Raw genomic sequence first — 57,671 nt, 5'->3', positions numbered from 1 at the left:
CTCCCAAAGGAAGGTCCCCCACTTCGTCCAAGAAAAGGGTGCCGTTATGGGCCAGCTGCACGAGCCCCGGACGTTGCCGGTCCGCGCCTGTAAAAGCCCCCTTTTCATGGCCGAAGAGGTGGCTCTCGACAAGGGATTCCGGAATGACCGTGCAATCCACCACCACGAAAGCATGGGGCGCTCGAGAGCTGTTGTCGTGAATACCGCGGGCGAGCCGTTCTTTTCCCGTCCCGGTTTCTCCCGTAATGAGGACGGGGAGGTCTGAGGCCGCGGCTTGAGCCGCAGCCCGCAGGCATTCGGCCATGGCGGGCGCCGTGCTCACAAAGTCCGCAATGGTAAAGACGCCAGGCGTTATGCATTGCGTCGCACCCCGATACTCCATGGCGCGGGTGACGGCGAGACGTATCTCATAGACGCTCAGCGGTTTGCAAAGATAGTCCCACGCGCCGTGCTGAAGAGCCAACGCGGCCCCGTGAGGATCCCCCTGGGCCGTCATAATGATGACTTCGGGGCGGGTGGGACGATCGCGGAACCGGCCGATAAAATCCAGACCTGACCCGTCGGGAAGGAGCACATCGAGAAAGACCACGTCGAAAATGTCCGTTGCAGCGGCGTCCAGTCCTTCGCGGAGGGTTGCAGCCACAGAGATTGAAAAAACATGCCCTTGAAGAACCTCCACAAAGTAATCCCGTACGGAGGGATCGTCCTCCACCACCAACACCCGCCCGGCTTTCCCTCTTTCGGGTCCTCTAGGGGCCAAACCGCTGTCTCGTTCAGCTTCTCGAGTCATGAGGCGTCAGGACCCTCTTCCGCACCACTTTCATTCCCGCGTTGAAAAAGATCCGCGTTGGACATCAAGGTGTGATGCCTTGGACCGGATGTGACCCCGCCGTGCCGTTCCGACAGAATTTCGGCCAAGACCCGTGACAGCTCTGTCCTGCAGATGGGCTTGTAAAGCACACGCTCCACCAGGCGGGTTTTGTCTTCGGCCAGATCCTCCAGGCATCGGTATCCCGTCAGAAGGAGCACGGGAACGTCCGGTCGAAGGGTTCTGGCCGATTCGGCCACATCAAGGCCCGTCATTCCCGGCATGGAATAGTCGGTGAGGATAAGATCAAAATCCGAAGGATTCTCCTGAAACACGGCAAGGGCTTTCTCAGGAGTTTCGACCAAGGTCAGGCGGCGCACCATGGGAGTGAGGAAGGCTTTGAGGACGCTGCGCACGTCGGGATCATCGTCCACGGCCAAGACGTGCACGTCGAATGTCTCAGCAGGGAGGACGTCAAGGGCGGTCTCCACGGGTACCGTCCGGGGCGCCTCCGGGAGAAGCACATGAAACACTGCGCCCCCGTGCGCAGCGTTCTCCGCCCAGACCGCTCCCCCAAGGCGACGAACCACTCCAGCGGTGATGAAAAGGCCCAGCCCCGTTCCTTCTTCCGGGCTTTTCGTCGTGAAGTAGGGTTCGAAAATTTTTTCGTGCACATCCGGTGGAATGCCCGGACCGGTGTCTGTGACTCTCAAGTGGACATAGGGGCGGTCTAAGGAGCCGACGTGCTTCAGGGCTTCTTGATCTCGGCATGGGCAGTCCAGCCGCAAAACCACCTGACCGCCTTTCTCCCGCACGGCATGGTAGGCGTTGACGGCAAGGTTCAAAAGAATTTGGTGAAGTTCTGAGGGATCGGCCCGAACAGGCGCCGTTTCGGGAAGGGTCTCATAGAAGATGTCCACGTTTTTCGGCACACCGGCTCGAAGGAATTTCACGCATTCCTTAAGGATGGGCACCAGATCCGTCGCCTTTTCCACGTGCGGCATCTCACGGCTGATGAGAAGGATTTGATTCACCAATTCTTTCGCCCGCTGCGACGCATCGAGAATCCGCTGGAAATACCGGCACGCGGGATTGTCTGACGGAACCCGATCCAGACCTATTTGCGCGTAGCCCAGAATGGGCATGAGGAGATTGTTGAAGTCATGGGCAATACCGGCGGCCAGTGTGGCGAGGGCTTCCATCTTGTGTATGCGATGGATCTGCCGCAGAAGGTCGGCTTTCTCCGCTTCGGCCTTTCGCGCGGCGGTCTGGTCTTCATAGACGGCGACAATGTACCCGCACGGCAGACGAAACACGTAGTTTTCCACCCACAGCTCGAGGCGATCGTCCTTGTAGAGTGTCACAGGAAAGTGCTGCGCCACCCCCGTGTGCCGGACCTTTCGGAACACGTCCAGGAGTCCCATCGCTTCAACGCCCGGGTAGATCTCCGTCACCCGCCGGCCGAGATGGGCTTCTCGAGGAATCCTGCCAATGGCCGCCCCTGCCGGGTTGATGTCGATGAAGACAAAATCAGCGCCGTCCTCCACGGGTTCATAAACGGCGATCCCCGTGGCCATGTGGTTGAAAATCTCGCGAAATCCCTGCTCGTCCCAAATACGGCCGCCGCTCATGGCACTCATCTCCGTGATGACGTCGCCTCATCTGCCCCCGCACCGCGGGATCAAGCCCTTATGCCGAGTTCTGCAAGAACGCGTGCGCAGTGTGAATTGGCGGTGAACCGTGTATTTCTTAGCGTATAAAGCGCGGAATAGTAAATCACTTTGTGCGAAACTGAAACAGCGGCGCGATCTGTCTGGCAGCCCCCGGCAGGGGGAACGACGTGTTAAAGCTTTCCCGAATTCCTTCCGATTCTATACCGGAGACAGCCCCTCCGAAAAGCGCCTCGATGCAGCACTGCGCGGAGGACTGAACGGGGAGATGAGAAGCACACCGATGAGGGAAAATGATGAGCACGAAGAATGACTTGCAGATTTTGCTGGTGGAAGATTCGGCGATCACGCGCAAAATGGAGATTAAAACCCTCAACGCCTTGGGCTTCCACAACATCCTGGAAGCCGAAGACGGGCGGCACGCCGTGCGGATGTTGCAAGAACACCCGAAGATCGGTCTGGTCATCAGCGACTGGAACATGCCCGGAATGGGAGGGCTGGAGCTGTTGCGCCATGTGCGCTCATCCTCCGGGCCTTATCGAAACCTTCCTTTCATCATGGCCACCGGACGGGCGCAAATGAAGGAGCGCATGGAGGCGGCTCAAGCGGGCGCCAACACCGTCATCACGAAACCTTTCGCGCCCCAGGAACTCCAGAGCGCCATCGAGGAAACCCTGGCAGGGAAGACCCTCGCGGAACACGCCGTGTCTCAAAGGCGCCAGGCCGAAATCCTGCCATCGGGCAAGCTCAAGCTCAAAATCGCCCACATCCAGATCACCGACCACCTCACCCTCGGCGTGCTCAAGCATTTTATGGAAAGCGGCAAGCAGGTCCCCCGTTCGTTCCAGCTGGAAACCGTGTGCATGTCCAGTTGGAACCCGGTCCAGAAAGCGCTGGCGGAAGGCGAAGTGGACGCCGCTTTCATCCTGGGTCCCATCGCCGTGGATCTTTTCAGCTATGGTGTGCCGGTGCGCATAGTCCTCCTGGCCCACAAAAACGGGAGCATCGCTGTGCGGAAAAAAACCCCCGTCCAGTCTTTAAGGTCCTTTTTCGCAGGGAAGACATTTTACATTCCCCATGAGCTGTCCATCCATCACATTTTGTCCCACATGTTTTTGACCGGGTTGGGATTGAACCCCGGTCCCGCCGGGCGGGAGGGGTGCGACGTCACCTACGAAGTGGCACCTCCGGTGCGCATGCCCGAAATGCTGTCGAGCCAGGAAAACGCCTGCGGCTTTATGGTCGCCGAACCCATCGGGACCAAAGCCATTGCGGGAGGCGCTGCGGAAGAGCTCTTTCTTTCGGGCGAACTGTGGGAAAACCACCCGTGTTGCGTGGTCGCCGTGCGCGAAGAGATCATCCAGGACCACCCCGAGGCGGTCCAAGAGCTGGTGGCCATGTTGGTGCACGCAGGTCAATTCATCAGCAGGAACGCCGACACCGCCGCGGAAATCGGCGTGGAGTTCCTCGACCCTCAGGGAACCCTAGGCCTGAAAAAAGCCATTCTCAAAAGCGTACTCACGGACCCCATGGGCATCAAAACGGACGATCTTCTGCCCGTGGCCGAAGATTTTATCAAGATTCAGGACTATATGCTGGAATCCATGGGATTGGGCACGCGGATAGATATCCACCGGTTACTGGACCTGCGGTTTGCCGAAGCCGCCTGCCGCGAAACGGGAGGGTTCCGGCGCCGTTCGATCCTCCATGATGCCTCGACTTTCGCCCTCAAGAAAGCCGAAGCGCTGGAGACCGGCACCACCCTTTCCCACAAAACGAACCTCGACCGGGAAGGGCAGTATCTCATTTTCCATCTCATGGATCAGGCCTATGGTGTGGATGTGCTTTCCGTCAAGGAAATTGTGGGAATGATGCCCATTCGTTCCGTTCCGGGTTTGCCTCGGGCGTTCAAAGGCGTGTTGAACCTTCGAGGCACGGTGATCCCTGTGGTGGATCTTCGGCTCAAGTTTGGTCTGCCCGAGATTGCGTATCATGATCGCACGTGCATCATCATTTTGGAAACCCATCAAAACGGACGGCGACTTCCCCTGGGTGTGGTGGTCGATATGGTCTCGCACGTGGAGAACATCAAAGCTCAGCACATCGAAGACAGTCCATCTTACGGGTTGGGCGCCCCGCTGGATTACATCGCCGGCATGGCCAAAGACGGCGACACGGTCCGCATTCTTCTCGACGTCCAACGCCTCTTTTCCGCAAAGGACACCGCAGCCGTTTCGGAATCCCTGCGGGAACCCGAAGCCGCCTGAGAGGAGTCGAAGCTTTCCGGCGTGTTGGACAAGCGCGACGGGGTTGACGGCGGGACCTTTCCGCCGTAGACCGTGGGGGCGGGCACCGGGGCGGGCGCCTGCCGGCTCAAAGGGTGCGGGAACAAGGCGCTGGATGGCGTATTTCCCGATGGAGCTCAGCCACCCGGCAGAGAACGCCTCGTCCCTGCACTCCTGGAGAGCCCCGGCAAGGGAAACGGACACAAACCTGCACCGGAGTGAGCCAACCCCCAAAGCCCAGGTCCCTGCTCATAAGGGTTCCAAGAGGGCGTGGGCTGGTGCGAGAGGCCCAAAGACCTAAGCCGGGACCGTGCAACGGTTTATAAAAGGGAAAGGTTCGGCGGATAGGTTCCCCGAACGAGCGGGAGCCATGCCCAGGATGACGCGCCGTGGAGTGGCTTTCCACAAGGATCGGCACGGGCGGTGGACAAAACGAAGTTCTCGGCCCTCAAGAGGTATACGCCCCCGGCCCACATCCCCCGTGCATCAGCAACACGCCGCACCCCGTGGGCGGGCTCCTTCGGAGATGTCGCGCTCATTTCCGCTCTTGCGTTTGGTTGCCCAGTTCTCGTCCGGCGCCATCACCCTCTTCCAGAGGCAGCCAGATGGTGAACTCGGTGCCCTGGCCCACCTGACTCTGCACGCGGATCATCCCCCCGTGGCGGGAAACGATGCCGTAGGCGACCGCCAGGCCGAGGCCGGTGCCTTTGCCGACCTCCTTGGTGGAAAAGAACGGTTCAAAAATCTTTTCCAAGTTTTCCGGCGGCACGCCGCAGCCGGTGTCCTTTACGCTGAGTTCAACACCAAGGCGTTTGGCGCCTTCCCGGCTCATGGACAAGGCCACACGGCTGGACACCGTGACGGCTCCCCCTGGTTCCGTGGCGTCCAGCGCATTGAGCAAGAGGTTGAGCAGGACACTCTTCACTTGCTGCACATCCATTGCCACCAGGGGAACATCCCGGCCCGGGATGTATTGCAGCTGAACGCCCTTGACCGCCGCTTGATTTTCCACCAAAGGCAAGGTGTCCAGAACCACCCGGTGGAGGTCCGACGGTTCCATGCGCAAAGAGGTTTGCCGAGAAAAGTCCAGCAAGCTTTTGACAATGCGCCGCACCCTCTCGGTCGCCTCCACAATGACCGTGAGCATTTCCCGGGCTTCCTCGTCCAGATCGTCCCGCTGCAAAAGGAGATGGCTGCAGGTGAGGACCCCTGTCAGAGGGTTGTTCACCTCGTGAGCCACGCCCGCCGCCAGTCGCCCGATACTGCTCAGCTTTTGCGCCATGACGAGCTTGCTTTCCGTTTCCTGCCTCTGCCGCGTCTCTCGATCGCGCAGGGCTTCCAGCATGGAGGCAAAGGCCTTTTGCACCACACCGATCTCCCCCTTCACGGCGGGCCCGAGATCGGGCCGCATATTGCCTTGGGAAACCTCCGCAGCGGCGCGGCTCAGCCGCACCATGGGGGTGATGATCTTCCATTCCAAAAAATATCCCAGCCCAATGGCCACACTCATCCCCAAGATACTCAACACCGCAAAAAGCAAAATGGCCTTGTCGCGCACATCGGCGTAAGGTTTTTCCAGCACGCCCACGTAGAGCATGCCGAGGGGACGGCCGTCCAAATCCTCGATGGTTTCATAACAGGTGATGAACCAGTCGCGGACGACGTAGGCTCGGTCATTCCAGCGTTTTCCCTGACCCAAGACATGGCGGGCCACGGCCGGGGAAACCCGCGTGCCCAGAGCGCGGTGACCGTCTTCTTCCAAAACATTGGTGGCAATGCGAACATCCTTTAGGAAAATGGTCACGGTGCCGTGGCTCCCGCCGTCGGGCTCCGTGCCGCGGAACAGGCTGTCGCGAATGGCGTCCACAAAGGCTGAGTCTCCGTTGAGGACTTTGACGCCGAAAAGAACTGTCGAGCCTTCGCGAGGGTTTTCCACCGGCACGGCCGCCGTGAGCACCATGGCCTCTTCCAAAAAAGAGCTCGGCTCGGCGGTGTCCGGCGAAGAAGGCTTGAGGGGCAGTCGAGCCTTTTCAGCCAGGGCGGGATCGAGGCGCGCCATCTCGGCCAGCGGAAGCACCGTGGTTCCCCGGACCGGCCCCTGCCGTTGCCGGGCTTTTTCCACCCAAGGAAGGAATGTGGGGTCAGCCTGAATCCGTCGCAGCCGGTTTGAGGAGTAAACCCACAGGCCTTGGGTTTCGTGGGCCAGTCCGACTAGATCAAAGGATTTGTTTTCCGAGAGAATCCGAAGGGACGACTCCAAAACCTCTCCGCCGAATTCCTTGTGAAAGCGGGGAAAATCCGCCGTTTGGGCCGCCACGGACAGGGCCAGAGCCATCTTGTCCAAATGATCCGCGTACATTTGGCGGGCGGCGTTGAGGTCTTGAGTGACACGGATTTTCGCCTCGCGCAAAAAAGTGTCGTAGAGCACGCCGCCGCCGACCAAAAGGGGAACGCCTCCCGTGAGAAAGGAAAAGAGAAGAAAGGTGGCGATGAGCTTGGTGCGGGTGGAGGCCAAAGCGGCAGAGCTTTTTGAGAACCGGCCCATGGGAAGCCTCATATGTGGGGGAACATCGTCTTGGGCGCCCGCCACAGCTGGGTCAGCGTAAATCCGTCTTTGTCCCTCAGAGCAGGATCACCTCACCTCACGGTGCATGATCCCATCCTCACGGTAGAATTCGCCTGGGTCCTGCGGGCCTCCGCAGGCCCGTTGCCGAATCGGATGGTCTTGTGCAGCCGCAGCCTTCCCCTCTCCGAGGAAAAGCATCCGGAGTCCTCGGATTTCGCGGGACCGCGGCTCGTGCGGCGGCCTCTCTTGAACAATAGCGCCGTTCTGCTATCATGCGCAAACAAAACCCAAACGGAAGGTGCTGTTCCTATCCCACTCAAGGAGCTCGGGATGCCCCAAGGCCGGTTCGACCTCAAAGCGGTCATTTTCGATTTCGACGGTGTGCTCGTGGATTCGGAACCCCTTCACTACAAGGCCTTTTGTGAGGTCCTGAAGCCGTTGGGTTTGTCGCCTTCCTACGACGTCTATGTGGAGCGCTACATTGGGTTCGACGATCGGGACGCGTTTCGAGCCATGTTTCAAGACGCCGGTAAAGATCTGGACCCGGATCTTTTCGAGCGCCTCTTGCTCGCCAAGGAAGCCGCTTTTCATCGGATTGTCGCCGAAGGTGTGGTTCCCTTTGCCGGAGCCAGGGAGTTGGTGGAGGACATCCAGCGGGCCGGCCTTCCCTTGGCCATCGCCTCTGGTGCCAAGACGGCAGAGATCCGTATGATTCTGAGAAGTCTGGGCATGCTGGAGGCTTTTTCCGTCATCGTGTCGGCCGACGACGTGCGCGCCGGCAAGCCCCATCCGGAAACCTACGAACGGGCTTTGAAGGCGTTATATGCCATGCACCCCGCCCTTCGCGGGGATCCCGCGTCCGATGGCACTGCACCCTCGGGCGTTGTGGTTCTCGAAGACACTCCCACGGGCATCCAGGCGGCTCGAAGCGCCGGTCTTTTCGTGGTGGCCGTGGCTCATACCTATCCGATGGCCGACCTGCAGCAGGCCCATTGGGTCGTGCCTCGCCTTGCGGATCTTTCCCTCTCACGGCTTCGCCAAGCCGCGGAGGCACACGCTTCGCGGCCCGATGGATAATCTGAGAGGGCGGTTTGGAAAAAGATGCACCCCGCCATGCCCATGCCGACAGGACACCCTCTCCCACGCCGCACGGCATGGGACGGCGAAACGGCCTACCGACGGCCGCGGGCATGGCAAGCGTTCGATAAAAAGCATGTGCCTGTTTTGGGACAGGCTTTCCCGCGTGCCGCTTCATCAGGAAAGGAAATCCCCATGGAGCTTGTGCCTTCTTCGGAGATCGCCCAAAGAATCGTCGCCTTTCAGGCATTGCTTCAATCGCATCAAGTGGATGCGGCGCTCATTCGCCAAAATGCGGATCTCTACTATTTTGCCGGCACCGTGCAGGACGCCTGGCTGGTGATTCCCGCGTCGGGGCATCCCGTTTTTGCCGTACGCCGGGACGTGCTCCGGGCCCAACAGCAAACGCCTCTGAGGCCCGTGATCCCGTTGGAAACCCTCAAACAGCTCCCCTCCTTGGTGGATGAGGCTACAGGACGCGCCTCGCCCCGCACCCTCGGCATGGAACTGGACGTGTTGCCCGCCAACATATTCTTTTTCTTTGACGAGAAGCTTTTTCCCAAAGACCGCATTGTGGACGTCAGCGGGCTCATTCGCCAGGTTCGGATGGTGAAGTCGCCGTGGGAATTGGACATGATGCGGAGCGCCGCCGTGATTTCCGATGCCGTGGCTCGAGCGGTGCCTCAGTTTTTGCACGAAGGTCTGCGGGAATGGGATCTCTTGGCCGAACTGGAAAGAACAGCCAGGCGTGCGGGCCACTTGGGCTTCTCCCGAGTCCGCGGATTCAATCTGGAAATCTATTTCGGCCATGTCCTTTCAGGGCCGGAAGCCGCCGAAGCCGCGTATGCGGATCAGCCCACGGGCGGTCCCGGCATCAGCCCGGCTTTCAGCCAGGGGTCCGGGTGCCGCACCATTGCCCGAGGGGATTTGGTCAGTGTGGACACCATGATGAACCACAACGGGTACCTTAACGATCAAACGCGAAACTTCTGCCTCGGGCCTCCCCCCCAAGTGCTCCAAGACCGTTATGAGATGTGCCGGGAACTCCATCAATGGCTCAGGGAACATGCCGTCCCAGGGGCAGTCACTGGGGAGCTTTACGACCGTGTGTTGGAGAAAGTCAGGAAAGCTCACCGATCAGAGCACTTCATGGGGCCGAACGACAGCGGCGTGTCTTTTCTGGCTCATGGCTTGGGTCTGGAAGTGGACGAATTTCCTTTTATCGCCAAAGGCCAAAAGATGGTCCTGCGGGAAGGAATGACCTTCGCCTTTGAACCCAAATGGGTGATTCCAGGAACGGGCATCGCCGGCTACGAGAACACCTATGTGGTGAATGCCCATGGCGCCGAGCCGTTGAACGTGACTCCAGAGGACCTCGTCATTTTCGATTGAACGCGGAACGGGCGTGTTTCGGTCCGCGATTTTTTTAGGTCATCGCCGCGAGGTCCCTGAAGCCCTCAAACGTGGGATGATCTTCCCTCCGGCCCGGTGCTCGATGGATCACTGCAGAGCCAAATGCGGCGCCCGAAGAAGTCGGCTGATGCAGCGGCTGTAGTATTGGATCTGCTGACGCTCAGCCGTGTATTCAAACTTTTCTACGGCTTTGTCTTCACCTTTGGAGTCGTCGACCCGTCTTTCCAAGAGGCCCTTTTCCACGAAATAGGCCAGGGCATTCCCGGCGACGATCTTAGAGATGGATTCGGGCCTTTCGATGAGTCCCATCTTGAAATGCTTTTCCCCGGCGGAGAGGACCTTCTTGATGAAATCTTTTTCCAGGTAGGGTTTCTTCTGCACATAGCGCAGGGACCGAAGCACCAACCAATAGGTTTCGAAGAAGTTTCGAATCAAGCCGTGGAACGTTTGGGCGGCCATAAGCCCGCGGTGGGTGAGCATGTAAGGTTGGTCCTCTGCGGGCTCGAGACTGCGCAACCATCCCAGTCTTTCAAAAATATCCAGAACATTCTTGACCAACTGGTGGTCCCTTAGGTCCATGTCATAGACAAATTCATATTTGAAGAAATCCTTCATGAAAGCCAAGTCATCCAGGATGTCTCCCAAACTGAATCGGAAGGTTTCCTGCTTGAGGATGGATGTGGAGACGAAAGCCGCCGGAAGGAAGAAATGAATGATATTGTTTTTATAATATTCCAGTGTGAGTCGTTTTTCGTCGTCGATGATAAAAACTTCTTCCTCCAGTTCATCATCTTCGTCTTTGAGCCGGTCCAGAAGCTTGCTTTTGACTAAATCTTTAAGCGTGTCCTCGATGATGACGTCGAAGTTTTGGAAGCTTCGGGAAAAACGCACCCGGTTTTGTTCCAAGTATTGGAGGAACACCTGGATCGACTGGAGCAGTTGGCCTTTGGCCATACCCTTGCGGGCCCCGGACAGGAGCGCCGCGGAAACCAAGGCGTGGGGCGTCACCAGAGAGACCTGGTTGATGTTGGAAATGATCCGGAAGGCGAAGTCTCGGTACATGGCATGGCGCACCTTGGACGGCAGCGTTTTCAGGTCGTAACGCTGCCGCTCCAGGTAGCGCCGCAAGGATATGGGTTCAGCGAAACGGACATAAACCCGCCCGTATCGCTTCTTGAGAAACCTTCTGGCACGCACGAGTTGCCCCAGGCTTTCTTCTTTTTTGCTGCCCCCGGTGATCTCATTGACATAGACTTCCTCTTCCGGGATCCTGTCGTAACAGATGGACGTGGGCACAAAGACCAAATCGTCACAAAAACCTTCCTCCACCGCCTGAATCAGGATGGCTAAAAGCCCTAATTTCGGCAGCACCATTTTGCCCGTTCGGCTGCGGCCCCCTTCAATAAAAAATTCGATATTGTGTCCAAATTTCACCAAGGTCTTCACGTACAGGGAAAAGACTTCGGAGTAGAAGCGGGCACCTCGGAAAGTCCTGCGGATGAAAAACGCTCCGCCTCGGCGGAAAATCGGCCCAAGGGGCCAGAAGGACAAGTTTTTTCCCGCGGCGATAAATGGGCTATACAGGTTGTTACGGAAAAGAATGTAAGAAAGGATAAGGTAATCGATATGACTTTTATGGCACGGCACATAGACCAGGGTGTTGTGACGTGCGGCTTTGCGCACGCGATGCAGACTCTCCATATCCACTTCGATGCCGTCAAAAAGATTGTTCCACATCCACGTGAGCAGCTTTTCGCCCAACTGAATCAAGGTATAGCTATAATCTGCGGCGATTTCTTCCAAGTATTCATCGGCCTCTTTGCGGATTTTCCACACGGGTTCCCCGGAAGCCTTGGCCCGCCGCTTCATGAAGGCCTCGAGCTTCGGGTGGTGCAAGATGATGTCCTTGAGTTCCAGCTTGCTCTTAATTTCAGGGCCCACCACGGCCCGCCGAATCTCCTGAACGGACTCGATCAGGCTTCGGCGCAGTTCGAACACCTGTTTGCGGCGCTCCCACGGATCTTCGGAGAGTTCTTTTTGCACTTGGGAAAGGTCCACGGCTTCGCCCACTTCGATCGCCCCGTAGGAGTAATTGCGAACGAAGGAGACGAGCTTTCTCACCAAACCCGGGCTTTCCGGATTCCCGAAGGCAATGTCCCAAAAACCCCGGCGCTCCCGTCGAGGAGCCCGGCTGTAGAGGAGCATCAAAGGGACCACGTAGATCGGTCGGGAAAGGTCTTTCTGGATGGAGAGGAGATGTTCGAGAGGGTCGTGGCGCACCATGACAGTCCGTTGATAGTAGCCTTTTTCTCCCAGGAGAAAGAGCAGTCCCGATCGCCCCTGGCGCACCAAATCTTGGTAATATCCGTGCTCGTAAGGATCCGGGACCCCGTCGCGGGTGAGATGCTTGACGAAATTGCGGAGGGCGACGGCGGCGGCGTAGGATCTGGACTGCCAAAAATACGGGCGGAGATCGAACAGAAAGGTGGGCGTCGGAAGCCCCAACTGGTAGAGTCGCAGGCTCACGTAGACGAAATCCAGTTGGGATCGATGTCGGAGCGCGTAGATGATGACCCCTTTTTCGGCAAGACTTTCCAGGAGCTTTTGTTGATCTTCGGTGATGGATGTCTTGGCGATGAGTCTTTCAAAGATCGGGCTCAGGAAAAAACGGGGTTTAGACGGAACGGAAAAACCGAAGGGATCGTCTTTCAGAGTCTGTTTTTCCTTGCCTTTATTCCCGAAGACGGCATCCTTGACAGACTGGTACCACGTGCGCATCGTGCATCCTTCCTTGTGAAACAAATGGATCGATCTGTGGCCACGGAGCGCCGTAAATTATCAAAAGCCGATTCGTTTAGGGAAAAATTTTTCTGAGGAACCAACGGGAGGGGTTCCGTGCTGAGCGAACTTGTGGTCCATAATTTCGCCATCATCTCCCACCTTCAGGTGAGCTTCGATTCCGGCTTCACTGTGATTACGGGGGAAACGGGAGCCGGAAAATCCATCCTTGTGGGGGCCGTGAACTTGCTTTTGGGCAGCCGGGCATCCCAAGAAATGATCCGAACCGGGGCCGAAGAAGCCACAGTGGAGGCTCTTTTCACTTTCGAGTCCCCGGACATCCTGGCGCCTCGGCTCCTCAGCATGGGGGCGGATCCCTCGACGGAACTGGTCATCAAGCGCACCGTCAGCCGCTCCGGAAGAAATCGTGTGTTCATCAACGGCCGTCTGGCCACTTTATCCCAATTGCAGGCCTTGGCCACCGGACTGATATCCATCTCCGGCCAGCATGAACACCAGATCCTCCTCAATCCCGAGGTCCATCTGGACCTCCTGGATCAATACGGCACCCTGAGCGAAGAGGCCGACGCCGTGGCGGGTGCCTACCTCGAATGGACTCAAAAGCTCGAGGCCGTCAAGAGACTCCACCAGCTGAAGCAGCAGCGCCGGGAACAGATGGAGTTCATGCGTTTCCAACTTCACGAGCTGGAAGCGGCACGTCTTGTCCCCAACGAAGATGAAGAACTTCAAGCCGAGCGGAAGCTGCTTCAGAATGCCGCCACTTTGCATGAGGCCGGCGAGAGCGTGTATCGTTTACTGTACCGAGACCAAGGGGCCGTTCTGGAAAAACTCAACGAAATCGGCAAACACCTCCACACCATTGCAGGCATCGATCCGAGTCAGAAACCCGCCCTCGACCATGTGGAGCAAGCCCGCATTCATGCCGAAGAGTTAAGCTACCTCGTGCAACGTTACCTAGGGACGATCCGTTTCGATCCGGGACGACTGGCGGAGGTGGAGGATCGACTGGCGGTTTTGGGCCGATTATCGAAGAAGTACGGCCCCACCGTCGCGGATATGATCCGCAAACGCGACGACCTCCGGAAGGCGCTCGGCGACGAGAGCGCTGTGGAATGGGAAGAAGCAGCGCTCCAGAAAGAGGCAGCCCAAGCCGAGGCACGCTTGAGGCACCTGGCCGAAGAGCTATCCCGAAAGAGGCGGTCGGCAGCCGCGCGACTTCGAGAGGACGTGGAAGAAGTTCTGGCCCGTCTGGATCTTCCCAAAGCCCGATTTGATGTGATGTTCGCCACGCCGCCGACCGATGATCCCCGCGGAGTCACCGCACACCTTACCGCCAAAGGCATCGATCGGGTGGAATTCCTGCTTTCGGCCAATCCCGGTGAAGACCTGAAACCCCTTGCCAAGGTGGCCTCCGGAGGTGAACTCTCGAGAATCCTCCTCGCGCTTAAAACCCTGCTCAGCCGACAAGGCGAAGCGGAGACCTTGATCTTCGATGAAGTGGACTCGGGCATCGGCGGGCGCACGGCGGAACTCGTCGGCCGTCAGCTCCAGCAACTGGCCAAGCGCTTTCAGGTGATCTGTATCACCCATCTTCCCCAAATTGCCTGTTTCGCAACGCATCACTACAAAGTGGCCAAGGAAAGCCATGGGGAAACCACCCAAACGGCCATTAACCGACTCACGGCTCAGGAGCGGGTGGAGGAAACGGCGCGGATGCTGGGCGGCGTGGTCATTACCGACAAAACCTTGGCGCACGCCCGGGAATGGCTCGAACGCGCTCAGAGTTCAGCCGGCACTTCCGACGAAGTTTCCTGAAGCGTGGACGCTCATTGTTCACGCCCTGCGGCGGCGTCGTCTGCACCCACGGGGACGATCTGCGGCACCAGTTCGCCGGCTTTTCCCATGAGGCTTACGTGGAAAGCCCGACTGTAGGGCGTCGGCTCGAGATTGATTTCAACCACGAAGGCACCGTGATGTTGAGCGTAAAGCCCCATGGAAGCAGCGGGCTGAACCACCGCGGACGTCCCGATGACCAGCATGAGATCGCATTTTTCCAGTTTTTCGTAGGCCTTAGCCAGCACATTGGGGTCCAAAGATTCGCCGAACCACACCACATCGGGTCGCAGCAGGGCTCCGCAAGCTTCACAGTGCGGCGGAAACGGGATGGGAACCCTGCGGTCTTCGCTTTTCCGACCGCATCCCGTGCAACGGACCCACCAGATGTTGCCATGGAGTTCCACAACGGCGCGGGAACCGGCGGCTTGGTGCAACCCGTCGATGTTCTGGGTGAGGATAACGAAATCCTTGCCGTAAGATTCCAAGGCCGCCAGTGCCCGATGAGCGGCATTGGGTTTGAGGGGCTGCAAAACCTCCCGCCGATAATTGTAAAACTCCCACACTAACTGGGGATTACGGGAAAAGGCCTCCGGGGTTGCCAGGTCCGTGGCTCGATAAGTCCGCCATAATCCTCCGGCTCCTCGAAAGGTGGGCACTCCGGATTCCGCCGAGATCCCCGCCCCGGTAAGCACGACGATCCGCCGAGCGTGGCGCACCCTCCTTTGAACCTCAGCCATGTCTTTCGCCGCGTGGTCCGGGCGAGTCACAGGGCGCCTCCTTCGTCCAGGGATTGAAACATTGCGTAGATGTCCAGCCCGCGCCGTCGAAACCCTTCGAGCCCGTAAGCCATGTTGGCCTCAAGGACCCACCACTTTCCGTGCGCGTAACAAATGTCCAGGCCCACTTCGTCGAATCCACACACCGCGGCCGTCCATCGAGCGAACTCCAAACCGTCCTCGGGAATGTCCTCAAAACTGATCCTTCCCCCCTGAGAGACATTGTTTCGGAAATCCCCGGGTCGGGCGATGCGCCAGTAGGCATGAATCACCTGACGGGCGATGAGCACCACGCGCAGGTCTTTATCGATGGGGAGGTATTCTTGAATATACGCAGGATGATGATCCGCCAGGTAAGCTTTGAGGTCGTCTTCCGTGCGCACCAACCAGACGCCGTCACCCTGCGACGACCCCACAGGAATCTTGGCGACCATGGGGAAGGAAAAATCCGCCGCAATCCGACAAAGCCGATCTTTGCCGTAATAGAGCCGGGTGCGCGGGTGAGGAATGCCCAACAATTGAAATAGAGCGGTCTGCCGAATCTTGTTCCCCATGAAGAGATAGTAATTCCGAGGGAAAACGCGTTTTCCCAGAGACCGGAACAAGTCCTCATAGAGCCGGCTGGGATAATAGACCGTCGGGCTTCGAGCAAGAGCTTCCCGCACGTCTTCAGGGTAGTCCAAATAATTGGCTTGCACCCCGACACACCGCACAGAAGAGCACCGACGCAGACGTTTTCCTAATGAGACTTTGTCCTTTTTCATCTTCCGGAATCCGTGCGATCTCCGCCATCGCTCATCGCTTTACTGTTTTGGGGTCAGGATGTGAGTTCGACACCGGCCTGCGGCAACAATACCGTCGGGGCAGTTTCCCGTGACTGCCCTGAGTCGACGCGGTCCACTGGATCGGGTCGGAAGCCGGTGTTGGGGCGCCCCCGGGGGCGTACCCCTAAGAGGACAACGGTGCTGCAGACGTGTGTTGGCATAACGATATACCCGAATTCGTGGAACGAAATGGCTTAGGCCGACCTTCAGACATCCACATCGTTGCTCCTGCCAGGGGAACATTCCATAGGCGGCTCTATAGCATAAAAGAGACGGAAATTCATCATGGTGTCTTCGGGAAGACAGTTGTAGGCATAGAGGAAATCTCATGGATCATGGATGCTTCTTTGCCTCAGCGAAATTTCTGTGGCACAGATGGGGATCCCATGTCAAAATTTTCGCGGCTATTTTTCTCGAGAACGGAAGGAGCGTGGCCATGGTTCGGATCGTCGCCATACACGGAAGCCCAAGAAAGTCGGGGAACACCTCTACGCTGCTGGCCCATGCCGTGGAAGGGGCCCGGGAAGTCGCAGCCGTTGTCGATAGTTTCCATCTGCGGGACCTCAAGATCTCTCCATGCCTGGAACTCTATGGGTGCAAGACGTCCGGGCGATGCGTCATCGAAGACGATTTCCACAAAGTGGCCGACGCCATTGTCCAGGCGCACGGCATCATCATCGCCTCACCCGTCTTTTTCTATACGGTGTCCGCCCATACAAAGATCTTCATGGACCGCTGCCAGTCTTTTTGGGTCAAACGTTACTGGATCGACGGCACGCCTTTCGGTTCTCGGGCTTACCCACGCCGAGGGTTTTTTATCGCCGCGGGGGCCACACGCGGGAGAAAGCTTTTCGACGGTGTGCTCCTCACCGCCCGTTATTTCTTCGACGCCCTTGGAGCCGATCTGTGGGGCACCCTGCTGATTCGGGGGGTCGACGCCGAAGGTGACATTCTCAAACGCCCAGAGGACTTGCTCGAGGCGCGCGAAAAAGGTAAAGAGTTCGCCCGGGCACTCATGGATTCTCACTGAGGGCCCTGCAGGAGCCACACGGCGTGGCCGCCGCCCCAAGCGGACTTCCCCGAATCATGGAGGCACTATGGAAGAAAAGAGCCAACGAGCTTTCGTCATTCTCAACAGCTTGTTTGTGGGGAGTTTGATCATTGCCTCGGTTCTTGCCAGCAAGATTATCACGGTTTTTGGTTTGGTGGTTCCCGCCGGAGTGTTGGCGTATTGTGTCACCTTCATGGTCACCGATGTCATCAGCGAACTGTGGGGACGGGAAAAGGCCAACACGGTGGTTCTGGGCGGTTTTTGGGCCCTTCTCCTCTCGCTGGTTCTGGTGCGACTGGCCGTCCACTGGCCCCCCGCCGCTTTTTGGCCTCATGACCCGGCCTTTCGGACAGTTCTGGACAGCACCTCCCGGATCATTGTGGCCTCCTTCAGCGCTTACCTTCTCAGCCAATATCACGACGTGTGGGCTTTCCACGTTCTCCGGCGACTGACCCACGGGAAGTACTTGTGGGTGCGAAACAACCTCTCCACGGCGGCGTCCCAGCTCATCGATACGGTGGTCTTCATCACCATCGCGTTCTACGGGGTCATGCCCATCACCCCGTTGATCGTCGGTCAGTGGTTGATTAAATTGACGATCGCCCTATTGGATACACCAGTGGTCTACGCTGCTGTATGGCTCTTGAGAAGTCGGCGATGGGCGCCTGTCGAGCCAACGCTGCAGGCATCAACGAGTCGGTGAGTCTCTTGTGAGCCGCCCTAGGCCGAAAAGTTCACAGGGACAGGAACTCTGGCCCGCGCTGCTTTTCCTCAAGCCTTTCGTCCGCCATTATAAGTGGCGGCTTTTGTCGGGCTTCGTCTGCCTGGCCCTGGTGGACATCCTCCAGTTGTGGATCCCCCGGGTCATGAAACACGCCGTGGACGGCATATCGTCCGGCGGAGACACGACCCTTCTTGCCGTGCGGTCGGCACAGATCGTGGCCTTGGCCTTGCTTATTGCCGTCTTGCGTTATTTTTGGCGCTACTTTCTTTTGGGGTTTTCCCGATTTTTGGAAAAAGACCTGCGCCGGGACCTTGTCGAGCATGTGCTGACCCTGGACCGCACAGCCCTGCACCACCGCAGTCCAGGAGATATCCTCGCCCTTTCAGGCAACGATCTGGCCTCTGTGCAACTCGCCGCCGGCATGGGGACGGTTGCTTTCGTGGACGCGGTCTTCATGAGCGTCGCAGCCTTGGCTTTTATGGCCGCCCTCCACGGCGGGTTGACCGCTCTGGCCGTGGCTCCCCTTCCCTTTTTGGCGCTCGCGACCCGGTCTTTATCCGGCCGACTTCATCAACGCTTCGTCCAAGTTCAAGAAAAGTTTTCAGAACTGACGGAGTGCGCCCGAACCACCCTGGCATCGATACGATTGTTCAAGGCCTACAACCAAGAGGACGCCCAGACGGCCCGTTTCGACATGCTGGGCCGTGCTTACGTGCACCACAACCTGCGGGTAGCCATGGTGCAGGGCACGCTCTTTCCGTTTGCGGGTTTGGTGGGCAACGCCAGCGTCGTTCTCGTCCTCTACTTCGGCGGCCGGTTTGTCATGGAGCACGTTATCAGTCCCGGCGACTTTGTGGCCTTCATCGCGTACCTCCACCTGCTCACGTGGCCCATGATGGCTTTCGGCTGGGTCGCCAATCTCTTTCAGCGCGGGATGACAAGCCTCCATCGTCTCCGCAGTCTCCATGCAGACCGAGCAGCTCTTCGGGACCCCCCCCACCCGGCACCTCCTCCGCCAAAGCCTTTTACTCTTCGCCTCCATCAATGCACCTTCACTTACCCCGGCACGGCCAACCCCGTGCTCCAGGAATGCTCGCTCACCGTTGAACCCGGCATCACCGGTCTCATCGGACCTACCGGCTCAGGCAAATCCACGCTGTGCCACATTTTGACCCGAATCTATCCCGTGCCCGACAAGACCTATATGGTCAACGAGCGCGACGTGAACGACCTGCGCTGTGCCGACGTGCGGTCTCTGATCGCTTATGTGCCCCAAGAGGGAGTGCTTTTCTCTGACACTGTCGCGGCAAACATCGCTTTCGGGAAACCTGAGGCCAGACGCGAGGAAATCGAAGAAGCGGCTCGGGCGGCGGCGATCCACGACGAAATCCTCAGCATGGAGTCGGGTTACGACACGCGTATCGGCGAAAAAGGCATTCGCCTTTCCGGCGGCCAGCGACAACGAATCGCTTTGGCTCGGGCCCTTCTTCTTGATCGTCCTATTCTTATCATTGACGACGGGCTGTCCGCGGTGGATACGGAGACCGAACAGATCATCCTGCGCCGTCTCACCCACTATTGCCGTGGGAAAACGTGCCTGATGATCTCCCACAGGATCGCCCAGCTGGTCATGGCTCAGCGACTTTTGGTCATGGAAAACGGACGCATCGTCGATGCGGGCAGCCATTCTGAATTGCTTGAACGGAATCTCTTTTACAGAACCATCCATGCGCATCAAACCCGCACCGGGTCTACGAGCTGACGCGTTATGCATTACGGATACGGGTATTTTGAAGAGGCTCAACTTGAACGCGTCCGAGATCTGAAGCTCTGGCGACGCCTTCTGGGGATCCTTCGGCCCTATTGGAAGCCCCTCCTCGGGGCCGTGGTCCTTTCCATCCTGATTTCGGCTACCGGTTTGGCCATTCCTTATGTCGTGCGGTTGGGCGTGGACCGATACATCACCGTGGAAACCTTAGCTTTCGCGGAACGTCTCCACGGTCTTTGGACTTTGACCACCATTTTTGTGGCACTCATGACCGCAGGATTCGTGGCCAACTTTTTTCAAGTGGTTCTTTTGGAATGGGCCGGCCAACAGGTGATGCACGCGCTCCGACAGCGCCTCTTCCACCATGTCATGCACCTGGATGTCGCCTTCTTGAACCGACACCCCGTGGGAAAACTTGTCACCCGGCTCACCAATGACGTCCAAAACATGCACGAAGCCATGACTTCGGTCGTGGTCACGGTGTTTACCGACCTCATCCAGCTCTTCGGCATCATTGCCATTCTCTTTTGGATGGACTGGCAACTCACCGGCATGCTGTGCGCGGTGCTTCCGGTCGTGTTGGCGGTGACCTGGTGGTTCAGCCGCTTGGCCCGGGAGTCCTTTCGTGACCTCAGGACACGCTTGGCACGGATCAACGCGTTCCTTCAGGAGGCCATCGGGGGCCTTTTCATCATTCAAATCTTTCGCCGGGAGAAGGATGCGGCCGTCCGCTTTGAAGAACTCAACGAAGCTCATCGCCGGGCCGCCCTCCGTCAGATCCACATTTTCGGCTTTTTTATGCCGTTCATCGAGGTGGTGCATTCCACGGCCGTGGCCCTGATGATTTGGTTTGGAGGCCGGAAGATCATCGAAGGGCACATGTCTCTGGGAACCCTGATTGCTTTCTTCTCTTATCTCCGGTTGTGCTTTCAACCTCTGAGGGAATTATCCCAGAAATATTCCATAGTCCAATCCGCTCTCGCTTCCGCCGAGAGGATCTTTGAGCTTTTGGACACCCACCCGTCTCCACCGGCCCCCGAAGCGATCACGCTGCCTCGGGTGCGTGGGGCCATCACTTTTGAGCGGGTCGGCTTCGCGTACGATTCCGGTCGCCGAGTGCTCAACGACGTCTCTTTCCATATCGAGCCGGGAGAGACCTTCGCCGTCGTCGGCGCCACAGGAGCCGGCAAGACGACACTGATCAACTTGCTGGAACGTTTCTACGACCCGGTTGAAGGGCGTATTCTCCTGGACGGGCACGACCTCGCGCGCTTGGACGTCCATTGGCTGCGTCGTCAAATCGGCTTGGTCATGCAGGACGTTTTTCTTGTGCCTGGAACTCTTCGGGAAAATATCTGCTTGGATTTATCGCCCGATCCCCGCACACTGGAGCGGATCGTCACCCATGCGCAGCTCGGCCCCTGGGTTGACCGCCTCCCGGAAGGCCTCGATACATGGATCGGCCCCGGAGGCATGGATCTCTCCACTGGGCAAAAACAGCTCCTCGCGTTTGCTCGGGTGTTGGCACGGGACCCCAAGATCCTTATTCTTGACGAAGCGACATCCAATGTGGATTCGTCAACGGAGCGGGAAATCGAAAAAGCCGTGGACACGGTACTGGCCGGACGAACCGGCATTATCATCGCCCACCGGTTGTCCACGGTTCGGAGAGCTTCCCGCATCCTTGTGTTGGACGGCGGACAGGTTGCGGAAATCGGCCGCCACGACGATCTGCTTCGACAGGGTGGACTTTACGCCCAGTTGTTCTACGGGAGTTTGGCGCGTGTTCGAGAGGAAGAAAACCACTCGTTTCGACCTCCTCACGAAATGCCAATCCTCAAATAAAAGGAGCTGACCATGGCCACAAGACGTTTGCCGCCCTTCATCACCGCTTCCGTTCTTTGGGTCCTGATCCTCTGTTCCTCAGGTTTTTCCCCGGCCCAACCGCCTTCTGGTCAAATGGGTGGATGGGAAAAGGGCGGGACCTACGATCGCTTTTACAATCCGCAGGAGCTCGACAAGATCAAAGGAACGGTCATCAAGATCCAGGAAGTGATCCCCATGGAAGGGATGAGCCCTGGAGTGGCTTTGATGGTGGAAGACAAGGATGGCACCAAGACGTTGGTCCATCTTGGCCCGAAGTGGTTCATCGATCCGAAAACCATGGGCATCCAGGTCGGAGATACGGTCAAAGTGACGGGCTGCTGGGCGGACATCAACGGTCAGGAAGTTCTTATGGCCTCCAAAGTGAAAAAAGGTGATCACTTTGAGTTCAAGGTCCGGCTCACCAAAGACGGGACTCCATTCTGGACCATGAGCCCCGAAGAACTGGCCAAAGAGCGGTCCGGCGATTAAAGGCCCATGTGGACGTTCCTCCTCGTCTTTCTCACGGTCTATACCACCATGCACGCGGTATTCCTGTACCGCGTGCACACCCTTTTTGGAGATCGCAAAGGTTGGCTGGCCGCCTTCGTGGTCTTCCTCTTCTTCATGGTTTTGGCTCCAGTGGTGTGTCGCCTCCTGGAGCGCCTCGGGTGGGAAACACAAGCGCGTCTCGTGGCGCATGTGGGCTATCCGTGGATGGGCTTTCTGTTCCTGGCCTTCTGGTCTTCGGTGCTCATCGGCATGGCCAACGGCTTCCTGGGGATTCTTCACCGATATCACCTTACCCATCTCGCCCGCATTCCGGATAAAGCCGCCGCCGTGAGTGTCGTCGTCGTCGCCGCCGTCCTGACCTTGTACGGGGGGCTTGAAGCCCAAAATATCCAGATCGAACGTCTGCGTGTGGAGACGAACAAACTCCCTCCTCATCTGCCGCGACTCGTCGTGGCGCAAATTTCCGACGTCCACTTGGGCCTGAACGGGCGGGAAGCCCGTGCAGACAGGATCCTTCGTGCCCTGCAAGCCCTCAATCCGGATCTGGTCATCTCCACAGGGGACCTGGTTGATGGGGCGCCTCACTCACTCGAACCCCTGCTTCCCATGTTCCAAAAATTACAACCTCCGCTGGGCAAGGTGGCGATTGTCGGAAACCACGAATACTATGTCGGCCTGCACGGAGCCATGGATTGGACCCGACGAGCCGGTTTTATGCTGCTGAAAGACAACGGCACGACAGTCGCCGGCGCCCTTAACATTGTGGGCGTGGATGATACCTGGAAGGACCGCCCGGAGATAGAAACCCGTCTCCTCAAAAACTTTTCCAACGGCCTGTTTACCCTCTACCTCAAGCACAGGCCGCAAGTGTGTCCGGAAACAACCGGTCTTTTTGACATCCAACTTTCCGGCCACACTCATCGAGGTCAGATTTTTCCTTTTACTCTTTTTGTGGCGCTCATGTATCCTTTCTACAACGGCACCTATGAGCTGGATCGAGGCTCCTTGCTGCACACCAGCCGGGGTACAGGAACATGGGGACCTCCAATCCGCCTGCTGGCTCCGCCGGAAATCACCGTCCTGGAAATTGTGCGCCAACCCTAATCCGATGGGTTCGGTCCAGGCCAGTGGAAGCCTGGCCTGAGAAAAAGCCGACAAAGAGGAGGGTTTCAAGGTGGACAAAAACCGATGGCTCTATCTGAGTGGGGCTTTGCTTTACGTGAACCTGACCGCCCTCGTCGTTGTGGGATTGCTCCTCAAATTCGTCATTGCCACCGGGGGACGCGCAATGGGATCCCCGCCGACGTTCCTCGGCCTGACCCGCCACACGTGGGCGGACATCCACGGCACATTGGGAATCCTGTTCGTGGGGCTCATCGCGCTGCACCTTGCGCTCAACTGGAACTGGGTTGTGGCGTCTTCCAAACGTTACTTCCAAGACAAGTGGACAAAGGCCCTACTGATGCTCAGCGCCATGTGGATTCCTGTTCTTTTTGTCGGCTGGATCGTTTCACGGTTCTGAACACACCGGGGCGCAGCGGAAAGCATCCCGTGGCGTGAACGGGTCATGCCCAGTGACCCACCCCGAGCTCTCCCTCGGTTACGGCCTCGATGGGAGGCTCGGCGGCACCTTGGCGGAAGAATCCCTTCAACGGCCCATTAAAAAATGACGCCCTTATCGCTCCACTGAAAGCTTTCGCCGTTCAGGAGAAGCTTTTCTTTGGCAAACCACAAAGCCCGATCCTCTTCGTCCTTTTTCGCGTCCCCGATCTCTCGCTGTCCCCGGTCCTCGGGCAGCTTCTCCGCCATTGTGGATAAGGTGCGACCTCGTTCGGCAGAAAGGGATTCCGTGTATCGGAGAATCTTGGAGAGTTGCTCCTCTGAGGAAACGACCGTGACCGAAAAAATCATTTCGATGTGATAGGTCTCTTGGGCGGTTCTGTCCTCGGCGAGTTTCTCCCGGACCAGGGAAACGGCGATCCGGGCCTGGCGGTGTTTCTTGATGAACTTTTGGGTGGACAGGACATCTTTAAAAGTCAGGATGGTCACTTCCGGGTAATTGCGCAGTGGAGCCACCTCGGCCGGCTGGAATTTGCGCTCCCCCTCATCATCGAGGAGTCGGAGGTGCACGGTCAGATTGTCAGCCATCCAGCGCGTCGGGAGAAGAAGCGCGAGATTGTCGCCCCGGAACACGTTGAGGGGATTGAGCCTCGATTTGTTCTCGGCAATGAGCAACACTTGGTCGAATTCCGACTGGATCCTTCTCAAAATGTCCCGGTTGCGGAGCTGGCCGTAAAGCCATAGCACATCGTAGTTTTTGACCCGATCGTTCTTCAACAAGGCGTCCATGATGCGGTCAAACACATCACTGGATGCATTGACCAGCAGGGCCGGCCCGAGAATGCGCATCATTTCGGGGTCCTCAATGAATCCCATGTAGCCGTTGTCCAAGTTTCGCAAAATGAGCCGACCGGCCATCTCGCGATCTCCCAATCGCGCGTAGTGTAACGCCGCAAAAAGAATGTTGCCCCAATCTTCATCGTCGGAATTGGCCAAGACCACTTCCAGGTCCCGTTTGATCTCCGCGGGTGAGGCTTCCTGGACCGTAAGCATAACCTTGTGCATGGCGGTGGAAGCGGCGAAAGGATCCTTTCTCAAAATCCCCTGATGGATGCTCTGAAACTGGCTAAAGCAATACAGTGCCTCTTTTTTCTCTCCCATCTCATACGCGGATTGCCCTCGATAATACCAGTATGGGGGAAACTTCTGAAAAGCACTCTCCAGACGCTCCAATTTTCGATAGCGTCGTCCGATGTCAGACTCTTTGAGCACCGCCGTGTAATCGGTCAGCTGCTTTTCGTTCAGCCGCCACTCGTCGGGCAGCTGGTACCGTCGCATCAGCTCCCACGAATACTTGAGTAACTTTTTGTAAAAGTTGTTCAGCCCCTGGAGGGTGCTGACTTCAATTTTCCAAGCCGCCTCTTCCCTTTCCTTTCTGTATTCTTCCATGCGGTCACGGTAGTTGAAATAAAAAGACCCCACATTGAGCATGGCGTTGAGGACGCCCATATAAGGGTTGAGCAGCACGTCGGTCTCGAGGATGCGTTTTCGGAGTCTTCTCTTGAGTTCGGTTTGCACGTTCTTCTCGTAGTTGCGTGAGAGGTAGGCTTTTTCATGTTCTTGGATCTTGGAACTGGTAAGCAGGTCCATAAGTTCCTGGAGTAAATTGATGATATCCGCATCCGGGATTTTGTTGAGATTCAAGTTGTTGATGATGGTGTTGTATTCTTGATCGAGGACCACTTTGTCATTGTAGCTGAGAATATGACTCAGGGACACGGCAATTTGGTTCAGAGACTGTAAAACCTGCAATTGGACCTGCGGCTCCGCCGCCATAGATGTCTCCTGGGCCGCTCCACCAACTGGGGAAACCAAAAGTCCCATGCCGATGATCAGGCGGATCCAAAGATGGCGAAGCGGAAAAGCAGGTTGTCGTCGTTTGATCCTCATGATCCATCCACTCATTCTCATCGCCCCCGTCACCCCCGTACGGACTTTCTTGCGAGCATTGAGATTATCCAATAAAAACGGTTTCTGAATGAATCGCCCAGGTTATTTTACGACCATGGGGATGGTCCGGAACCGTTTCCGTGGAGGACCACGGCATGGGCTGAAAAAACGGCCCACACCGAATCCCCTTCCTTGATGGCCATCCGAGAGGCGCTCTCCGAAGAGAGGAGGGCGCACAATTCGGTTCCGTCAGAAAGCTCGACGGTCACTTCGCTCGTCACCTGCCCGCGCAAAATATGTCGGATCGTCCCCTGGAATTGGTTCTCCGCGCTCATCGCAGGTTCCTGAGAACCCAGAACAAGGATCACCCAAGGCGATTTCACTTCGGCGACCATAAACTTGCCTTCCTGGATGGCGAGGCGCTGCAGGCTGTGTGTGGTGATCACCGTGGTGATCCTATACCCGCCCATGGTGACGAGTCGGACCACGGCCTGGATGTCTCCCCGAAGCACGGCCTCAACCCGACCGTAAAAAGCGTTGCGGGCACTGGTTTGGCCGACGGATTCCCGCTCAACGAAAAGTTTCATGACCTTCCGGATATCGCTCTCCGTAAATGCCACATAGGCCGGGGGGGCACTGGACGGGGCCTGACCGAGCACCCGCTGGACGACATGCAAGGGAATGTGCCCTTTGAGAAGCTCCACGGCGCGGGATTTTCGAATCATTTCCGGCCCCCCCAATCGCCTGGAAAAACCGCACGCTTCCGCTCTTTCGTAAAACTTTCGGCGCACGAAGGCTGCATCGAGGCCGAGCTGTCCTTGGAGAACAGTGCTGGACTGGGGATCTTCCACGACGGCTCGGATTTGTTGAAGGCCATGGCGCGAAACGTCCACGGCTCGGCTGCTTTCTTCCCTGTCGTCGACGGCTCGGAAAACAACGCAGTGGTCATCCCAGTCGATGTCGCGGTAAGGGTTCAGTCGAAGGACTTCATTGAGCTTGGCTCCTGTATACCGAATGAGGAGGAAGATGAGGAAAATTCTGAGCCGAGCGGGCCGATGCACGGGAGATTCATTGACCCATTCTCGGAAGGAGTCTTCCATGCGTCGCAGTCCTTCGGTATCCAAACAGCCGTTGCGTTCGAATCGGGCGTCGGGCATCGCGGCCGTCGCTGTGGGCACAGATCGAGTGGTTCTGTGGCGCTTCGAACCCATAATGTCATCCAGGATCGTGTGCTGTGGTCAACCTAGGCAACCATCCACAGCGAGTCACACTCCCTGCCGAAAAACTTCAGATGCCGCCGGCATCCATTTCGTCGACGCCGTCCGGAAGCCGCGAGACCGGCGGCTTTTCGTGGGGCCGCCACGTGGGGGAACGCCGCTGAAAAGTCGCTGGACACCCCGACAACTGTGGCGGCGCTGTTTTCTCCGTGGGCCGTCACGGCCGTCAGCCGAGCTATGTATCATAAATGGAAGAGAAGTCTCCAGTGTCTGCCGGAGTGGGCCATCTTGCCCTTGACGCCCGGGGGGTGACGGCACTAAGTTGACACGAAAAAATGCATTTTCGTGTCAGTTTGGGGTGTGACAACCCGAGGCACAAGGAGGTGACCCGATGCTTTTTCCCACCGCGGGAATTGAGGTGGCTCCCTGGATTCCGCCGCTGGTCGCTTTTGGGATTTCCTTTTTCACTTCCATGGGGGGCGTTTCCGGAGCCTTTCTCTTGCTGCCTTTCCAGATGTCCGTCCTCGGCTACACCCATCCCTCGGTGAGCGCCACGAATCAGTTGTTCAACATTGTGGCCATCCCCAGTGGGGTCTATCGATACTGGAAAGAAGGACGCATGGTGTGGCCGCTCACATGGGTCGTCGTCATCGGCACCCTGCCGGGTGTGCTCATCGGGGCGGTCGTGCGGATCGCCTATCTTCCCAATCCCAAAAATTTTAAGCTTTTTGCGGGCGGCGTTCTCCTCTACATCGGTTTGAGGATGCTGCAAGATCTCCTGAAAAAGAACACCGGCGGAACGGCCAAAGCCGATGCAGAAAAGCGGTTTCAGGAGATGGTGCGCCGCCATCGGGCATCGGCGGCCCATGGCCATGGAGAGGCAGCCCGCACACTGCCTTCCGTCAGAGTGACCCACTTCAACCTCAAGAGGCTGGGTTACGTTTTTTATGAAGAGTCCTATGACGTGCCGTTCTGGGGCATTTTTATGCTGGCTTTCGCTGTCGGCATCGTGGGCGGCATCTACGGCATCGGTGGAGGGGCGATTATTGCTCCGTTTTTCGTCACTTTTTATAAGCTCCCGGTGTATACGGTGGCCGGAGCGGCCCTCATGGGCACTTTTGTCACCTCCGTGGCAGGGGTCGCCTTTTATCAGGCCCTGGCTCCTTTTTACCCCACGATGTCTGTGGCTCCCGACTGGCTCCTCGGTGTGCTTTTCGGCTTTGGAGGTATGGCCGGAATGTATCTCGGTGCCCGATGTCAAAAGTACGTCCCGGCAAAGGCCATCAAATGGATGCTTGCCGGAATCATCGTTTTTACCGCCGGGAAGTATGTTATAAGCTTTTTTCAATAAAATCCCTGACCGTGCGATCCCCGCCATCGGGATGTGGTTTGGGGGTCATGATGTGGAATCGATACCAGCCTCGGGCAACGATCCCGCAGGGGCAGGCCCCCGGGCCTGGGCTGAGTCGGTGCGATCCATTGGATCAGGGTGCAATCCGGTGGCGCAGCGACCTCAGGGGGAGGTCCCGAAACCATGAGAAGGCCGGGGCCGCCTTCACCAGCCGCGGATGCCCAACACAGGTCTCATCCATGGGGGGAAATCCGGTGCCGGACCAAAGGCGATCTCATGGTGGACATCTCCGTCCAGGGCGATTGAGGCGGCGCCGCGGGCCATCGGGACGTCCTCTCCCTCAAGAGATCTGACCACACCGGAGAATCAGCCGCGCCGCGGGCTCTGGACCAAAAAAGCACAGGCCATTGACAACGGGGTAATTTTCGCCCTAAAAAGTAAGCAACATTTGAGTATAGGCAATGAAGTCTGCCTGAACCGCCCCTTCCCGCAAGGTATGGGGATGATGACTTCTCCATGGGGGTTGGGGTCGTCGCATTGAGGCGGCCGCCCTCCCAGCCTGGGGTGGGGTTTTGAGGTAGACAGAGCGTGGGTAAAAACCCCACCCGTTCGGCGGGTGGGGTTTTTTGTTGATCCATCCTTTTGGAGGGTTGAACCATGCTCGAGCGTTATAGACAAACTCAAGCCCGACTCCTGAAAGTGTTAGAAGACATGCGTCACCTGAAAAGGGACGGTGTGGAAGAGGGGGTCGCAAGCCGGGTCGATGAACTGGCGGAAAAAATCCGTCAGAGCGCCTTTTACTTGGTTGTGCTGGGAGAGTTCAAAAGGGGCAAGAGCACACTGGTCAATGCGATTCTTAAAGACAATATCCTACCCACAGCCGTCGTCCCCCTGACCTCTATCGTCACCATGATCCGCTATGGTCCTGAGGAAGAAATTTGTGTGCGATTCAAAGACGGGCGCACACAAATCATCCCACGTCGCGCCCTTGCCGACTATGTGACCGAAAGGGGCAACCCGGAAAACGCCAAAGGTGTGGATCGCGTGGAGATTGCCTATCCGGCCGAAACCCTCCGGGGGGGTGTCCACCTCATCGACACTCCGGGGGTGGGGTCCATCTTCGAGTCCAACACCCAAGCCACGTATGATTTTTTGCCCAAGGTGGATGCGGCGCTGTTTTTGTTTACCGTGGATCCACCCATCAGCCAGTCGGAGCTTGCTTTCTTGCGGGACGTCCGCCAGTACGTGACAAAGATCTTTTTCGTCCAAAATAAAATCGACCATGTGGATCCCGAAGACCGGGAAGAATCCTTGGAATTTTCAAGAAGCGTTCTGAAAGAGGTCATCGGGGACGGGGAAATCCGCATTTTGCCCTTGTCCGCCAAGCTCGCCTTGGAAGGACGCCTCAAGGGGGATCCCGAGAAAATCACCCAGAGCTTCTTTCCCCAACTCGAAGAAGTCCTCACGCATTTCCTCACCCAAGAAAAGGGACGGGTGCTGCTGCAGTCCGCCGTGCAATCGGCACGAAAAATCCTCAGCGACGTGGAGTTTTCCGTACAACTGGAGCAGAAAGCCATCGAGATGCCCCTCCAGGATCTGGAGCAAAAGATTTCCCTGTTTCATCAAGAACTCCGGAAAATCCAAAAAGATCGAGAAGAAAACGGATACTACTTCGAAGCGGAAATCAAGCGGATCATGGATTGGTTGGACCGGGAATTGAAAAGGCTCCAAAAGGACCATCTGCCGGAACTCGTCGACCAGTTGCGCCGGGAGGGAGAGAAGCATCAGCACCTTCCCGTGTCCCAGTACGTGGAAAAAATGGAAAGCGTTCTCAACGAAGGCATTGTGCACACCTTCGACGATTGGATTGTGCAACAAGAAAAAGCGCTCAACGAGGAATTCGCCCGAGTGTCCCGCCAATATTCGGATCGGACGAATCAAGTCATTGAGCGCCTGATGCAGGCGTCGGCCAAACTTTTCGACATCGCTTTCGAAACCATCCATACGGATGAATCCCTCCGGGCGGACAGCCGCTTCTATTACCTTCTCGGCGATCCCCCTCGGTTTTTCGACATCGCCGGTGCCGTGGATTTCTTTTCTCGAAAACTGATGCCCAAAAGTTTTTCCCAGAAAAAAGTGCTCAGCGACCTTTTGAAAAAGCTCCCGGAACGCATCGACGCCAACTGCGGGCGAGTACGTTCCGATTTCATGCGGCGGCTTCAGGAGAGTTTCCTTTCTTTTCGCTGGAATTTGAACGCAAAAATTGACGAAACGGCGCAGGGCATACAAGCGGCTCTCGAGCAAGCCTTGGCCATGCAAAAGGTGGGGGCAGCCGAACGAGACAAGAAGAAGGCCTTGCTCACCGAGGAGATGCAAGGCATAGTAACCGTCAAAGAGACCTTGGCACAAATCGCCCGGGAAGTCAGCATCAACTGAGGGAGCCTTGCACGGGTGGAGCGATTGGCATGGCAATCAGTTTGGCGCTCATCATCGTTCTAGGTCTCGCCGCAGACTATCTCTTCAAAAAACTCAAGTTGCCGGGTCTTGTGGGCATGCTTCTCGTCGGTATCCTTGTCGGACCTTATGTCTTAGGCCTCATGCGCCCTGAGATGATGCAAGTTTCGGCGGATTTTCGAAAGATCGCCCTTATCGTCATCCTCCTTCGGGCCGGCTTTGAACTCCATCGGGATACATTGAACCGAGTCGGCCGGGCGGCATTGACCATGAGTGCCATTCCGGCCATCTTTGAAATCCTCGGCGTCATGTTGGTCGCCCCGAAATGGTTAGGCATAAGTCTGCTGGAAGCCGCCATTCTGGGCGCGATCCTCGGAGCCGTCTCCCCCGCCGTCGTCGTGCCTCTCATGATCGATTATATGGACCGCGGGCTGGGAACCCAAAAAGGGGTGCCCACACTCATTCTCGGCGCCTCCTCGGTCGACGATGTCTTTGTCATCGTCCTTTTCACCATTTTCCTCGGCATGTATGGTGGAAAAGAGGTCAACATCTGGGCAAAGCTCGCTGAAATTCCCATCTCCATCGCCTTGGGCATCCTTGTGGGGGCGATCCCCGGGTATTTACTCTACAAACTGTTCACCGTCTATGATTGGAAACCTCCCAAAAGAACTCTGATGGTCTTAGGGGTTTCCATCGTCTTGACGTGGCTGGAATCGGCCGTGGAACACTGGGTTCCTGTGGCCAGCCTGCTCGGTGTCATGGCCATCGGGTTCGTGATCCTGGAAAAGGCCGAACCCATTGCCCATTTAATCTCTCAAAAGCTCAAGAAACTGTGGGTCTTTGCGGAGCTCCTGCTGTTTGTCCTGGTCGGAGCTCAGGTCAACATTCATGTGGCCTGGAAGGCAGGATTGGCAGGGACGGCGGTCATCTTTGTGGGTCTTCTCTTTCGAAGCGTCGGCACTTGGGTGTCCTTGTACGGCACACCGCTCAATTGGAAAGAGAAGATTTTTTGCGTCGTCTCCTACATTCCCAAGGCCACCGTGCAAGCCGCCATCGGCGCCGTCCCCATGGCCGCCGGAGTCGCTTCGGGTGAGGTGATTCTGGCCGTGGCCGTTTTATCCATCATCTTGACGGCACCTCTTGGCGCCATCGGCATTATGCTCATTGGCGACAAGTGCTTGGATAAGGGCGACCTGAGTCCCTATCGATTTAAATCCCTGCGCGCCAAGTTGGATCTCCCGCGCGTTGGGGAGCGGGTGCGGAGCAAACGTTACGGCACCGTTTGGAAAATTATCGAAGAAAAAGAAACGTGGGTCCCCGTTCCCGCACACATGCAAGGCGTTTTTCCCGATGGGAAAATGCCGGCCATCGTCATCCGCTTCTGGAAAGAAAGCAGCGCCAAGGGTCCTGGTACCGGAAAAACCATGACGCACCGTTACAGTCAAATCGACCCGTCTTTCCAGGAACACTGGGAAGTGCTCTACGACTGGTGATCGCTCGATGAAAGGAGGACTGGGAATGGAAAAACCCTTGGAGCATTTCTGGCAACTGCGGCTCCAACGCGTGAAGGAACATCTGGAGAAGAACAATTTCGCCGTAGATGTGGTGGATAGCTTGGAGGGCGCCCGCCGCCTGGTGCTGGAAAAGATCCTGCCGACATGCCGTCCGAAATCTGTGTCCTGGGGCGGTTCCATGACTTTTGTCGCTTCCGGACTCTATGAGGCTTTAAAAAGCCAACCGGGGATAGATATCGTCGACACTTATGAAAAAGGTCTTCCTCTCGAAGAGATGGTGGAAAGGCGGCGCCGGGCGCTTCACGTGGATTTGTTTTTTACGGGAACGAATGCCGTGACCGAAGAGGGACAACTGGTTAACCTTGACATGATCGGCAACCGGGTGGCGGCCATGATGTTTGGACCACGGGCAGTGGTTCTCCTCACTGGCAGAAATAAAATTGTGCCGGATTTGGAAAGCGCATTTTATCGGGTCAAGGAATATGCTGCCCCCGTGAATGCCATGCGCTTGGACAAAAAGACCCCGTGCACCCAGACCGCGGTCTGCCAAGATTGTTCGAGTCCTGAACGCATCTGCAATTACTGGACTGTCATCGAAAAGAGCTTCCCGAAGGGGAGAATTCATGTGGTGTTGATCAATCAGGACTGCGGGATATGATCAATAGATTTCAGGATGGGTCATTGGTGACCAATCCCCGTATTCCAGAACACCAAGGCGGATCAGGTCCAAAGAACGGCGGCGGTCCAAGGGAGAGTACCGCCCACGAGGAGATCTAAGGATTCCCCATGGAACCCGAAAAGGCAGATGTGGTGATCATCGGCGCCGGTCCGGCCGGGCTGCAAGCAGCCATTCACGCGGCCCGCAGGAAAGTGAAGACGGTTGTTGTGGGCAAGCCGGCCAAGAGCAGCGTTTATCGGGCCCACATCGAAAACTTCTGTTGCCTTCCTCATGCCACGGGGGAAGAGCTTTTGATGCAGGGTCGCCTTCAGGCTGGACGCTTCGGGGCCGCTTTCTACGACGAGGATGTGCTTCACGTTGAGAAACAGGGGGATACGTTTCTGCTCACACTCGAATCCGGAAAGATCCTGGAAGCTCGGGCTCTGGTCCTGGCCATGGGGATTTCGAGAAACAAGCTCGGGGTGCCCGGAGAAAAGGAATTGTTGGGAAAAGGGGTCAGTTACTGTGTGGAATGCGACGCCAACTTTTTCCGAAATGTCCCGGTCGCCGTGGTCGGCTGCGAGAGCGCGGCGGTCTCGGGTGCCCTGACTTTGCTTTTCACCGCCTCTGAAGTCCATCTTGTCTGCGAAGAGTTCCGGGTCGCCGCCCCCTTGGCCGAAAGGCTTCGTGAAAGTCCCGTTCACATCCACGAGGGCCGAAAAGTCCTGCGCATCGAAGGAAACGACGCCGTGACGGGCGTGACTTTGGATGACGGAACACTTTTGTCGGTGCACGGCGTCTTTATCGAATTGGGAGCCAAGGGCGCCCTCGAACTGGCCACGGCGTTAAATGTGGCATTGGATCCGGAAAATTTTCAGTATATTGTGACCAACAAGAAACAGGAGACCAACGTTCCCGGCGTGTACGCCGCGGGCGACATCTGCGGCCCCCCGTGGCAGATGGCCAAGGCCGTGGGCGAAGGCTGTGTGGCAGGACTCGAAGCGGCCGCCTATGCCCGCCGAATGCGCGTGTCCTGAGTCCTTCCCGTAAGCACACCGGACTCGCCGCGGGTCGAGGAGAATTTCCCAATTCCTCCGGGAACGGCTCACCCGTTTGTCCCCTTCGGGCATGCCTTCTCGCTTTCAACGAACCCAACAGGCATCCATCAGCTTCATCAGAGATCGAGCCCGGTATCGAAAAATCCACCGGATAAGGGCCTCGATAACGGGCGCCGCCCATTCTCCCAAAGGATACAGTGGAAGAGCCCAAACCACCCGATCGAGCATCCATACGCCGTCCGGGCTGGAATGGAATTCATGAGTATGAACCCAAAGGCGGTATGGCCCTTCAATCTGCTCATCGACAAAACGATAGGGAGGGTTCCAAACGGTAATTCGGGTTTTCCAGCCAAAGGGAATCCCGAAAAGTCGCAATCGGTAGTCAATCAGCGTCCCCGCTTTCATGGGGATCGGCTGAGGAGTGAGGATGCGGAAATGCAGCGCAGGCGGCGTGATGAGTTCCAGGTTGGCAGCATCGGCGAAAAAAGGAAACACACAGTGAATCGGTTGGCGGATCAAAAGCTGCGTCTCAAAAGACCGGATCTTCATGTTCCTGTTCGTTCTCCTCAGGTCACGGTGACGATTGGAGCCTCGGGGCTTGAGGTTGAGATGTGGATCCGATAAAAGCTTCCGCACGGGGGATGCCGCTGAAAGAAAACAAGACGCACGACCATGACGGGAGGCGATGCGAATGGAGGAACTGCTCTTGGAATTTCCCGTGGTCATCGAACTGCCTGTGGTTTGGGGTGAAATGGATGCCTTTCAGCACGTGAACAATGTGGTTTATTTTCGGTACATGGAGACGGCTCGAATCGCGTATTTCCTCAAAATGAACTACCTCAAAATCATGGAAGAAACAGGCATTGGACCGATCCTTGCCTCCACGCAGTGCCGCTTCCGATATCCCTTGACTTACCCGGACACGATTTCCGTCGGCGCGCGCGTCCCCGAGCTGGATGTGGATCGGTTTGTCATGCACTACCGTATCGTCAGCCATCGCCACAAAAGGACTGCCGCTGAAGGGGAGGCGGTGATCGTTTCCTATGATTACCGCAACCAACGGAAAGCCCCTCTCCCGGACGCCGTGCGCCGCTATATCCTCCAACTTGAGAAGCGCAGCGCCTCGTCCACACCCTAGGATTCGGGAACTCCCTGGAGGAAAGTGGAAAACTCTCCATAGGGCAGCTTCACATGAGCTTTCAACAGTATGGCGGGCGTATCTTCCAGCGTCCACACACGGAGAGTGGATTTTTCGAGAGGATGCGGCTTTCCGGAAATCACTTGGATAGTGGCGCGCCATTCCTGGGCGGCTTTTGTGCCCAAAGGCGTCTCCATGGTCTGCCGCTCTGCAGGGATCATGCGAACCTCGAAAACCCGCGTGCCGTCGGTAATTCTCATAAGGTGCGACGCCGGACCCCGGGTGGCGGCTCCAAGGAAGCGGTAGAGGCCCCCGAGGGGATCCATGGTGCCGGGCGAGACAAGAAGTGTTCTGCGGAACTTTCCGTTTTTGAAAACATCCACGGTGTCTCCATTTGTGGCGAAAAGGAGGCGTTCTGTCTTCTCTTTTTTCCGACCTTCCTGGGTTTTTTCCTGGTATTGAAGGGGGACTGCGCCTTCAGAGAGGAGACGGGACTCGGCGACAATCTTCATGGGGTAGACGGCTTTAAAGATCACGTCCGTCTCCCCTTTCAGCAACACCAGATGCTGGTCCCCCAAGGTGGCAAACTCGAGACAAGCTTTTCCGGCGGGTACGCCGTTCCACAGGATATGATATTGAGAAAGCGAGCGTGACGCTGGGGAATCCACAGTCTTTGCCGCGGCCGTTTCAGGCTGCGTTCCCCACATCACGAGGAGAGCCGCGCCCAGGAGGAGTAAGCCGTGTCGATAATCCGATTTGTGCTCACTGGGGCATGTGTTTACGGGGCTTATTGTACACTTCTGTTTGTCCTGCAACGCCATCTTATTTTCCCCACGCTCTTCGTCGGCACCCCCGAGTTTTCCCCACCCCCGCAGCCCATGGAGCGGCTATGGTTTGAGATTCCTGGGGCCAAGGTTGAGGGCTGGTTCCTCCGCGGGGCCCCCCCTGAGGACGGCCCGAAACCGCTGGTAATCTTCGCACACGGCAACGGCGAACTCATCGACATCTGGCCCTTGACTTTTCAAGGCTTGAATCGCCGAGGGTTTCACGTTCTTCTCGTGGAGTACCCTGGATACGGCCGATCCACGGGGCAGCCAAGCCAAAAAAATATCACGCAAACTTTTTGCGCCGCCTATGACCTCGTCGTACAGAGGCCCGACGTGGACCCGTCCAAAATTGTCCTCTTCGGCCGGTCCATCGGCGGCGGTGCCGTTTGCGCCCTGGCGTCCCGCAGGTCCTCGGCGGCGCTCATCCTTATGTCCACCTTCACCAGCCTGCGTCCCTTTGCCCGCAGGTACCTGGCTCCAAGCTTTCTTATCCGTGACCCCTTTGACAACGAATCCGTCGTTTCCGCTTATTCGGGCCCTGTGCTCATCGTGCACGGAACGCACGATTCCGTGGTCCCCTACGCCCACGGTCGGGCCCTCGCCACGGCCGCCCGTCGCGGCCGATTCGTTTCTTACCATGCCGATCATAATGACTGCCCCCCGAACTGGGAAGACTTCTTTGAAACCATGAGGAATTTTCTCAAGGAAAACCGAGTGATCTGAGAATCCTGAGAGGCCTCTCATGACCACACCCGTGATCCAGGTGGAAGGACTTCGTAAGCGCTTTGGTTCCGTGGAAGCCGTGGCGGGCGTTTCTTTCCATGTGGCCGAGGGAGAAATTTTTGGACTCCTTGGGCCCAACGGCGCCGGAAAAACCACCACCATCAACATGCTCACAGGTCTGGCCCGGCCGGATGCCGGAACCATCTTCATCGCCGGAACGGACTGCACCCGGAACCCCAAAACGGCTCAGCATCTCATCGGTGTCGTCCCCGACGAGAGCAACCTGTACCCTGAATTGACCGGCTTTCAGAACTTGTGTTTCTGCGGGGCGCTCTACGGAATGCCCCGACGCGAAAGGGAGCGGCGCGCCGAGGAACTCCTAGAGGCCTTTGGCCTCACCGAGGCCGCCCACAGAAAGTTTTCTGGATATTCCAAGGGGATGAAAAGAAAGCTCACATTGGCGGCAGGCATCATTCATCGTCCCCCCATCCTGTTCCTAGACGAACCCACCACGGGGATCGATGTGGTCAGCGCACGGCACGTCCGTCAGCTCGTAGACCGACTCCATGAAGCCGGAACGACCATTTTTCTCACGACCCATTACATCGAAGAAGCAGAACGGCTCTGCCAGCGCATCGCCTTTCTTGTCCACGGTCGAATCGTGCGCACAGATTCTGTCGCCAATCTGCTCCAGCCCCTGAAGGACCATCATGTCGTGCACATGACCTGCGCTCAGGAACTTCCTGTCGGACTCCTCGGGGAATTGACGGTCATGTTCCCCCAGGTGAAGCTTTCCGTAGAAAATGGAGGGATCCTGCGTTTGGAAGCCTCGCAGCCCATTCGCGTGGGACCGCTGGTGCGAGCCATTGAAGACCATGGCGTGGAAGTTGTGGAAGCGAGGCTCGTCAGACCGTCTTTAGAAGACGTGTTCGTCCAGGTGACAGGTTTGGCCGCCGAGACCTTGAAAAAGGAAAAGGAGAAAGCGCAAGGAGGGAACGTCGCATGACCACGGCCATCGCATTCTGGAACATTCTGCTCAAAGACATGCGCACCTATTATCTCAAGCCCCCCACTATCAGCTGGGGAATGATTTTCCCCCTGGCATGGACCACCATGTTTTTCATCAAATCGGGCGAGGGGTGGCATGAGCTGGGTCGGATTCTTCCCGGTGTCGTCGCGGTGTCCATTCTTTTCGGGACGACCTCCATGCTGGCGGTCACAGTCACCTTCGAGAAAAAACCGGTCCTTCGAACGACTCCTTCTGGCTCCTATTCCCCTGACATATCTCATGCTTGCAAAAACAAGCGGTGCCATTCTCTTCGGCGTGGCGAACGCTTGCGTCCCCGTGACCCTCGCCGCTTTTTTTACCAGCTTGACTCACGTGCGGTGGCTACCCTTTGGAGCGGCGGTGGTTCTGATCGCCATGGCTTCCACCTTTCTGGGACTTTTTATCGCCGTGGCGGTCAGCGAAGTTTTTGAGGCCCAGACCTTCTCCAATTTTTTTCGCTTTCCCATGATCTTTCTATGCGGGCTGTTCTTTCCCATCGAACGCCTTCCCGCGTTGCTGCGTCCGGTAGCTTACGCTTTGCCGCTGACCTACGGGGCCGATGTGCTGCACAGCGCCATGGGCGGACAGGGTGTGCTCCCCGTCCCCGTGGATCTAGGCCTGCTTGGTCTGTTTTGTCTCGTGCTCTTTGGAGGGTGCCTGTGGAACATCAAAAGGCGATGGATTCTCTAGCCGAAACCGATAAGAAAAGTCCGTCAGGATACCGGATGCGCCATGACAAACCTGTGTTCATCGCTTTCATGAAAGGGCATAAGCCAACACCTCGACCGGGTGATGGACGGGGATGTCGAAAATATACGCAAATTGGAGACGGCAGCTCAGGCAATCGGTGACAATGGCTTCGGGGGCTTGCCTTTTGATTTTCTCCACAAGGGAAGTCCCAAGCTGCAGGGATTTGTCGTGAAAGTCCTTTTTATATCCCAGGCTTCCTCCCATGCCGCAGCAATCGACGCTGCTTCCTACCGGCGTGAGGTCCAGGCCCGGAATTTCCTGCAGCAGACTCAAGTACGGGGTGCCGATGCCTTGCTCTCTTTGATGGCATGGGGCGTAATAGACCCATCGGCCTGTCAGGGGGCGCCACCGGGGATTCCATCGCTTTTCCTCCCTCAGGCGGAGCAGATACTCGCCCACGTCCCAAAGATGCTCAGAGAGCCGAAGGCGTTTTGAAATGCTTACGCTTGGAAAAGCGTCGTCGGCGAGAGAGCTGGCTCCATAATGAGGCGCCGTCGCCCCTTTGGATGGGGCCGAAGGTGTTGCTGTTCCCGCGGAGGTGCGGACCGTTTCGTCCTCGAGATTTGTCGTTTGGACGCACCCGGTCGTCAAGCATGCGTTTTCCCTTAAAAGTTTCCGCATAAAATACCCGCACGTGGGACACGAGCACACCACATGAAAACCCTCGTCCACCGCATCGAGCAGTGTATGCAGATTCGCCTGAATACGCTCCAGGCTTCGAGGCATGTCCCCTTCCACAACGGTCGGCATGCCGCAGCACTGTTGGGGAGGCACGTAAATCTGCGCACCCATGGAGCGAAACACCCGAACCACGGCTTGGGCCACCTCCGGGAAGAGGTAGGCCGCTGTGCACCCTGTAAAATAGGCGATGCGCACCGTGGCTCCTGAGGCTGAACCTTTTCGGTGAAGACCTTCTCGGGCCGCCCAGGCAAAAAAACCTTCATGGGCCAGGCGGGGCAGCGTCCTTTGGGAATGCAGCTGAAAGATCTTTGCCACAAGGCGGCGCACTATGGGAAAGGACAACAGGGCGTTGGCCAGTCGAGGCGCTTTGCCGCCAAGACGGGCAAAGGTTTGGAGGTCCGAAAGCACGCGAGCTCCGGGCTCCAAACCTTGAACACGTGTTCGATCCGCCTTGCCCTGAATCACATTGGCGCGAACGTCCGGGCACGGACACAAGCCGCACAGGGTGCACCGATCCGTAAGATTCTGCAGAGCCTGGGGGTCAGGCGGCACTGTTTTCTTTCGGCTCTCGTCGTAGAGACGATAAATCTCGGGAAACAGCAGACAACTTTCGTCCATGAGAAACCGGCAGATGTCGCAGTCTGTGCACCCATTGAAGAATCGCCGCATGGCGTCTTGAGGTGTCTTTGCCGCAGGGTCATTAAAAGAGCCCATGAAAACCAACCTCTCGTTTCAATCCAGGTGCGACTTGAGGGCTTTTCTTTCTTCCGCCTCCATCCTCTTGAGAAAAACTTTGAGGAGCCGCAGCGCCTCATCCTTATCGCCGTCCAGGACAATCCCTTTCATGGCGATGTATTCTTCTGCTGTGACGGTCAAGACAGGCATTGTCCATGTCCTTTCTTATCATCCCCACGATTGCTTAACCCGTTGGGCGGCGTCATCGAGCAGGCTGTACATCCCAGGCGTGATCACAAGGGTCATGACTGTTCCCACAACGAGCCCGAAGCCTGCCGCCGTGGCTAAGGGGGACATGCGCTCCAGTCCCACGGCCGTTTCCAGAATCATGGGCAGCATTCCCACGAAGGTGGAAACCGTGGTCATGAGAACGGGGCGCAGCCGTACCCTCACCGCTTCTTCGACGGCCTGCTCCCGCTCCATCCGTTGCGCTCTTCCTTGGCCGATAAAATCAATAAGAAAGATCGAATTGTTGATCACCACACCGGCCAAAAGCACCATGCCCATCATGGCGGGCATGCACATGGGTTTGGCAAAAATGAGGAGTCCCCACATGGATCCGATCACGGCGAGGGGAATGGCCACAAGGAGGGGAAACGGGAGGATAAAGGACCGAAAGGTGCCGATCAGGAGGGCCACAAGGAGGGCCACACCGAGCATGAGGGCCCGCATGACCCGCTCCATGCTTTCCTGCATGTCCGCCGCCGTGCCGCTCATTTTCACTTTCACATCCCCTGGGAGCGGCGTGCTTGCCACAACATTTTTGATCCGTGCCAGCACATGGCTTAGCGGACGTCCGACGTTAAAAGCCGTGATGTCGAGGGTGTGGGCCAAATCCACGCGGGTGATCAGGGTTTGTGTCGTTTCTTCCCGCACAAGGGCGAGAGTGCGCAGGGGCACAGGCCCGAGTGCCGTGGGAATGGGAAGGCCCTCCAGCTTCATGGGGCTGTCGACCCACCGGTCCTCGTAGGCAACCCGGATGGGCACATCGAGAAATCCACGCAGCCGAAGCCCGGAGACGGGCATGCCGCCCACGGCCGTGCGAATCCACCGGGCCACGTTGGCCGGTGTGGTCCCATACACCCGCGCCACGTGGGAATCCACCTCCACGCGCACCTCTTCCTCGTCCGGCCACCACGCGGGCACTACGTCGGACAGGCCGGGTATCCCTTCCAGTTTCCTCCGCAGCTGCACTGCGCTGCTCCACAACACCGACGAATGCCAGCCCGCCATGATCACAAGATCCACCGGGGCCCGCGATGTGCTCATGACCGTCGCCCCGTACTCTTAGATCTGCAGGGATCGGATCCCCCGAATTTTCGCGATCCTCTCCCGCCACTCATTCTGAATCGCCCAGATGCTTCGATCGCTCTGCTCCCGAGTGGTCAAGGTGACGATGATACTTACCTTTTGGGCTGTCTGGGAGCCGGCGCCGAAGGAGACCTCGCCGGGTTCCGAGCCCACGATGGAGGACATCATGCGCACGCTGGGCTCTTGGTGAATGACAGATTCCACGGTTGTCAGCACCTCTTCCACGCGGCGCACCGATGCCGAGGGCGGCAACTCAAAGAGCACGTTGACAAAGCCCGCGTCCATGGGCGGCATGAGATCGCGGCCGATGAGGGGCTGGACGAGGGCCATGGTGCACACGAAGGCAGCCACGGCCAATCCCGAGGACAAGCGTCGATGGCGCAAAACCTTTCGGACCATGGCGACATAAAAAGTTCCAAGTTTTTCCACGACGCGATTGAAAGGCACCGCCATGCGTTCGACAAAGTTTCGGGAATGTCGAGTCCTCGTGGAACCCTCTGTGCCAATGAAGGTGAGTCACCTACCCCTTGTTAAATTTGAGTTGGGCGGGTAGGAGACAGGATCAGATGACATCAGTTCAGAATCGGCAAACGGGGGTAGGAATGGGGGTAACGGAAGGGGCCAGTAGGGCGTCTGGAGTTGCCCTCATGGCGACCAATCTCAACGCACCGGATCCGGAGGTCATGGAAAAAAAACGTCGCCGCAAATTCACGGCTGCTTATAAGTTGCGCATCCTCGAGGAAGCCGATGCCTGCACATTGCCTGGGCAGATCGGCGCCCTTCTCCGCCGGGAAGGCCTTTATTCATCGAATTTGACCACGTGGCGCAGACAACGAGATGAGGGGCAGCTCAAAGCATTGTCTCCCCGAAAACGGGGGCGAAAAGCGAACCCGGACCACCATCTTGCAAAACGTGTAGCCCAATTGGAGCGGGAAAATCAGCGCCTCAGAGACCAGATCAAAAAGGCGCAGACGATCATTGAGGTTCAAAAAAAAATCTCAGACCTCATGGGGATTCCCCAACCCAATCACGAAAGCGACGAGAGCAACTTATGAAAGCGGCGGTCCAATTGCGAACCGAGGTGGGAACCGTCCAGGCCTGTGATGCTTTGGGCATTGCCCGAGCAACCTTCTATCGTAGACTGAAACCCACCAGAGCCCAGGTAAATCGTCCGGCTCCGCCGTTGGCTCTTTCGGATCAGGAGAGGCAAACGGTGATAGACCTACTCCACTGCGAGAGATTTCAGGATGCTGCCCCTCGCCAGATCTTTGCGTGCCTGCTTGATGAGGGGACGTATCATTGCTCGGTGCGCACGATGTATCGCATTCTGAAAGACGAACATGGAAGCGTCAAGGAGCGTCGCCGGCAGGTGCAGCGCCCCGCTTACGAAAAGCCCGAGTTGCTCGCCACCCGCGCCAACGAGGTTTGGTCGTGGGACATTACAAAGTTATTGGGCCCCGTCAAGTGGACCTATTTTTACCTTTACGTGATCATGGACATCTTTAGCCGCTACGTGGTGGGATGGATGGTTGCCCACCGGGAAAGTGCGGCCCTGGCAAAGAGGCTCATTGAGGAGACCTGCAAAAAGCAGGGTATTGTTCACGGCCAACTTACAGTTCATGCGGATCGGGGATCCTCCATGACCTCGAAGTGTGTTGGCCAATTGCTATCGGACTTGGGGGTCACCAAAACCCATAGCCGGCCTCATGTGAGCAATGACAATCCCTATTCGGAAGCCCAGTTCAAGACCCTCAAGTACTGTCCGCAATTTCCAGGACGTTTCGGTTCCACCGAGGATGCCCGCTCCTTTTGCCGGAATTTTTTCAATTGGTACAATCGAGAACATCGCCACTCGGGTCTCGGGCTGGTCACACCGGAGCAGTTCCATTACGGGTTGGCGCCTCAGATCGTGGAGCATCGTCAACAGGTTCTCAAGCAAGCATTCGAGGCCAATCCTAGCCGTTTCAAAGGCAAGATACCCAGGCCTCCAGCATTGCCGACTGCCGCCTGGATCAACAAGCCTTCAAGCGACGCTGTAAGAGTCTAACATTTTACCGGAGGTGTCTCATTTTCATTGACACATTCCGAAGGAGGTGCGATAAGTTTTGAGGCGACAGGAGGAACGACAAAGACAGCCACCAGCAAAGACCCGACCAAAGCGTAGCAGAGCGTCGCGGTGAATTGCCGCAACACTTGTTGAACGTAGCCCCCCGCAAACATGATCGGCACCAGCATGACCACCGTGGTGAGCAATCCCGCTGTGATGGACAAGAGAATTTCTCCTACAGCCCCTTCCACACACCGCCGCGGGTCATGGGGACACGTCTGCTGGTGTCGATGAATGTTTTCCACCACGACTACCTTGGCGTCCACCACCATGCCCGTGGCGATGATCAAACCGGAGAGGGTGACCACGTTCAGCGTGTGGCCTGTGAGTCCCAGAAGGAACAGGGAAAAGATAAAAGACAAAGGGATGCTCACAAGGGCGATGGCCGATGTCCGCAGGTCCGCAAGAAAAAGAAAAATGATGACCACAGTGAGCCCGATGGACATGTAGAGGGAAGAACGCATGCCGCTGGTGTTTTGCTGAATGAGCGGCTCTTGGTCGTTCGTGACTTCAAATTCCAACTGGGGATACTTTGCCTGCAGGGCCGGTAAAGCTTCTTTAACCGCTCGAATGGCCCCCGTGACGTTGCCGCCTTCGGGCCGAAGCACATTGACGCCGACGGCCTCCTTGCCGTTACCATGATAAAGGCTACGCGGGTCCTCAATGCCCAGTTCGACGCGGGCCACATCTTTGAGGCGCACGTAGGCGTCGCGGCTTTGCTTGACCACAGTGTTTTCCACATCCCCGAGGTCGCGAAACTCGCCCACAGTTTTGACCAGGCTTTCCGAGTCGGCATCCTCCATGAATCCGGCCGGGGCCGTGATATTGTATTCCTGCACGGCCGTCATGACCTCCTGGGGCGTCAGCCCGTAAGCCTCCAGGCGGTCTCGATCCAACCACACATTCACCTGGAGTTTGTGGCCGCCAAAAGTATCCACATCCGCCACATTTGGCAGACGCAGGAGTTCATCTTTGATGTCGTTGTCCACAAGGAAACGCACCTCGGCGAGGGACAAATGCCAATCGGGTTTGGGCCGCACCGCCAGGGTGATCACGGGCCGCGTGGCATTCGTGATTCTGGAAATGCGAGGTTCTAAAATATCCTCCGGAAGATCCGCTCGAATGCGGCTTAACGCGTTCTGAATGTCCGTGACGGCTTCCCCGATGGGTTTCTCATAGCCGAATTGGACATTGATGGAAGCCACTTCGTCCCGGGACGTGGACGACAATTTGGTCAGGCCCGATAAGGAGGATAATTCCTTTTCCACCACTTTCGTGATGCGCCGATCCACATCGACCGCCGCCGCTCCCGGCTGCACGATGATGACCGCCGCCTGCGGCGGGTTGGTGTCCGGGAAAGACTCCACCGGCATGGTGAAGAAGGCCCGCAGCCCCATGACCGTCACCACGAGGACCCCTACCAGAACGGCCCAGGGATTTTTCATCGCCCAGGCATGGGGATTCATGAGCGTTCCTCCGTGGTCACCGGAAGTCCCTCATGCCAACGCACCCAATGAAGATATTCGCCCACGGCGACGGCCAGCCCTTCGGACACGGCTCCCTGCACCAAAACTTTTTCCCCCGCGGCCAAAACCACCTCGACCGGAACCTTCGTCAAACGTCCCTCGGCCACCACATAGACGAAGAACTTTCCACCGCTTTCAGGCACAAGGGCCCTTTGAGAGACGCTCAGGCCTGTCTCCTCTCGGATGAGCGCCTCAACGGCCACAAAGGATCCGGGGCGCAATGGGGCCTCGCAAGTCCAGGGAAACACCGCTTCCACCCGTACTGATTTGGCCGTCTCCAGAGCCGGAAAGATCCGGCTGATGCGAATCTCCCCGGGCAAAGCGCCGTAGCCTTCCGGCCAGTGAACACGAAGCTTTTGGCCGGGCCGCAAAAGAGGAACATCTTCCTGCACGGCGTCCAAAGCCAGCTTGGCTTCAGAACAATCCATGATTTCCAAAAGCGGCACTCCGGCTTTGGCCAGATCTCCAGGATCCACCAGCCGGCGGCGGACGACGCCGTCGAACGGTGCTTCCACACGCGTGTACGAAAACCGGGTTTTGGCTTCCTGGAGCTGAGCTTCCGCGGCTTTGATCTCACGCTGGGCACTGCGCACTTCGGCTTCCAGGGATTGAAGACGGCCCAGCGCGGCGTCCAAACGGTTGCGCGAGCTGTCCAATGCGGATGCACTGATGCCCTTTTTCCGGAAGAGCGCCTCATCTCTTTGGAATTCCTCACGGGCGTATTCCGCATCTTTGCGGGCCGAGGACTCCAGAGCCATCACCGCTTTGAGTTTTCCCTGAAGGGCCTCCATTTTGGCCGTGAGCGTCTCCACTTCAGCTTTCAAGTCCCGATCGTCCAGAAGAATCATGAGATCGCCTCGAGCGGCGCGGTCACCTTCGCGGACCAAAACTTCCTTCACCTCGGCGGTCAAGCGCGGTGAAACGGCTGCCTGCACGGCAGGCTCCAGGCGTGCCAGGTAACGGAGAGTTTCGGCCAGCGTTTCGTGACGCACTCGATCGGTTTCTACAGGAACGGGCCGTTCCCGCCACACGGGTGCCGAGGCGAGCCTTTTTCTGGCCTGATGAACAGCGAGCCCCAAACCGACCACGACAATCATCATCGCCGCCAACACTGCCCACCGCCGCGCCCAGTTCGTTTTACCCATCCCCTTCCCTCTCCATATTTTTTCGTGCCCGTCCTGGATTGGCATGAAGCTGTGGAGACTCCCGGTGGTGCAAAGGCCTGGGAAAGTCCCGCCGCTACTGAAAACTTTTCGCGAGATCGCGCCCCATGGCGCGGTCGCATTGCAGCACGGCGATCTGCCCATCGGTGAGCGCCTGGGAGTATTCCGTTTGAGCTTCCAACAAGGCAGCCTGAGCATCCAACACGTCATTGATGCTATTTTTCCCCGCCGCGTATTTTTCTTGCTCGATGCGCATGGTCTCTTGCGCCGCGCCGATGGCCGCCTTGGTCACCTCAATTCGTTCCACAGCATCCTTGAGAGTCGTCAAGGCCTGCTCCACCTCCTGGCGAACGGCCAGTTCTGTGGCGCGAAACTGTTCGTAGGTCCTGTGATAACCCAACGTGGCTTGTCGGACCCCGGCTTGAACCGCTTCGGCTCGGAACAAGGGAACATCCGACTGAAACCCCGCTGCCCACGTGTCCTCGTGGGACAATCCTTGGGAAGGGTGGTCCACCTCATCACCCACGGCACTGCGCACACCGTAGCGCCCAAACGCGGAAAGCTGCGGCCAATGGTCGGCCCGTGCCGCCTGAATACTTTCAAAAGCAAGCCTGACGGCGGCTTTCGCTGCTTTGATTTCCGGACGATTGTCCATGGCTTCCTGAAAAGCCTGACTCACTTCCATGAGCGGAACCGACGGTTCTTCCAGAGTGCCCGAAAGGTTTATGTTTATGGAGGGACGCTCCTCCACACGCACGCCCATGAGTCTTTCCAAAAAAGCCAGCACGACTTCACGGTTGGCTCGGAGCGAGGAAAGCTTCTGTGTCAGGCTGGACCCACGCACTTGAACCTTCATGAGGTCTACAGGCGCGGCTCGTCCCACGTCCAACTGATGCGAACCAGCTGTTCATGCGCGCGAAGGGCTTCCAAAGACCCTTCGGCGGCACGAATGACCTGGTCCAACTGAAGGATTTTGTAAAACACGGAGGCGACATTGATTATGACGTCTTGGGTGGTCGCCGTCAGGTCCCACAAAGACCGATCGGCGTTCACCCCGGCGGCGCGCATGGCGACCCGGCGGCGCCCTCCTTCAAAGAGACCAAGGCGCCCGATGAAGGCCACGTCCACGAGATCGCGGTCGAAAACCCCGGGATCGTTGTTGGCGTGGGCAGGTACAACCCGTTGCGGTTCACCGTATCGCGTGTAGGTGCCTTGGGCGTCCAGCGAAGGAAAATAGGCTGCGCGAGCCTTGATCTTGTCTTGTTGTGCCGCCTCATGACCGAAACGTTGCCCTTGGATGTCGGGATTTCTCTTCTAGGCAATGCGAATGCACTCGTGCAGCGTGTAGATCTGAGTATCTTCTGTTGAGGAAAGTCCACATGCCACAACAGCCGGCAGCACGGCCCAGATACCAAAGACCGCAAGGGCCTTCCTTCGTCCTGGACCCATCTTCACGCACGCCGGCAGGCCGAACATCTTCACGCTGCCTTCGCCGTCGTCTCGGCCCTCAGGCGAAAAAGAAGGGCCGGACAAGGAAATAGACACCCAAAAGACCGATCGCCACTCCGGCGGCTTTGCGCATCCACAGACTTCCTTGTTGAAAGTCGGCGTTGGCCATGCCTTTTCGAACCAGGGCCGTGAAACTTCCAGCCACGGCGATAGGAACACAGTGCCCGACGCCGAAAAAAAGGATGGCGACGATACCGGTGAGCACCTTTTCCTGGACGGTGATCATCGCCAATATGGGCGCGATGAACCCAAAAGTGCACGATCCCGACAGGATTCCATAGGCCAAGCCCAAGACAAAAGGTCCCCACAGGCCGCGCACCCGCAGCCAGGCCAGATTGGCTCCGGGAAACGAGCACACCGGCACCCCCACCATGTCCAGAGCCAGCCACAGAAGAATCACCCCCACAAGAATGGTCCAATAGGGGCTCACATCCCCCAACATGCGTCCCAAAAGAGAACAGACGATTCCTACGGCGGCAATGGTGAGGAACAATCCCAGTGTGAAGGTGACGGCGTAGCGGGCCGCTTCCCTATGAGCCAGAACACGATGTTGTCCGGCCACATAGATCACGACCAGTGGAATGGAAGCCATATGACAGGGACTGAGGACAACCGACACCATCCCCCACAGAAAGCACGCCGCAATCCCCGCAGTTCCAGGTTCGCTCATCCACTGGTTGACCAGCAGAAAAAAATCCAGCACGAACCCCCTCCCTTCCTCTGTCGGTCATTCCACGCCGAGCTTACCGAACACGTGCACAATGGTCTTCTTGTCCAAGAACCCTTCGTGCCGAAATACTTCCTTGCCCTCCTTGTCGTAAAAAATCTGCGTGGGAATGACGCGAATGCCAAACCGTGCGGCCGCCTGGCGGTTCTCCCAGACATCGATGAAAACCACCGCAGCCCGGCTTTCGTATTCCTTCTGCACATCCTTCAGAATGGGTTCCATCATTTTGCAGGGAATGCACTGGCGAGCTCCAAGATCCACCATGGTGACCATACCCTTTACGGGAACTTCGGGAATGGAGTCCGCCGCACGGCCGCTGCCCTACAGGCCGAGAATGCCCATTGTTGACATCATCAACAGCACAAGCCGTTTTTTCATACCTCGCCCCTCGGTTTCTCCTTTTGTGGTCTCGTGGCGTCGTTTACCTCGACGTTCGGCCCGACCTCATGACCCACCATGTGGCTCCCACTGCCATGGCGAGAAGCCCCAGATCGCGAAGGACACTGATTTTCATGGAGCTCCACCCGCCCGCCTTCTCCAGTCCAAAACAGCCGCAATCCACATCCACACCTCGAATCAGATTGAACACGAGAGATGCCGAAAACACGAAGAGAAGCCCCGTGGCCGTCGTCAGGGCTCCAGGCAAACACAACCCTGCCATCAGGCACACCCCAAGGACGACCTCCAGCCAGGGCACCACCAAGGCGACGAAGTTGACCGCCCAGGAAGGGAGAATCCGGTAGTTGTTAACGGTTTGAGCAAAATCGAGCGGATAAAGGATTTTTTCATAAGATGCATAAAGAAAGACGAGCCCCAATACGAGGCGCACGGCGATCAGCGCCCCTTCCGAGGTGCGGGCTCGCCATGCTGGAGCCTCATCGTAGCGGGGTGGTTGGTCCGATTGGAATGATTCTTTCGACCGGGTCTCGGGCGATGCTCCCGCGGCGTCCGCCATCGGCACGACCTGGCAAGATCCTTCGCACAGGAGGGATCCGTTGCCGCAGCAATGGGTTTCCAACTGAATGATGGGATGATCTATACCAAACCGGCGCTGTAACACCTCTGTGGCCAAGCGCCGGACCTGCTCCCCTTCGCTGAGTTTTTGGTCCGGAATCACCAAATGGCATGAAAAGGCAATGCTGGAAGAGCTCACGTTCCAGACGTGCAAATAATGGGCATTGACAACGCCGGGCAAGTCTTCGAGGGCTTCCTTTACCGCAGCGATATCCACATGGCGGGGTGCAGCGTTCATGAGCACGGCCACCGCTTCCTGCAAGACCCCCCAACAATTCTTGAGAATCAACGCCACGATGATCAAGGACAGCAAAGGATCCAACCAGGTCCACGGTTTGAAGAGAAGCACGGCTCCGTTGATCAAAACGGCCACGGAGGTCAAAAGATCCCCCATCATGTGCAGAAAGGCCCCGCGCACATTCAGATTATGCGCCGCATCGCGATGCAACAGGAAAGCGGAAAGGCCGTTCCCCACAACGCCCACAGCCGCCAAGGCCATGATCCATGCCCCGGACACATTCTGGGGGTGCCGAAATCTTTGGATCGCCTCAAAAAGAATGACCGAACAGGCGCCCACGAGAATGAGGACGTTAAGGAGCGCGGCAAGGATTTCCACGCGCCGAAAACCAAAAGTGTGGCGGGGCGTCGCCCCACGCCTCCCCACACGCCAAGCAATGTAGGCGATCAGTAAGGCGGCGAAGTCGCTGAAGTTGTGAACGGCGTCGGAAAGAAGAGCCACACTGTTGGCCAGAAAGCCACCGACGACCTGGGCCGAGGGGATTACCAGGTTGAGCAGCATGGTGAACAGCAATCGTTTTCCGGAAACCTCTCGTACCCCATGCCCATGGGGCACCCCATGGCCTGGATCACGGTCATGATGGCAGGGTCCTGCAGCCGCCTCGGCCGGGGATCGCTCCCCGTCACGAAAACCTTTGCCTTGTTCGGTGGGTCCCGGGGATACGGAATGGAGTCTCGGTGCAATCAGATCATCCGGCATGCAAAAGGAGCCTCCCTCGAGGATGTCATGGCGCCGGCAAAAATCGGCAATGGGGCCGACAGCGCGCGGCGCCCTTGGGTGAGGTGCACAGATCAGGGTTCCATAGCCACGGGGAGCCCGCTTCTAACCCACTCGGACCATCCATTCTCGAGAACCCTCACCTGCGTGTAACCCTGAGCGATCAAGGCTGCCGCCAGGTGTTCACTCAGAGTGCACCCTTCGTCACAATACGTGATGATGGGCTTCTCCTTGGGAATCTGTTCCAACACGTGCACAGATCGTTCGGCAAAATGAACCCACGGCAGGTTGAGAGCCTTTTCGATGTGACCGGCTCGGTAGGCGTCCGGGCTGCGAGCGTCCAGAAACACCGCCTGTTCCGTGAGGTAAAGCAATTGGGCTTCTTCAAGGGAAATCCCCAGCCCGCCTGCCGCCACGTCGGCTTCACTTGAGGAATGACCCCAGTCTCCGATCCAGGGAAGACCATCGGACCGAAGACTGTTGACCACAACGGCCAAAGTCAAAGCCAGCGCCAGAAGGCCGACGCTCTGAAGGCACGCACGACGCCATGGATGAACACCACTTTGTTGGTTCCGCACAGTACAGCCGTTCCTATTAACGATTCTTGGTTGGCGACACCCGCCTCGGGGGCGGGGCCTGACACCGGGCCGTCCCGCTCAGGATTCGTCAGAGCCACGGAAAACGTCGAAGAATCAGGGAGATGACGGCATGTCTGCCCGATCCGTTTCGCATCACCGGATTTTGCTTTTCAGCTCGTTCAGTTCTCCACGCATGCGAGCCATTTCATCCATGAGGCGCGCCACCGCTTCGTGCAGGTTCATCCCTTTGAGCCAGTCGGTGAACCAATGCCGCGTGGCTAAGCAGATTTTCACCAGCATGAGCATAACCGGCACTTCGATCAAGACACCGACGACGGTCGCCAAGGCCGCCCCGGAAGATAACCCGAAAAGCAGCGTCGCCGTGGCGATGGCCACCTCAAAATGGTTGGACGCCCCGATCATGGCGGAAGGAGCGGCGTCTTCATAGCGAAGCTTCAGGAGTTTCGCAAGCCCATAGGCGATCCAGAAAATGAAATTGGTTTGAATAAACAAGGGAATGGCGATCCACAGAATGGTCAAGGGATTGCCCACAATGACGTCGCCTTTGAAGGAAAACAGCAACACCAGGGTGATCAGCAAAGCAATGATGGTCACCGGGGTGAGAATGTGGAGAAACCGGGTTTCAAACCACTGGACTCCCTTGCTCCGGATGATGAGTTTTCGGGAGACATAGCCGGCCACCAAGGGCAAGGCCACATAGATGGCGATGGAGAGGACGAGGGCCTGCCACGGCACCGGAAGACGTCCGACTCCCAAGAGGTAACCGCCCAGAGGGCCGTAGAGAAAGAGCATGGTGAGGCTGTTGATGGCGACCATGACCAGGGTATGGCCGTCATTGCCTCGGGCGAGGTAGCCCCACACCAAAACCATGGCCGTGCACGGAGCGATCCCTAACAGGATGCAGCCGGCAAGACAGCTTCGCCACAAAGGCACCTGAAGCATCTTGACGCCCTCGTGGAGGACCACTGTGCCCACACCATGGGTGGCCCCCACGGGAAGATTCAACCCCAGAGGCATTTTCACATAGTCCACCGCGTCCGGGCCGATTAGGCCTTTAAAGGCATAGCCTAAGAAAAACAGGGCGATGGCATACATCGTGAACGGTTTGACGGCCCAATTCACGAAAAGGGTCAATCCCACAGGCTTCAGGCTCTTGCCGGCCATGACGACTTCGCCGAAGTCAATTTTCACCATGATGGGGTACATCATAAAAAAAAGGCACACGGCGATGGGGATGGAAACCACCGGTGCTTGGTTCACATAAATGGACAGACCGTCCAGATACCGCGCGAGGCCGGGAGCGATTCGGCCGAGGAGGATGCCCGCCGCGATACACAAGAGCACCCACACGGAAAGATACTTTTCAAAAACACTGAGGCCGCGGCCCCCTTTTTTGATGTCAGCATCCGCCGTCATCGCACGCCTCCCCGTCTCCTTATTCATCCCATTGGAGCGAATTCCAACTCATGCATGTTTTGCCTCCCTTGGGTGTGCCGGGCCGTGGGGCACCCCTGCCTGCGCCGTGGCCCTTTTGCCCGAAGGGGATCTCGCCGCTCGGTCTTGCATTCTTTTGTATGCATATATCCATGATGAAAAACTCTGTCAAGAACGCTATTTTCCTTGAACACTTGTGTCCGAAAGGCTTAAAAAGGGGTTGACAAGTCTTACTACATTGCTAGATAGTAATACATGCGTAAGGTGGCCACGGGGCCTTTCATGGAAAACGCGACCGATCAAAGGAGGATTGTCCCATGTCTCGTGTCAATGCCACACTCACCAAGACTTCAACGGAGCCGGTCCAGGCCGCCGAAGAGGAAGAAAGCCGGATTCAGTGGTCGGAAATTTGGAAACCTTTGAGCGTTATTGTGGCCACGTTCCTGATCCTTTTTGGGCTGCCCATGGAAAGTGAACGGTTTCGTGGCGCCGTTTTGGAGTCCCTCGCCCTGGGCAAATGGTACGCTCAAGAGCATGTGTTACTCTGCTTGGTGCCGGCATTTTTCATTGCCGGGGCGATTGCCACTTTTGTCTCCCAGGCGGCGGTCATGAAGTACTTGGGTGCCGGCGCCAAGAAAGTTTTAGCTTTTGGTGTGGCGTCGGTTTCCGGCAGCATCCTTGCCGTGTGCTCCTGCACCGTGCTTCCTCTTTTTGCCGGAATCTGGAAGCGGGGCGCGGGGCTGGGACCGGCGATCGCCTTTTTGTATTCGGGTCCGGCTATCAATGTCTTGGCCATTGTGCTCACCGCGCGCATCCTCGGCCTTCCCTTAGGGATTGCCCGCGCTGTCGGGGCCGTCGGCTTCAGTGTGGTCATCGGGCTCTTGATGCACCTCATCTTTTTCAAAGAGGAACAGGCCAAAGCAATCGCCGCCATGCACTTGCCTACACCGGAGGTGGAAAGGCCTTTGTGGCAGAACGTCGTGTATTTTGCCAGCATGGTGGGCGTCCTCATCTTTGCCACCTGGGGGCGTTCTTCCTCTCCCGTGGGATTCTGGAATGCGGTCTACAGCGTCAAATGGTACCTTTGTGGCGCTTTTGCCTTGCTTTTGGGATTTCTTTTGGTCCAATGGTTTCGAGTGAAGGCCTATAAAGTTGTCTTGTCCGCCATAGGGGTGGGGATTCTCGCTTGGTTGTTCCCTCACGAGCCGTTGATCGCCTTTTCCGCCGGCATTGTGCTCTTTACGGTATGTTTGGTCACCACCCGGGGCGAAACCGAAACGTGGTTTTTGTCCACGTGGGGTTTCACGAAACAGATCACACCGCTTCTTTTTGGAGGCGTCCTGGTTGCAGGCCTTCTGCTCGGGCGTCCGGACGGGGCGGAAGGCATCATTCCTTCGCGATGGGTGAGCGGCCTGGTGGGCGGCAACTCGTTGAGCGCCAATCTGTTCGCCGCCGTGGTGGGCGCCTTCATGTACTTCGCGACCCTGACGGAAGTGCCCATTTTGCAAGGATTGATCGGCGCCGGGATGGGGAAAGGACCCGCCTTGGCCCTGCTCCTGGCTGGCCCCGCATTAAGCCTTCCCAATATGCTGGTCATTCGAAGCGTCCTCGGCACCCTGAAAACCGCAGTGTATGTCACCTTGGTGGTGATCATGTCGACGGTGTGCGGCCTCATCTTCGGGGCGTATTTCTCATGAGCCTGAGCGATAAAGAGCTCTCCCTCGAGGGCCTAGACGTCAAGTTTTTCCACAAAGGCCCTGATTTCATCGCGAACACGTCGATACGCCTCCATGGCCTCCTCTTCCGTGGCGGCTTGGGCCGCCAGGAGAGGAGGATCGTCAAAGGGCACGTGCATGCGTTTGACGGTGGCGGGAAAAAACGGACAGGATTCTTGAGCGTGGCTGCAGAGGGTCACCACGTAGGCGTAGTCCTGGTTCGGAAGCTCTTCCACCGACTTGGACCGCTGCCCGCTGATGTCAATGCCCACTTCGGCCATGGCTTTCACGGCGCGGGGGTCGAGCCCTTTGGGGTCCACCCCGGCCGAAAAGGGCTCGTAAATGTCGCTTTTCAGAGCACGCGTCCAGGCTTCCGCCATCTGACTTCGACACGAATTGCCCGTACACAAGAACAGGATGCGTTTGCGTTCGGCCACGATGGATGACTCCTTTGTTTTTGGTCGGCTTTACCCGGAAAGCTCAAAGGGTTCCAGGTACTTCTCCAGAGCCTGAAGCTGTTCGACAGAAAGATGCGGGCAGTCACGGGGACCACGACCGCCTTCGGCCACATGCACGGCGAACACGGTGCACGTCGGATAGCCGCACTCCCCGCAATTGGTCTTCGGAAGGTGCTTCAAAATGGTAAAAACCTGAGGTTTCCTCAGGGGTTCAAACTTCGGGGTGATCTCTGCGCGCTTCTCCCAGATACTGTTGATTTCATCCCGAAGCCATTGCAGGATTTTGTCCGCTTCCTCGGACTCTTTCAAAGCGTTGATGGCGATTGCTCGGGGGTGCACCGTGATGAGCTTCCCATGGGTTTTGAAGGTGACCGATGGGGGCTCGCGGGTGAACTGCGACCCGCCGAGGACGGCATTCAAATAAGGAATGACTTCTGCGATGTCCTGGTCCAAATGCGCGATGCAATGGACCGACTGGAAACTGGGATTGCACTCGGGCCGAAAGATTTCTTTTCGGTAGCTGCGCAGCAACATAAGGCGCCTCCTTCATGCAAGGCACCTTCCAGGTTGCAACGGCATCCTTGCACGGCGTCGGGCTGCCCTTGTAAGGGTGCCCCAAAAACAGGTGGTCACGGGACAAAAGACACGATATCAGCTGCAGCAGGCAACCTCGGAAGGAGCGTCCGTCGGGAGATTCTTGCATGCGTCCCGGACGGCCGCTTTGACTTTTTCTATTGTTCCCCGTTCCAAGGTAAAGTTTTTGTTCTTTTCGATGCCCAGGTCCGTGAGGACGACGTAGGCCTTCAGGGGCACTTGGGCATGTTCGAGAATCGCCTTGGCACACCCGACCTGGCACCCGTCGATGGCCACCATGGCCGGGACGTCTTTGGCGGATTGGACAAAGCCCGAAAGATGCCCGCCGATACCTGCCAGGCAAAACATTTTTCCGAATCCTTCCACCGTGAGTTCCACTGCGGCCTGGTTGGACAACTGGCCCACGTTGGATCCCCCTGAACAGGCAAGGATCATCACGTTACCCTGGGATCCCGCCCCTGTGGGGCAACATTGCTCTGCCATAGGGAAGCCTCCTTTCCCGCGGGATCAAGATGCCGCCTTGATCCACGCCAAGACTTCTTCCTTCTTAGGGATTTTGCCCACGGATTTCACTTCGCCGTTGATCACCACGGCTGGTGTGCCGAAGACGCCGTAGCTGGCGATTTCCATGGCATCCGTCACATGATCCAAGACCGCCTGCACCCCGGATTCCGCCACCGCTTCCTTGACCACGGCCTCCGTCTGCTGGCATTTTTTACACCCGGGTCCAAGAACTTTGATTTCCATGTGTCACCTCCTATGAGCATCCCTGTCTCGACTTGACCTGTTGTGCGTTCCTCGTGGACTGGGCGGTTCCCGAGGGTGGCACGCAGCACTTGGCATTGACCATCAAGCCTCTTTGAGCGCCTGGAGTAAACGTTTTTTCAGTTCCGCCTTCAAGGGAACCCTGCCGGAAAACAACACCCGCCCTTTGACCACCAATGCGGGAACACCCAATATCCCCATCTCGCCGATGGTTCCAGGATCCCGCACATGATCCACGGAGACCGCAAGGTTTTCCTCGCTCAAGATCTCCATCACCGTTCTTTCTAAGGCGTCACACTGCGCGCACCCGGGACCCAGCACCAAAACCGACGCTTCCGGTCCCTCTTCTTTCACAGGCTCTCCCACATAGCGCCGCCATTCTCGATACAGCGCTTCTTGATAGGCCGGACGTGCGCCTGCAGGAATATAATTGTCCTCAGCCACTCTCTGCATCAGTATTTCCTGAATCTTGTCAGGGGACTGGCCTTTGAGCGATTCTGCCAGATCCTGCAAAACCTCGTCCAAGCCCACCAAGCCCACTGTGTGTCCCCCGATGCGAACTTGCCGGATGGATTTCATTCTCTCCCTTTCTCTGGTCGAGCACAAAGGACGCTTCGCTGGAGGTCGGGAACCCTGCGGAGCAAAGCCTGAATCTCGGCATCTTCGTTGAGCCAATGCTTGAGGCTACCCAGAAGCATGGCGGCATAAGGGCTGCTGTGTCCGTCCGCCGGTCGATAATTCACCCACAGGCCGTCTTTGCGCTTTTCCACAAGGCCGGCATCTTCGAGAATTTTTAAGTGCTTGGAGACGGTCGGCTGGGCCAGGCCGAGTCCTGCCTGAATTTCACATACGCACAGTTCCCGATGGTTGAGCATCTTGAGAATTTTCACCCGACTGGGGTCCGAAAGGGCCTTCATAACCCGAATGAATTCTTTCATGAGCCCACCCTCTTTTCTAGATGCGCATGTATGAATATATCTTTTTGGAGATGCCGTCAAGAGCTTTGGCTCCCATCACAGCACGGGGGTAATGTGAAACGGGATCTCCACACCTTGCAAGGTTTCCGAAGAGCCCAGGACCACCACCCGAGCTGCGTCCCGCACGGCCTCGAGCATCTCGCCGAAGGAGTGAAAATCTTTCAGGCCGGTCCCCAGCACCTCTTCCCGCATACGTTGCCGTGCCGCCTCATCATCCCCAGTGAGGTATCTCATAAAGGAAGTGAAGCCTTTGGCGTCAGGCAACAGATGCCTGTCCAAGTCGCCGATGACCCCGATGATGGCTTTGGTCAATTCGTCGGGGTTCAGACGGAGCTTTTTCAAAAAGTCCGCACACTGGTCGTAGGTTTCCAGGGTCCTCGCCACGTTGGGGTCCCGGTAAGACACCAGCGTAAAATCGCCGGAAAACCGCTCCAGTTGGCTGAAAGCTCCATAGGCGCCTCCTTGAACCCGCACGCGATCCCAAAGATAGGCGGTGCGCAGGTAATGACTCACCACCAGTGCCGATCCTTGAAAGCAAAACCCGGCATCCCGGAGGCTCACCCCTTTGGCCACGTAGTTCACGTGGAGAGGCCCTGTCAAGCCTTCCCTGGCGGGGAGACTGCGGGCCTGCCACATAAGAGGTGCCGTGTCGTGGGTGGGGAGTGCTTCGAGAAGCTCTTTCAAGATCGGAACGAGTGGCCGCCACGAGGCAGCATCCACGGTGACGTTGGCTCGAAGGTTTTTTGAAGAAAGAATGAGCTGACGCACCTGTTCCAGTTCGGCCAAGATCCCGTCCCAGTCCTTGTCCACGCGTTCGCACAGCTTCCTCACAAAGAAGAGGGATTCGATACCCTTCATGTTCTCCTCAACCCAATGGGCCGGATGTAAAGGAGCCTTGACCCTACGTGCGGCAAAGCGATGGCCTTCGGGAATGAGGTGAGCTTCCCTTCTCGCTTTGGATTCCAGCAGGATTTGTCGAAATCTCTCGCGGTTGTCCAGCCGAACCCCCGTGACAACGTCCTTAATGATGGCGCACAGATCCGCCACCTGTCGTGTGAGCGCCTTGCCTCGGATCATGAGCCAGCTGCCCACGCTCTGGCCGTCGGCGCACGGGCCGGTG

The 57,671-nt window shown here is 57.4% G+C and carries 48 protein-coding genes, 3 pseudogenes and 1 riboswitch (2 of these 52 only partly in view); of the genes and pseudogenes, 22 read left to right on the top strand and 29 right to left on the bottom strand.

Features of this window, described 5'->3' with window-relative positions; genetic code table 11:
- On the bottom strand, window positions 1–790 hold the 5' portion of the coding sequence (locus ACZ5K9_RS14925; RefSeq protein ID WP_464272115.1) for a sigma-54-dependent transcriptional regulator. The gene continues 746 nt to the left of window position 1, outside the view; 790 of the gene's 1,536 nt are visible here — the first part of the coding sequence; it begins with the start codon at window positions 788–790; its stop codon lies off the left edge, out of view.
- Complete coding sequence (locus ACZ5K9_RS14920) at window positions 787–2,439, bottom strand: hybrid sensor histidine kinase/response regulator (protein ID WP_464272114.1); 1,653 nt, start codon at window positions 2,437–2,439, stop codon at window positions 787–789. Before ACZ5K9_RS14920 ends, ACZ5K9_RS14925 begins: the two co-directional genes overlap by 4 nt.
- 332 nt (window positions 2,440–2,771) lie before the next feature.
- Between ACZ5K9_RS14920 and ACZ5K9_RS14915 the strand changes: the two genes are divergently transcribed.
- Complete coding sequence (locus ACZ5K9_RS14915; protein WP_464272113.1) at window positions 2,772–4,745, top strand: chemotaxis protein CheW; 1,974 nt, start codon at window positions 2,772–2,774, stop codon at window positions 4,743–4,745.
- A 553-nt stretch (window positions 4,746–5,298) separates the two neighbouring features.
- Here the strand turns inward: ACZ5K9_RS14915 and ACZ5K9_RS14910 are convergent.
- On the bottom strand, window positions 5,299–7,308 hold the full coding sequence (locus tag ACZ5K9_RS14910) for a sensor histidine kinase (RefSeq protein ID WP_464272112.1): 2,010 nt from the start codon (window positions 7,306–7,308) through the stop codon (window positions 5,299–5,301).
- Window positions 7,309–7,659: 351 nt separating this feature from the next.
- Here ACZ5K9_RS14910 and ACZ5K9_RS14905 point away from each other — a divergent pair, with 351 nt between their 5' ends.
- Entirely contained in the window at window positions 7,660–8,406 is a 747-nt protein-coding gene (locus ACZ5K9_RS14905) for an HAD family hydrolase (protein WP_464272111.1), read from the top strand.
- A 195-nt stretch (window positions 8,407–8,601) separates the two neighbouring features.
- Window positions 8,602–9,798 carry a M24 family metallopeptidase gene (locus ACZ5K9_RS14900; RefSeq protein WP_464272110.1) on the top strand — a complete coding sequence of 399 codons (1,197 nt, stop codon included), beginning with the start codon at window positions 8,602–8,604 and terminating at the stop codon, window positions 9,796–9,798.
- Window positions 9,799–9,906: 108 nt separating this feature from the next.
- On the opposite strand, the gene ACZ5K9_RS14895 is transcribed toward ACZ5K9_RS14900, so the two are convergent.
- Window positions 9,907–12,597: a 1-acyl-sn-glycerol-3-phosphate acyltransferase gene (locus ACZ5K9_RS14895; protein WP_464272109.1), complete on the bottom strand. Its 2,691-nt coding sequence runs from the start codon at window positions 12,595–12,597 to the stop codon at window positions 9,907–9,909.
- Between the two features lie 117 nt (window positions 12,598–12,714).
- On the opposite strand from ACZ5K9_RS14895, the gene recN reads away from it, so the two are divergent.
- A complete protein-coding gene (gene recN / locus ACZ5K9_RS14890; RefSeq protein WP_464272108.1) occupies window positions 12,715–14,433 on the top strand; it encodes a DNA repair protein RecN in 1,719 nt (572 codons plus the stop codon).
- Window positions 14,434–14,444: 11 nt separating this feature from the next.
- On the opposite strand, the gene ACZ5K9_RS14885 is transcribed toward recN, so the two are convergent.
- Entirely contained in the window at window positions 14,445–15,221 is a 777-nt protein-coding gene (locus ACZ5K9_RS14885; protein WP_464272107.1) for an SIR2 family NAD-dependent protein deacylase, read from the bottom strand.
- A complete protein-coding gene (locus tag ACZ5K9_RS14880) occupies window positions 15,218–15,994 on the bottom strand; it encodes an ATP-grasp domain-containing protein (protein ID WP_464272106.1) in 777 nt (258 codons plus the stop codon). Before ACZ5K9_RS14880 ends, ACZ5K9_RS14885 begins: the two co-directional genes overlap by 4 nt.
- Window positions 15,995–16,490: 496 nt before the next feature.
- Between ACZ5K9_RS14880 and ACZ5K9_RS14875 the strand changes: the two genes are divergently transcribed.
- The 7 genes from ACZ5K9_RS14875 (at window position 16,491) to ACZ5K9_RS14845 (ending at window position 23,495) form a co-directional block, all read left to right on the top strand.
- Window positions 16,491–17,084: a flavodoxin family protein gene (locus ACZ5K9_RS14875; protein WP_464272105.1), complete on the top strand. Its 594-nt coding sequence runs from the start codon at window positions 16,491–16,493 to the stop codon at window positions 17,082–17,084.
- A gap of 67 nt (window positions 17,085–17,151) precedes the next feature.
- Window positions 17,152–17,808: a queuosine precursor transporter gene (locus ACZ5K9_RS14870; protein WP_464272104.1), complete on the top strand. Its 657-nt coding sequence runs from the start codon at window positions 17,152–17,154 to the stop codon at window positions 17,806–17,808.
- Window positions 17,809–17,815: 7 nt separating this feature from the next.
- Window positions 17,816–19,591 (top strand): ABC transporter ATP-binding protein, encoded by a 1,776-nt coding sequence (locus ACZ5K9_RS14865; RefSeq protein ID WP_464272103.1) that lies wholly within the window; start codon window positions 17,816–17,818, stop codon window positions 19,589–19,591.
- A 6-nt stretch (window positions 19,592–19,597) separates the two neighbouring features.
- Complete coding sequence (locus ACZ5K9_RS14860; RefSeq protein WP_464272102.1) at window positions 19,598–21,442, top strand: ABC transporter ATP-binding protein; 1,845 nt, start codon at window positions 19,598–19,600, stop codon at window positions 21,440–21,442.
- Window positions 21,443–21,454: 12 nt separating this feature from the next.
- Entirely contained in the window at window positions 21,455–21,952 is a 498-nt protein-coding gene (locus tag ACZ5K9_RS14855) for a hypothetical protein (protein WP_464272101.1), read from the top strand.
- Between the two features lie 6 nt (window positions 21,953–21,958).
- Window positions 21,959–23,077, top strand: a complete 1,119-nt coding sequence (locus ACZ5K9_RS14850) for a metallophosphoesterase (protein ID WP_464272100.1) — start codon at window positions 21,959–21,961, stop codon at window positions 23,075–23,077.
- 70 nt (window positions 23,078–23,147) lie between these two features.
- Window positions 23,148–23,495, top strand: coding sequence for a DUF4405 domain-containing protein (locus ACZ5K9_RS14845; RefSeq protein ID WP_464272099.1), 348 nt, complete (start codon window positions 23,148–23,150; stop codon window positions 23,493–23,495).
- Window positions 23,496–23,632: 137 nt separating this feature from the next.
- Here ACZ5K9_RS14845 and ACZ5K9_RS14840 read toward each other — a convergent pair whose 3' ends face one another.
- The gene (locus tag ACZ5K9_RS14840) at window positions 23,633–25,483 is read right to left on the bottom strand and encodes a hypothetical protein (RefSeq protein ID WP_464272098.1); all 1,851 of its coding nucleotides are present in this window, start codon (window positions 25,481–25,483) and stop codon (window positions 23,633–23,635) included.
- A gap of 107 nt (window positions 25,484–25,590) precedes the next feature.
- Window positions 25,591–26,694, bottom strand: coding sequence for a TOBE domain-containing protein (locus tag ACZ5K9_RS14835; RefSeq protein ID WP_464272097.1), 1,104 nt, complete (start codon window positions 26,692–26,694; stop codon window positions 25,591–25,593).
- Between the two features lie 397 nt (window positions 26,695–27,091).
- Between ACZ5K9_RS14835 and ACZ5K9_RS14830 the strand changes: the two genes are divergently transcribed.
- The 5 genes and pseudogenes from ACZ5K9_RS14830 (at window position 27,092) to ACZ5K9_RS14810 (ending at window position 33,714) form a co-directional block, all read left to right on the top strand.
- Window positions 27,092–28,051, top strand: a complete 960-nt coding sequence (locus ACZ5K9_RS14830) for a sulfite exporter TauE/SafE family protein (protein ID WP_464272096.1) — start codon at window positions 27,092–27,094, stop codon at window positions 28,049–28,051.
- A 448-nt stretch (window positions 28,052–28,499) separates the two neighbouring features.
- A riboswitch (Fluoride riboswitch) is annotated at window positions 28,500–28,573 on the top strand.
- Between the two features lie 135 nt (window positions 28,574–28,708).
- Window positions 28,709–30,487: a dynamin family protein gene (locus tag ACZ5K9_RS14825; protein WP_464272095.1), complete on the top strand. Its 1,779-nt coding sequence runs from the start codon at window positions 28,709–28,711 to the stop codon at window positions 30,485–30,487.
- 29 nt (window positions 30,488–30,516) lie between these two features.
- Window positions 30,517–31,689 (top strand): annotated as a pseudogene (locus tag ACZ5K9_RS14820) (cation:proton antiporter); the annotation flags it as partial.
- 334 nt (window positions 31,690–32,023) lie between these two features.
- Complete coding sequence (locus ACZ5K9_RS14815) at window positions 32,024–32,677, top strand: lactate utilization protein (protein ID WP_464272094.1); 654 nt, start codon at window positions 32,024–32,026, stop codon at window positions 32,675–32,677.
- A 128-nt stretch (window positions 32,678–32,805) separates the two neighbouring features.
- Window positions 32,806–33,714: an NAD(P)/FAD-dependent oxidoreductase gene (locus ACZ5K9_RS14810; RefSeq protein WP_464272093.1), complete on the top strand. Its 909-nt coding sequence runs from the start codon at window positions 32,806–32,808 to the stop codon at window positions 33,712–33,714.
- A 105-nt stretch (window positions 33,715–33,819) separates the two neighbouring features.
- Here ACZ5K9_RS14810 and ACZ5K9_RS14805 read toward each other — a convergent pair whose 3' ends face one another.
- Window positions 33,820–34,284 (bottom strand): SRPBCC family protein, encoded by a 465-nt coding sequence (locus tag ACZ5K9_RS14805; protein ID WP_464272092.1) that lies wholly within the window; start codon window positions 34,282–34,284, stop codon window positions 33,820–33,822.
- Between the two features lie 142 nt (window positions 34,285–34,426).
- Between ACZ5K9_RS14805 and ACZ5K9_RS14800 the strand changes: the two genes are divergently transcribed.
- The gene (locus ACZ5K9_RS14800; protein WP_464272091.1) at window positions 34,427–34,873 is read left to right on the top strand and encodes an acyl-CoA thioesterase; all 447 of its coding nucleotides are present in this window, start codon (window positions 34,427–34,429) and stop codon (window positions 34,871–34,873) included.
- Here the strand turns inward: ACZ5K9_RS14800 and ACZ5K9_RS14795 are convergent.
- On the bottom strand, window positions 34,870–35,580 hold the full coding sequence (locus tag ACZ5K9_RS14795; RefSeq protein WP_464273985.1) for a DUF3108 domain-containing protein: 711 nt from the start codon (window positions 35,578–35,580) through the stop codon (window positions 34,870–34,872). The genes ACZ5K9_RS14800 and ACZ5K9_RS14795 overlap by 4 nt on opposite strands.
- 33 nt (window positions 35,581–35,613) lie before the next feature.
- On the opposite strand from ACZ5K9_RS14795, the gene ACZ5K9_RS14790 reads away from it, so the two are divergent.
- From ACZ5K9_RS14790 to ACZ5K9_RS14780, 3 genes and pseudogenes are all read left to right on the top strand, one after another.
- Window positions 35,614–36,423, top strand: a complete 810-nt coding sequence (locus ACZ5K9_RS14790) for an alpha/beta hydrolase (RefSeq protein ID WP_464272090.1) — start codon at window positions 35,614–35,616, stop codon at window positions 36,421–36,423.
- A 19-nt stretch (window positions 36,424–36,442) separates the two neighbouring features.
- Complete coding sequence (locus ACZ5K9_RS14785) at window positions 36,443–37,429, top strand: ABC transporter ATP-binding protein (RefSeq protein ID WP_464272089.1); 987 nt, start codon at window positions 36,443–36,445, stop codon at window positions 37,427–37,429.
- Window positions 37,426–38,161: pseudogene (locus ACZ5K9_RS14780) on the top strand (ABC transporter permease). Before ACZ5K9_RS14785 ends, ACZ5K9_RS14780 begins: the two are co-directional and overlap by 4 nt.
- Before the next feature lie 66 nt (window positions 38,162–38,227).
- Here ACZ5K9_RS14780 and ACZ5K9_RS14775 read toward each other — a convergent pair.
- From ACZ5K9_RS14775 to ACZ5K9_RS14765, 3 genes and pseudogenes are all read right to left on the bottom strand, one after another.
- Window positions 38,228–39,616 carry a heterodisulfide reductase-related iron-sulfur binding cluster gene (locus ACZ5K9_RS14775; RefSeq protein ID WP_464272088.1) on the bottom strand — a complete coding sequence of 463 codons (1,389 nt, stop codon included), beginning with the start codon at window positions 39,614–39,616 and terminating at the stop codon, window positions 38,228–38,230.
- Between the two features lie 18 nt (window positions 39,617–39,634).
- Window positions 39,635–39,787 carry a hypothetical protein gene (locus ACZ5K9_RS14770; RefSeq protein ID WP_464272087.1) on the bottom strand — a complete coding sequence of 51 codons (153 nt, stop codon included), beginning with the start codon at window positions 39,785–39,787 and terminating at the stop codon, window positions 39,635–39,637.
- Between the two features lie 18 nt (window positions 39,788–39,805).
- Window positions 39,806–41,401 (bottom strand): annotated as a pseudogene (locus ACZ5K9_RS14765) (efflux RND transporter permease subunit).
- A gap of 194 nt (window positions 41,402–41,595) precedes the next feature.
- Here ACZ5K9_RS14765 and ACZ5K9_RS14760 point away from each other — a divergent pair.
- A protein-coding gene (locus ACZ5K9_RS14760; RefSeq protein ID WP_464271224.1) for an IS3 family transposase occupies window positions 41,596–42,995 on the top strand; the annotation gives its coding sequence in 2 pieces (ribosomal slippage) (window positions 41,596–41,947 and window positions 41,947–42,995; 1,401 coding nt in all).
- On the opposite strand, the gene ACZ5K9_RS14755 is transcribed toward ACZ5K9_RS14760, so the two are convergent.
- From ACZ5K9_RS14755 to arsB, 9 genes are all read right to left on the bottom strand, one after another.
- Window positions 42,992–44,521: an efflux RND transporter permease subunit gene (locus ACZ5K9_RS14755; RefSeq protein ID WP_464272086.1), complete on the bottom strand. Its 1,530-nt coding sequence runs from the start codon at window positions 44,519–44,521 to the stop codon at window positions 42,992–42,994. The genes ACZ5K9_RS14760 and ACZ5K9_RS14755 overlap by 4 nt on opposite strands.
- Complete coding sequence (locus tag ACZ5K9_RS14750; RefSeq protein ID WP_464272085.1) at window positions 44,518–45,726, bottom strand: efflux RND transporter periplasmic adaptor subunit; 1,209 nt, start codon at window positions 45,724–45,726, stop codon at window positions 44,518–44,520. Before ACZ5K9_RS14750 ends, ACZ5K9_RS14755 begins: the two co-directional genes overlap by 4 nt.
- A gap of 94 nt (window positions 45,727–45,820) precedes the next feature.
- Window positions 45,821–46,600, bottom strand: a complete 780-nt coding sequence (locus tag ACZ5K9_RS14745; protein ID WP_464272084.1) for a TolC family protein — start codon at window positions 46,598–46,600, stop codon at window positions 45,821–45,823.
- A gap of 5 nt (window positions 46,601–46,605) precedes the next feature.
- A complete protein-coding gene (locus ACZ5K9_RS14740; protein WP_464273984.1) occupies window positions 46,606–47,043 on the bottom strand; it encodes a TolC family protein in 438 nt (145 codons plus the stop codon).
- A gap of 208 nt (window positions 47,044–47,251) precedes the next feature.
- A complete protein-coding gene (locus ACZ5K9_RS14735) occupies window positions 47,252–47,956 on the bottom strand; it encodes a cytochrome c biogenesis CcdA family protein (RefSeq protein WP_464272083.1) in 705 nt (234 codons plus the stop codon).
- A gap of 24 nt (window positions 47,957–47,980) precedes the next feature.
- Complete coding sequence (locus ACZ5K9_RS14730; RefSeq protein ID WP_464272082.1) at window positions 47,981–48,244, bottom strand: thioredoxin family protein; 264 nt, start codon at window positions 48,242–48,244, stop codon at window positions 47,981–47,983.
- Between the two features lie 157 nt (window positions 48,245–48,401).
- Window positions 48,402–49,991, bottom strand: coding sequence for a cation diffusion facilitator family transporter (locus ACZ5K9_RS14725; RefSeq protein ID WP_464272081.1), 1,590 nt, complete (start codon window positions 49,989–49,991; stop codon window positions 48,402–48,404).
- Window positions 49,992–50,083: 92 nt separating this feature from the next.
- Window positions 50,084–50,587: a rhodanese-like domain-containing protein gene (locus tag ACZ5K9_RS14720; protein WP_464272080.1), complete on the bottom strand. Its 504-nt coding sequence runs from the start codon at window positions 50,585–50,587 to the stop codon at window positions 50,084–50,086.
- A gap of 153 nt (window positions 50,588–50,740) precedes the next feature.
- Complete coding sequence (arsB, locus tag ACZ5K9_RS14715) at window positions 50,741–52,024, bottom strand: ACR3 family arsenite efflux transporter (RefSeq protein ID WP_464272079.1); 1,284 nt, start codon at window positions 52,022–52,024, stop codon at window positions 50,741–50,743.
- A 410-nt stretch (window positions 52,025–52,434) separates the two neighbouring features.
- Here arsB and ACZ5K9_RS14710 point away from each other — a divergent pair, with 410 nt between their 5' ends.
- Entirely contained in the window at window positions 52,435–53,739 is a 1,305-nt protein-coding gene (locus ACZ5K9_RS14710; protein WP_464273983.1) for a permease, read from the top strand.
- Window positions 53,740–53,771: 32 nt separating this feature from the next.
- Here the strand turns inward: ACZ5K9_RS14710 and ACZ5K9_RS14705 are convergent, their stop codons facing one another.
- The 7 genes from ACZ5K9_RS14705 to ACZ5K9_RS14675 all read right to left on the bottom strand — a co-directional run.
- Window positions 53,772–54,194: an arsenate reductase ArsC gene (locus tag ACZ5K9_RS14705; protein ID WP_464272078.1), complete on the bottom strand. Its 423-nt coding sequence runs from the start codon at window positions 54,192–54,194 to the stop codon at window positions 53,772–53,774.
- A gap of 30 nt (window positions 54,195–54,224) precedes the next feature.
- Window positions 54,225–54,749 (bottom strand): (Fe-S)-binding protein, encoded by a 525-nt coding sequence (locus tag ACZ5K9_RS14700; RefSeq protein WP_464272077.1) that lies wholly within the window; start codon window positions 54,747–54,749, stop codon window positions 54,225–54,227.
- Between the two features lie 117 nt (window positions 54,750–54,866).
- Window positions 54,867–55,292, bottom strand: a complete 426-nt coding sequence (locus ACZ5K9_RS14695) for a putative zinc-binding protein (RefSeq protein ID WP_464272076.1) — start codon at window positions 55,290–55,292, stop codon at window positions 54,867–54,869.
- 24 nt (window positions 55,293–55,316) lie between these two features.
- The gene (locus ACZ5K9_RS14690) at window positions 55,317–55,556 is read right to left on the bottom strand and encodes a thioredoxin family protein (RefSeq protein WP_464272075.1); all 240 of its coding nucleotides are present in this window, start codon (window positions 55,554–55,556) and stop codon (window positions 55,317–55,319) included.
- 102 nt (window positions 55,557–55,658) lie between these two features.
- A complete protein-coding gene (locus tag ACZ5K9_RS14685; protein ID WP_464272074.1) occupies window positions 55,659–56,153 on the bottom strand; it encodes a thioredoxin family protein in 495 nt (164 codons plus the stop codon).
- Window positions 56,150–56,512, bottom strand: coding sequence for an ArsR/SmtB family transcription factor (locus tag ACZ5K9_RS14680; RefSeq protein ID WP_464272073.1), 363 nt, complete (start codon window positions 56,510–56,512; stop codon window positions 56,150–56,152). Before ACZ5K9_RS14680 ends, ACZ5K9_RS14685 begins: the two co-directional genes overlap by 4 nt.
- Before the next feature lie 75 nt (window positions 56,513–56,587).
- Window positions 56,588–57,671 carry the final stretch of an insulinase family protein gene (locus ACZ5K9_RS14675; RefSeq protein ID WP_464272072.1) on the bottom strand. 1,817 nt of this gene lie beyond the right edge of the window, so only the last 1,084 of its 2,901 coding nucleotides appear in the window; its start codon lies beyond the right edge, outside the window; it ends in the stop codon at window positions 56,588–56,590.

It is taken from the genome of Desulfosoma profundi (assembly GCF_055387865.1).
This window is presented reverse-complemented; position numbering and strand designations above follow the sequence as displayed.

Excerpts from the sequence above, each read along its gene's own strand:
- ACZ5K9_RS14920 (WP_464272114.1), bottom strand. The coding sequence starts at position 2,439 with ATGAGCGGCGGCCGTATTTGGGACGAGCAGGGATTTCGCGAGATTTTC.
- ACZ5K9_RS14915 (WP_464272113.1), top strand. The coding sequence starts at position 2,772 with ATGATGAGCACGAAGAATGACTTGCAGATTTTGCTGGTGGAAGATTCG.
- ACZ5K9_RS14910 (WP_464272112.1), bottom strand. The coding sequence starts at position 7,308 with ATGGGCCGGTTCTCAAAAAGCTCTGCCGCTTTGGCCTCCACCCGCACC.
- ACZ5K9_RS14905 (WP_464272111.1), top strand. The coding sequence starts at position 7,660 with ATGCCCCAAGGCCGGTTCGACCTCAAAGCGGTCATTTTCGATTTCGAC.
- ACZ5K9_RS14900 (WP_464272110.1), top strand. The coding sequence starts at position 8,602 with ATGGAGCTTGTGCCTTCTTCGGAGATCGCCCAAAGAATCGTCGCCTTT.
- ACZ5K9_RS14895 (WP_464272109.1), bottom strand. The coding sequence starts at position 12,597 with ATGCGCACGTGGTACCAGTCTGTCAAGGATGCCGTCTTCGGGAATAAA.
- ACZ5K9_RS14880 (WP_464272106.1), bottom strand. The coding sequence starts at position 15,994 with ATGAAAAAGGACAAAGTCTCATTAGGAAAACGTCTGCGTCGGTGCTCT.
- ACZ5K9_RS14875 (WP_464272105.1), top strand. The coding sequence starts at position 16,491 with ATGGTTCGGATCGTCGCCATACACGGAAGCCCAAGAAAGTCGGGGAAC.
- ACZ5K9_RS14870 (WP_464272104.1), top strand. The coding sequence starts at position 17,152 with ATGGAAGAAAAGAGCCAACGAGCTTTCGTCATTCTCAACAGCTTGTTT.
- ACZ5K9_RS14860 (WP_464272102.1), top strand. The coding sequence starts at position 19,598 with ATGCATTACGGATACGGGTATTTTGAAGAGGCTCAACTTGAACGCGTC.
- ACZ5K9_RS14855 (WP_464272101.1), top strand. The coding sequence starts at position 21,455 with ATGGCCACAAGACGTTTGCCGCCCTTCATCACCGCTTCCGTTCTTTGG.
- ACZ5K9_RS14850 (WP_464272100.1), top strand. The coding sequence starts at position 21,959 with ATGTGGACGTTCCTCCTCGTCTTTCTCACGGTCTATACCACCATGCAC.
- ACZ5K9_RS14840 (WP_464272098.1), bottom strand. The coding sequence starts at position 25,483 with ATGAGGATCAAACGACGACAACCTGCTTTTCCGCTTCGCCATCTTTGG.
- ACZ5K9_RS14835 (WP_464272097.1), bottom strand. The coding sequence starts at position 26,694 with ATGGGTTCGAAGCGCCACAGAACCACTCGATCTGTGCCCACAGCGACG.
- ACZ5K9_RS14830 (WP_464272096.1), top strand. The coding sequence starts at position 27,092 with ATGCTTTTTCCCACCGCGGGAATTGAGGTGGCTCCCTGGATTCCGCCG.
- ACZ5K9_RS14825 (WP_464272095.1), top strand. The coding sequence starts at position 28,709 with ATGCTCGAGCGTTATAGACAAACTCAAGCCCGACTCCTGAAAGTGTTA.
- ACZ5K9_RS14815 (WP_464272094.1), top strand. The coding sequence starts at position 32,024 with ATGGAAAAACCCTTGGAGCATTTCTGGCAACTGCGGCTCCAACGCGTG.
- ACZ5K9_RS14810 (WP_464272093.1), top strand. The coding sequence starts at position 32,806 with ATGGAACCCGAAAAGGCAGATGTGGTGATCATCGGCGCCGGTCCGGCC.
- ACZ5K9_RS14805 (WP_464272092.1), bottom strand. The coding sequence starts at position 34,284 with ATGAAGATCCGGTCTTTTGAGACGCAGCTTTTGATCCGCCAACCGATT.
- ACZ5K9_RS14800 (WP_464272091.1), top strand. The coding sequence starts at position 34,427 with ATGGAGGAACTGCTCTTGGAATTTCCCGTGGTCATCGAACTGCCTGTG.
- ACZ5K9_RS14795 (WP_464273985.1), bottom strand. The coding sequence starts at position 35,580 with ATGTGGGGAACGCAGCCTGAAACGGCCGCGGCAAAGACTGTGGATTCC.
- ACZ5K9_RS14785 (WP_464272089.1), top strand. The coding sequence starts at position 36,443 with ATGACCACACCCGTGATCCAGGTGGAAGGACTTCGTAAGCGCTTTGGT.
- ACZ5K9_RS14775 (WP_464272088.1), bottom strand. The coding sequence starts at position 39,616 with ATGGGCTCTTTTAATGACCCTGCGGCAAAGACACCTCAAGACGCCATG.
- ACZ5K9_RS14770 (WP_464272087.1), bottom strand. The coding sequence starts at position 39,787 with ATGCCTGTCTTGACCGTCACAGCAGAAGAATACATCGCCATGAAAGGG.
- ACZ5K9_RS14755 (WP_464272086.1), bottom strand. The coding sequence starts at position 44,521 with ATGAATCCCCATGCCTGGGCGATGAAAAATCCCTGGGCCGTTCTGGTA.
- ACZ5K9_RS14750 (WP_464272085.1), bottom strand. The coding sequence starts at position 45,726 with ATGGGTAAAACGAACTGGGCGCGGCGGTGGGCAGTGTTGGCGGCGATG.
- ACZ5K9_RS14745 (WP_464272084.1), bottom strand. The coding sequence starts at position 46,600 with ATGAAGGTTCAAGTGCGTGGGTCCAGCCTGACACAGAAGCTTTCCTCG.
- ACZ5K9_RS14730 (WP_464272082.1), bottom strand. The coding sequence starts at position 48,244 with ATGGTGGATCTTGGAGCTCGCCAGTGCATTCCCTGCAAAATGATGGAA.
- ACZ5K9_RS14725 (WP_464272081.1), bottom strand. The coding sequence starts at position 49,991 with ATGCCGGATGATCTGATTGCACCGAGACTCCATTCCGTATCCCCGGGA.
- arsB (WP_464272079.1), bottom strand. The coding sequence starts at position 52,024 with ATGACGGCGGATGCTGACATCAAAAAAGGGGGCCGCGGCCTCAGTGTT.
- ACZ5K9_RS14700 (WP_464272077.1), bottom strand. The coding sequence starts at position 54,749 with ATGTTGCTGCGCAGCTACCGAAAAGAAATCTTTCGGCCCGAGTGCAAT.
- ACZ5K9_RS14695 (WP_464272076.1), bottom strand. The coding sequence starts at position 55,292 with ATGGCAGAGCAATGTTGCCCCACAGGGGCGGGATCCCAGGGTAACGTG.
- ACZ5K9_RS14690 (WP_464272075.1), bottom strand. The coding sequence starts at position 55,556 with ATGGAAATCAAAGTTCTTGGACCCGGGTGTAAAAAATGCCAGCAGACG.
- ACZ5K9_RS14685 (WP_464272074.1), bottom strand. The coding sequence starts at position 56,153 with ATGAAATCCATCCGGCAAGTTCGCATCGGGGGACACACAGTGGGCTTG.
- ACZ5K9_RS14680 (WP_464272073.1), bottom strand. The coding sequence starts at position 56,512 with ATGAAAGAATTCATTCGGGTTATGAAGGCCCTTTCGGACCCCAGTCGG.